The organism is Acinetobacter sp. ANC_7511, from assembly GCF_056779975.1.
Window position 1 is genome coordinate 1 of sequence record NZ_JBWYIY010000005.1, and the last position, 57,671, is coordinate 57,671.

Below are 57,671 nucleotides of genomic sequence, written 5' to 3' on the forward strand. Positions count from 1 at the left end.
ACAATGAGGAATTCTTGATCAGCTCCGCTGTGTTGTGCAATTTCTGGGTGTCCATCGAGTTTGAACCAGTAGCCGACTTGGCTGTCTCTGACGCTGGCTTTGGCGATGAATTGTTTGCTTTGTCCAGCGTAGTAGTCGCTAAGGTGTTGGTTGAGTTTTTCGACTTGGCTGTTGCCTGAGGCGGTGGCTTGGTCTTCACCTTTGAGGTCTTGGATCCATGCAGGGCTGATGTGCCATGCTTGTTCGAGGCCTAGGCTGGCATTGTCTTGGTGGTCACTGTGTTGGTGTTTGCTTTGGACTGACCCTGCGCCTTCTTCTTGTTCGAGGGCTGTGGCTTGCCAGCGTTGTAGGTGGACTGCGGTGGGTTGTAGGCTACGTTGTCCGATAAAGCTGGTGATGCTATCAAATTGTTCTGTCGCATCACTACGATGGTAGCGGATGTTGCGTCGGTTGAGGGCTTGGTATTGGCTGTTGTCGTCAATCAGGCGGAGCTTTTGTGCTTCGATCGGGCTGTTGTTGCTCGGTACAATCGGTTGCGCTTCATCAATGAGCCAGTTAATGCCTTCACTGCGTAGTAAGCGAGTCAGAAAGTCGTAGTCGCTTTCGTTGCTTTGCATGATGAAGGGTCGGATATCGTATTGTTGTTGTAATCCACTGTGGTCTAGGCTGAGGCTAGAGGCAAAAAGTGGGCTTTTGTTTTGCCATTCTTCAAAGAGGATTTCCATCACTTCGACCACGGATTTGTTCATAAATACGCGGCTGTTGCGGCGTTTGTGCCAAAGTGAAGTTGCATCGTTAAGCGTGAGTTTGTAGAGGGTCAGTGCCCCATCGCTTTGTCCTTGTGAGGCTTCGGTGATGATGCCAGTGGTTCTAAACAGGGTGCCTTGATCGGTGACTTGATCGACGGCCACTTGTGTGCCGATGAATTGTTTGAGTGGAATTAAGGCATTGGTCGAGAGACAGATGAGTTCTGCTTGCACGCCTTCGTTAAGGGCATGGCTGCCATCGATGCGTTGGAGGAAGACTTGGCTATTCAGCTGTGAATGACTGAATTGGATGTGGAGGGCTCTGTTTTGGGCGGTTAGACCGAGCTGTTCAATCGTACGCTGAATATTATTGATGAAATTCTTCATGTCAAAATGAGTTAATCATTATTATTTAGATATTCTTAACCCAAATTGTACACGAAAAAATCAATTTTAAACGATATGAATTGTTTCAACCGTTAATTCACGACGGGCTAACCTTTTTTTACCAAATAATGAAATTCTTTGTTCCCATTGTCATCTAAACGTTCTTCTTGCAACAGCAATTCATGACCAAGATGCATACAGAATTTAGGAATATCCCAAGAAGTTGAATTATCTGTTGCAAATACTTCCACCACATCACCAGACTTAGATTTACGAATGGCTTGATGTAACATCATCACCGGTTCTGGACAACGTAAACCACGTGTATTCAACTGGATTTGAGGTTGAACTTGAGAATCAGACATTCAATATCGCCCTAAAAAGATTGGGCGATTATTTTATCATAATTCAATCTTTTCACTCCCAAATTCAGAAAAAGACTCCAAATACAGTGGTCTATGATCAAATAGATCATTAGGAATCAAAATTTTACCAATAGACAAGCGTATTTTCTTCGGTATGATTAAAACTTATTTTTTCAATTGAAGAGTCTTTAGGAAAGATCATGCAAGAGGAATCAGGTACATCGTGGGGTATGCGTGGCTTACGCAAATGGTTAGGCACAGCCCCAGAAACCCGAGATGAACTGTTAAAAATTGTACAAGATTCACGTCGACTACTCGAACCAGATACAGTAGCGATGCTCGAGGGAATCTTTGACCTTCCAGCGACTAAAATTCGTGAAGTCATGACGCCACGAACTTCAATGGTCAGCTTACAAGAAGATGATGAGTTATTGGATATTCTTGATGTTCTCATCGAGTCAGCGCACTCACGTTTCCCTGTATTTTCAACAGATCAACCTGATAACGTCATTGGTATCCTTTTGGCAAAGGACCTCTTACCTTTCTTAAAAGATCGTGATTCGAAAGTAAATGTACATTCGCTGATGCGCCAACCGATTTTTGTGCCTGAAAGCGCGCGTTCTGATCAAGTGCTCCGAATGCTAAAAAACACTCAAACACATATTGCGATTGTGATTGATGAGTACGGTTCTACTTCGGGTTTAGTGACACTTGAGGATATTCTTGAAGAAATTGTGGGTGAAATTGAAGATGAACATGACAATGTCGATGAAGAAGCCAATTTCATTGTTCCAGATCAAACCAGCAACAGCAGTAACACGTGGTTAGTTCAAGCACTTACACCAATTGAACATTTTAACAATGTTTTAAATGCTGAATTTTCTGATGATGAAGTGGAAACTGTGGGTGGACTATTACTGCAAGAAATTGGTTTAGTCAGCGATCTTCAAGGCCAAGTGATTGAATTGGGAGATTGGGAATTTACCATTGTGGAAGCAGATGTCCGTACTATTCATCTGATTCGAGCTGTGCGTAAATGAGAGCCTATTTTCAAAAATTATTGAGTCCTTCAGAAAAACAAAAATCATTACCTTTCATTTATCCACTCCTTATTGCTTTAACAGCAGGTGCGACTTTTAGTCTCGCACTTGCACCTTTTTATTGGTGGTGGCTGGCAATATTATCGCCAGCATTGCTATATGCCACACTCAGTAAGCGAAATCCTAAACAAGCATTCCTCATCGGTTGGACTTACGGTTTTGGTTTATGGTTTGTTGGTGCATTCTGGTTATACACTTCTATCCATGTGTATGGTGATACATCTGCGTTTTTAAGTGTCATCATGATTGCGATTATGGCCTTGGTGATGGGGCTATTTACTGCAATACAAACTTGGATATATCGTCGATTCTTTCCAGAAACACCACTTACTTTTGCCCCTTTATGGGTATTCTTTGAATGGGCAAAAACTTGGGTATTTACTGGTTTCCCTTGGTTATTTGCAGGTTATGCTTTTACCGAGCGTTTCTTAGATAGCTATGCACCTTTATTTGGTGTATTTGCAGTTTCTTTCGTGGTCATTCTCATTGCATCTGCACTTGTTGAACTCCTACGAAAACGCTACTTTTGGGCTATTCCAGTTTCAATTGTATTGCTAGGTGCATGGGGCGCATCCTATTTAACTTTTGTAGAAGAAAAAAAATCAGCACCGCTGAGCGTTTCTTTAATCCAAGGTAATATTCCTCAAGATTTAAAGTGGTTAACTGAGTATCAAGTAAAGACACTTGAAATCTATGCACAATTAACGCGATCAGAATGGGGACGTGACTTGGTGGTTTGGCCTGAATCATCTATCCCAATGTTTCAATCAGATATTGAACTATTTTTAGATGCAATGGATCAGCAAGCCAAAAGTACCAACACAGCTTGGGTAACAGGCATTCCATATTGGGATTTAAATGAATCTAAGGCATTGGGTTATCCGCGTTATTACAACTCCATGATGGCATCTGGTGATGAAGCTACAGGCTTATATAAAAAACAGCGTCTCGTTCCTTTTGGTGAATATATTCCGCTGTCTGGCCTGTTAAGTTGGGTGTTACCTGCGCTTCAAAATGATCCTTCAATGAGCGGTTTTTCACGTGGTCCGCAGGATCAAGCTCCTTTTTCAATTCACAACCACAAATTAGCTGCTGCGATTTGTTATGAGGTTGCCTATCCGAACCTAACCCGACGCAATGCACTAAATAGTGATTTCCTCGTCACCGTTTCAAATGATGCGTGGTTTACGGGTACGGCTGGTCCGTGGCAACATTTACAAATGGTACAAATGCGGGCAAAAGAAAATGGACGCTGGTTTATTCGTGCAACCAATACAGGTGTAACTGCTTTTATCAACCACAAAGGGGAAATCGTCAGCCAAGCCCCAATTGATCAACAAGCGGTTCTTCGTGGTGATCTACCTGCAATGGAAGGGCAAACTTGGTATACGAGATTCAGTGATTGGCCAATATTGGGATTGTCATTGATTTTATTGGTGATGGGTTGGTTCTTTAGACCACGTGTTGTCGATGTCAGTTTTAAATCTCGTCGATAACACTTGGTTTCAAATCAAATATATGTTCTATATCAAAAAACCGAGCAAATATGCTCGGTTTTTTTAAATTTGTGTTGTGAGGTAAGACAGCATTGCCATCAAACTCAACATCGGAATAGATCGATAAATTTTAATGAGCAGCGCTTCAAATGTTGAAGATACATCAGACAGCGTCAAAACAGATGCCTTAAGTGCACTATAAAAACTTAAAATCGTAATCGCACTAAATACACTAATCGCCATAAATCCGATCATGATTTGACTGCTTGCGTCTGCATTTGACCAAAGATCAATAAATAGATGACTGATAGGCAATAAGCTCAAAATAAGCAGTGCAGACTTGAGCACAGTCCAATGAAATAAATTGATTTCATCTGACAATATTAATGCTTTCATCATTCCCCCTTATTATCAAGCTAAGCTGTTGGCTCCATTATGCAGGGAATAATTAAAATAAAAAGCCTAATTTTCTTCATATTTTCTGTTTCTTGTAACCATTAAATATGGGAATAATTCTTATTATAAATCTCAAAAACCAATTATTTACAAATAATTTAATTATCAATACCTTAAGTCAATATCCATAAATAATAAAGATTATCACTTCACTCAATATTTATTAATTCGATTAAGTGAAGTGATTAATACCATAAATGGTTTTTAATAATGATTTTCATTTATGGTGTGTAAAAGATATCAGCATCATTTCCTTCACCACCCTGCTTTCCATCTGCGCCGAATGAATAAAGATCATATGCACGACCTTCCGAACCGGGAATCACATATTGCAAATCATTATCCCAGCTATCTTTAGGATAACCACCCTTCACATAACCACCAGGTAACCAATTTTTTGCTGAAGCTGGTTGATTGACCAAGGCATCCAAGCCACCATCTTGCATGGATGGATATTGGTTGTTGTCTAATTTGTATTGATCTAATGCACCTGCAACACCTTTCAGCGTAATGATTGTGGTATCAACCTTCGCTTTCTCACCACGCCCCATGACATTAGGCACAATCAGTGCTGCAAGCACACCTAAAATCACAATCACTACCATCACTTCGATCAGGGTAAAACCAGATTGTTTTCGCATTTTCATCTTGTTTCGCATATTTTCACTCGCTATTTCATTCATTATTAGAATTTATTGAATCTGTTTAAATCATATTGTTCATGTTGACGATTGGCAACATGACAGCAATCACGATCACCAATACAATCGCAGCCATTAACACCAACATTAGTGGCTCCAACAACGCCAATAATGTCGAAATTAATGTGGTAACTTCTCGATCTTGCATCGTCGAAGCTCTTTCTAACATTCGATCCAACTCACCCGAGGCTTCACCACTTTTGATCATTTGCACCATCATCGGTGGAAAATAACCACAGCGTTCAAGTTGCGTAGCCAAATTTCCACCCTCTGTGACCTTTTCAGCCGCGACATTGACTGCATCTCGAATAACCCAATTGCTACTTACTGCTGCACCAATTTTCAACGCGTCGACCAAAGGAACACCAGATTGCGTTAAGATAGATAAGGTACTTGAAAAGCGGGCGGCATTAATACCTCGTGATAGTTTTCCAAATAATGGCAACTTCAACGTGAGACGATCAAAAGCATAATGCCCTGCGGCAGTCCTTAAAAAACGCACCAATAGAAAGAATCCCAACGCCGATGCAACCAATACAAATGGCCAAGCTTGACGTATAAAATCACTGGCTTTCATTAAAGCAACCGTAATCCAAGGTAGCGCATCTTTACTTTGGTCAAAAGTTTTAACGATGTCTGGTACTACATAGGTCATGAGTCCCATTACGATACCGAAAGACATCAACATCAAAATAATAGGATAAATCATTGCACCTTGAATCTTCTTTTGCATCGCAAAGCGATTTTCAGTGTAATCAGCCAATTGATCGAGAATAAGATCTAAGTGTCCTGATCGCTCACCAGCAGCAATCGTTGCAATATAAAGTTCAGGGAATCTGCCAGATTGTTGCATCCCTTGAGCCAAGGAATGACCTTCTAAAACCTTTGATCTTACAGATAACATCAAATTTTGCACGTGAGCTTTTTCGCTTTGTTTGGCAACTGCTCTTAATGCTTCCTCAAGTGGGATCCCCGCTGCAACTAATACGGATAATTGGCGAGTCATCAAAGCTAAGTCATAAGCTGTAAATTTTTTTTGAAAAAAACCACCAGTTCGATGCTTGTCTTTTTGTTCTACAGCATCAACTTGTACTGGAATCCATTGTTTATCCCGAAGCTGTTGTCGAATCTGTCGGGCTGAATCACCTTCTAGCACACCCTTTTGCTGCTTTCCTGAAGCATCGATGGCAGTATATTGATATGCGGGCATGATAATGCTCTAATTTTCCTAATTATGATGTCTTAAGAGTTGCCTTAGACCGTTCTCTTCATTCATATTGATCACTTGCAACAACTTGAACACTCTATCACAAGCATTGGTTATCCACGATAAGTTTTCACCATATTGATTGACGACTATATATGACAAATATTTCAGAATTAAGCCAAATTGTTTATCGAGTGCGCATCGCGGTGCCAGTTTATCTATATGATTGTTTTGATTATGAAGTTTCTGCAGAACAATACCAAACTATACACATAGGTTGCCGTGTTCTTGTTTCGTTTGGTCGTCAAAACTTAGTCGGAATCGTACTTGAAAAGATCGCACCGGAAACGCCATTAGATCCGAAAATCAAACTGAAATCCATCACTGAAATCTTGGATCTACAGCCCATACTCAATGCTACGATCATTCAGCTCGCGCAGTGGTCTGCTCAATATTATCAATTCCCCATTGGGGAAGTCATGCATACCACTTTGCCGACATTTTTAAGGCAGGGCAAACCCTATAATTTATTAGCTCACTCTTGGAAAGTTTTAAATTTAGACGCTGAAAAGAAAGTGGCTCGATCTTTAAAACAACAAGAGGCTTATAAAATTTTAAAGCTACACCCTCAAGGGACTGCCGAGACGATACTGAATTTGAGTGGTGTGGAAACAGCAACATTAAAAGCGCTTGAAAAGAAAGAAATCGTCGAATGCAAATTGATTCAGCAGGACTTTAGTCCTGAACCTGTACAGCTGGCTCAAATGCCATTGACTGCAAATGATGATCAAAAAAAAGCAATTCAATCCATTTTAAAAGCACAAAATCGCTATCAAGCATTTTTACTCGATGGTTTAACTGGAAGCGGAAAAACTGAAGTTTATTTGCAAGTCATGCAAGAGGTTTTACAAAAAGGTCAGCAAGTATTGGTACTGGTACCAGAAATTGGCTTAACCCCTCAAACTATCAGTCGATTTCAATCTCGCTTTCACTGCAATATTGTCTTGTTGCATTCCGGACTGAATGACACAAAGCGCCTCCAAGCTTGGCAATATGCTCAAACAGGGAAGGCCTCCATTATTCTTGGTACACGCTCTGCGATTTACACCCCCATGCCAAATTTAGGGCTCATTATCTTAGATGAGGAGCATGACCTGTCATTCAAACAACAAGAAGGTTTTCGCTACCATGCACGTGATGTTGCTCTCTATCGCGCTTATTTAGAGCAATGCCCCATTGTCCTTGGCTCAGCAACACCAAGTATTGACTCATATCATTTGGTGGAGCAAAAAAAATTAACGATTCTGAAACTCGATGAACGTGCCGCAGGTGCAAGCTTACCTAAAATTCATTTAATTGATCTAAAGATTGCTCAAAAACAGCATGGTATAAGCGAACAACTCATTAAAGAAATTCAAAAAAGACTCAATCAAGAAGAACAGGTACTGATCTTTTTAAACAGACGTGGTTATGCACCTGTCCTGATCTGCGAAAGCTGTGGATGGCAAGCCAATTGTCCCCATTGTGATGCACATTTTACGCTTCATAAAAAACCATATGAGCACCTGCATTGCCATCACTGTGGGACAATTAATCGACTGCCTGATCAATGCCCCTCTTGTCAGCAACACACCTTGAAGCCTATTGGAATGGGCACGGCAAAAGTTGAAGAGAATTTACAACTTTTATTTCCAGACTTTCCTGTGGTCAGAGTAGATCGTGATTCCACGAGCCGTGTCGGGAGTTGGCAAAAAATTTACGAGCAAATTCATCAAAGTAAACCGATGATTTTACTTGGTACGCAAATGTTAGCCAAAGGTCATCACTTTCCGTATGTAACCTTAGTTGCAATCTTAGATATTGATAGTGGCCTACTCAGTGTTGATTTCAGAGCAACGGAACGAACAGCCCAATTGATTGTTCAAGTTGCAGGTCGTGCAGGACGAGGTGAAAAAAAAGGTGAGGTTTATCTACAAACTTTACGACCTGATCACCCTCTACTCAACACGCTCATTGATAAAGACTATCGTGCTTTTGCTCGTGAAACACTTCATGATCGTCAAGCTGCTTTACTCCCTCCAATGCGCTATGCAGCATTAATACGTTGTGAATCGCGTAGTCAGGAAGAAAATCTCAATTTTTTAACCAATATGACACAATCGCTCCAACAACATACTGGTGAGCTGATTGAGATTTGGGGTCCAATTCCTGCGCCAATGGAGCGAAAGGCTGGGCGTTATCAGGCACATGTGGTTTTATTGTCATCAGATCGTGCAAAAATGCATTTCTATATACGAGAATGGTGGCCATTTGTGCTTCAACAAAAACCTTCAACGATGAAGCTCAGTATTGATATAGATCCTCAAGAGCTAAGCTAATCATGAATAGAGTTAAATTATCAAAGTCGAAGACCTGAATTAAATTTACACAGCTAAAGCAGACACGATTACAATTTCATCAGTCCAACATTCCACTTTAGGGAAGGCCAATGCCATTGTTGTTACAAATCACAATTTTTCTAGCTGCCGCATTAATTTTTGTTCCGCTCGGAAAAAAAATTGGTATTGCGACAGTCTTAGGTTATTTGTTTACAGGAATATTACTTGGTCCAAGTGCATTGAATGTGACCAATGATGCCGAAACATTAATGAAATTAGCTGAGTACGGCGTGATTTTTTTGATGTTCTTAATAGGCCTAGAATTACGCCCTCAGCGCTTGTGGAATATGCGTCACTCTATATTTGTGATTGGAAGTGCTCAAGTCTTGATCACAGGTATAATTCTTGTCGCAACCATTTGGCTGTTCTTCCAACAGCATCTTGCTGCTAGTGTCGTAATTGGTCTTGCCCTTGCTTTATCATCTACAGCATTTGTCATGCAATTACTTGCAGAAAAGCAGCAGCTGAATACCGCACATGGTCAGCAATCTTTCTCTATTTTACTGTTTCAAGATATTGCCGCTATTCCTTTACTCGCCCTGATTCCCCTACTCGCGGGAAATCAGTCTACACATCATGGTATTGCTTATTTTGCCGCTGTTGTTGCAACGTTTACTGGCTTATTTTTATTTAGTCGCTATGTGATGCGACCATTTTTTAGATTCATTGTACAGAGTGGAGCAACGGAACTCATTACGGCTGCTGGACTCTTCATTGTTTTAGCGGTTGTTCTGTTTATGGATATGCTCGGATTAAGCACCACGCTCGGTGCTTTTCTGACAGGTGTATTACTCGCGGATTCTGAGTTTCGCCATGAACTGGAATCGAGCATTCAACCCTTCAAAGGGTTATTACTCGGTTTATTCTTTATGAGCGTAGGCATGATGACACCGATTGATCTCCTCGTAGATCAGCCGCTATTCATTTTTGGTGGGGCATTCGTGCTGATCATCATAAAAATATTAAGCATGGTTGCAATCGCGCGATATTTTAAATTTCAATGCAAAACCAGTGTATTGATTGCCATTTGTCTTGCTCAAGGAGGAGAATTTGCTTATGTGATCTTAGCTGTTGCGAATACCGAAGGTTTAATTACTCAAGCAGTGTTATCCCCTACGATTCTGATCATTGCAATTTCGATGGCACTCACCCCTGTCATTTTCTGGCTTGCACAACGATGGCTCATTCCATATCTTGATCGAAAGACTGATAGCGCTGAAGATGTCCCATTACCAGACACTCATTCAACATTAATAATTGCAGGTTTTGGACGCGTCGGACAAATAGTGGCGCGCGTTGCTTATCTCAATCATGTCAGCTTTACAGCCATTGATAATAATTTAGAAAAAATTGATTTTGTGAGAAAGTACGGTGGTAAAGTTTATTATGGAGACGCCTCCTCCCCTGATTTATTGAGATCTGCAGGCATCGAGCATGCTAAGGCATTTGTACTTGCTGTAGACGATGTGGAAATGTCGATGAATATTGCTCGCCATTTACGTTTGAATTATCCAACGCTCAAACTCATCGTCCGTGCCCGTGATCGACATCATATGCATTTACTTAAAGACTTAGGCATTGAGCATATTTGGCGTGAAACTTTTCTATCTTCACTCGGTATGGCATTTCGCACCTTAACCGCGTTAGGTTTAAGTCAAGAACATGCTCAACATAGTATTGAAATATTTAGAGACTATGATGAGCGTCTATTAGCTGAGCAACAACGCATCTATACGGATGATCAAAAAGTCTTTGAAAGCTATCGAAATTTCTTAGCGGAACTCGAACAAATTTTTGAAAATGATGCTCAACAACATCAACCACTTTCAGAAAGTTTAGATGAAACCATTGATTCTGAAGTAAGTTCTATAGAACGACGCGCTAAGCACTCGCAAAACCAAATTAATGTTTGTCGAGATGAAGAATTTTAACTTGTGATTTACAATATCGTCACCATCTAGACAGGGATTTGGAGAATTTTATGTCTGATTTACGTCAACGTTTTTTTATTGATAACAGCCCTGTTCGTGGTGAAGTCGTACATCTTGAAGATGCGCTTAAAACAATTTTAGCGCAACGCGCCTATGCACCTGCGATTCAAATTTTATTGGGCGAAATGCTCAGTGCGACTGCATTGTTGGCCAGCACACTTAAAATTAAGGGACGTATTAGCCTCCAAATTCAAGCTTCTGGCACCTTAAAATGGGCTATGGCTGAATGTAATCACCTCGGTGAAGTACGCGGATTAGCTGAATATGAAGCTGATCCACGTTTTGAAGAAGCATCAGACAGCAGCATCGTTCTGAAAACTTTGGTCAGTCCAGTTTTATTTATTAATATTGAACCTGAATTTGGCGAACGCTATCAGGGTATCGTGCCTTTAGATCAGCCGAATTTAGCTAAATGCCTCATGCAGTATTATGATTTATCTGCCCAAATCCCAACCAAGATCGTTTTAGCTAGTACTGCTCAACGCGCTGGTGGTCTTTTGATTCAATTATTACCGCGTAACAATGATGAAGAGCAGCAAAAGGTTGATGAAGATATCTGGCCTCGTCTAACCATGCTCACTGAAACTTTAAAAACAGATGAACTTACTGAGCTGGATGCGCAAGAAATTTTGTATCGCTTATATAATGAAGAAGAAGTCAGACTACCTGAAGCTGAACAACTTCAATTTGGCTGTACATGTTCTAAAGAGCGTTGCTCTACAGCATTAATTCAGGTGGGTGCTGAATCTGTGCGTGAAATTTTAGAACAACAGAACCCTATTACCATGGACTGTCAATTCTGTAACACTCAATACAGATTTACTGCTGAAGAAGCTCTTGGTCTATTCGGCGAGCACCTCAGTTAATCCTAAACAGTTCTCTTCGAAAATCAGCAAGTTTTACTTGCTGATTTTTTTTGTTGTAAGAAATTGAAACAATTATTCACCATCTGAACATATTGTAGTCTTCGAAAGTCTGCTCATAATGATTAAAAGTTAATCAACGGTTATTTTTGCTTAATGGCAAATAATTATTATGAGGAACTCGGACTAGATCGCGATGCGAGTCCTGAGGAAATAAAAAAATCATATCGAAAACTGGCTCGGAAATACCATCCCGATATCAGTCAAGCACCTGATGCCGAAAAAAAAATGCAGGCGATTAATACGGCTTATGACACATTAAGTGATCCTTTAAAAAAACAAGAGTACGATCAACAACTCGATCAGTTGAATAGTCAGTCTCCTTTCTCGGATAGTGAAAACCATACAAATCATGAATTTTCTGGCTTTGAAGATTTGTTTGGGCGTTTTGGAACAGGTTTTGGTGGAGGTTATGCACAGCGCTCACACCAATATAAATCCCAGCCGATTCGTGGTGAAGATCAACATGCCAGTATAGAAGTGCCCTTACAAGTCGCTTTTGAAGGTGTCACTCAATCCATCCAATTGCGTATACCCACTTTTAATGCATATGGACAACCTGAAGTTCAGCGAAAAACCCTTGAAATTAGAATCCCGAAAGGGATGAAAAACGGTCAACAAATTCGACTCAAAGGTCAAGGACAAGCTGGTTTATCGGGCGGTGAAAATGGAGATCTTTATATACAGATCCATTATCAAACCACTGACAGCATATATGTCGATCAGGCAGACATTTACTATCACATTAACATTAGTCCTTGGGAAGCTGCTTTAGGCCAAGACATCGAGCTAAAAACCCCCTCTGGAAAGATCAAAGTCAGCATTCCTCAACATACAATTTATGGCAAACAACTCCGTATTAAAGAAAAAGGGATTCCCTCTTCCCCCCCGGGACACCTTTATATAATCCTGAATATTGTTTATCCAAGAGCAGAATCCCCGCAGCAAAAACAGGCATATGAGCAATTTGCTCAAGCATTTACACATTTCAACCCTCGTGATGAAGGAGGTGAATCATGACAACGATTCAGTACCGAGAAGTGTACAAAAATGGATATTTAGAGGCTGAAATCATTGATGACCAATGTATTTTTGATTTAAAGCATTTTGCCCAAGCATGCGGACAAAGTCCTGAATGGGTTTTGCAATTACTTGAATATGAAATTCTACCAGCTCGTTCTGAGCAAAAAATCCATCAATTTTTTGGTGAAGAACTTACTCGAGCACGGAGAGCTTATCGCTTGCAACGGGATTTTGAAGCAAGTCTCCCTGCCGTCGCCATGATGATGGATCTGATAGATGAAGTACAACAATTGCGCAAGCAAGTGAAATACTTCAAATAAAGCAAGCCCACATAAATGCATGTACTGTTACATGCATTTATTTTTTATTGATTAGAATGAAAGGATTAAACCATCAATGAAAGTTAAAGAATGCAATAAAAAGCTGAAAAACCTTTTCCCTGAGTTCCGTGAACTTATTCAGCCTTTAAGAGAAGAAAACCCTCACTTCGCTAAAATTTTCGAGGAACATGAAACGCTAGATCATGAAATTACGCATTTGGAACTAAATCCAGTTAATGTAATTAATGATGATATTGAGTTTCTAAAGCGAAAAAAACTTAAATTAAAAGATGAAATGTATCGTTTGCTCAAACAAGCGCAGATGAACCTTACCCAGTAATTTCAATTTAATATTATAAAATAACGGTGAATCTGGCACTTATCATTCTGACTTAAAGCATAAGTGCCTTATGTGACGTTGACTATTTTAATCGAGTCCAACGTCCCATTTCTCGGAGCGTACCTTTCAATGTTTTTTGAATCGGTTCATACTCCAAAAATGCAAACAAACCGAGTTGTTGCTGCTGGTTTTGTTGAGCCAACAATTCCATCACACTTTTTTCACCGCGCCCGACCATTTGTCTACGATAAAAATACCAAATTAACAAAAGTGTTGTCACACACATGGCTGTGAGCATATACCAAAAGCCATGCGGTGAGTTTAATCCTGGAATAAATTCAAAATTCATTCCGTAAATACCTGTAAGAAGAGTCAGTGGTGCAAATACAGCGGTGATAATTGCTAAAATTCTCATATTTTCATTGGTTTGATTGGCCACTGCTGAAAAGTGCAAATCGATAGCGGCTTGTACTGCATGGTTTAACCGAACACTGTGCTTTTGTATTCTTTCAATATGGCTAATTAAATCATCCATTCGGACGAGCATTAAATTTTGCTTCTCTGCCTTACGTTTAGCTTTAATATGATGATAATTTTCGACAACTTCATCTCTTAATTCTTGTAGGCATTCAACCTGTTCTTCACACAAATTTTCAACTTGTTGAAAAGCCGTGATCTCTTGCAGCAGTTGATTCCATCGATTAAATTTTTGATTTCCTTGTAATAGTTCTCTTTGCCAAAATTCCACACGTTTGGTTAGTGCCACACGTAAACCTAAATAGCCATCCACCATCATATTCAGTAATCTAAGCACAATATCTACAGGGCTCTGTGCTAATTTTCGTGGAATATTTTGTTGCTCTATAGGTCGTGTTTGAATCGCCTGCACTCTTTCAAGATATGTTTCAAATACACGATTACCTCGTTCATGCACTGTGATTAAAACATTTGATGTCATGACAAAACTTACCGGCGTTGTAACAATGTCCGCAGTTTGTTGTGCAGCTGAATGACCATTCTGAATTTGAATGTGGTCATCTGGGGTGATTAATTTTTTAAATATCAATAAATCATAATCATCCAATGCATCAAATACGCAAGGATGCTCAATGTTTTGAATATCTTTAAGATGAAATTCGTTCAACAGAATTCCAGTGTTCTCAAAAATATATCGTTGCCACGTCTCTGTATTTTGAATCAATTCGTGGCGTTCAAAACTCAACCATATAAATTCTGCATCAACATCAGTCGATAATTCTTCACTCAGATAAATATACCCGTCACCTTGATGATAATAATAATTAAACTTTTGCATTTTAGTTATTTTTAAATGAGAACATTTTGATCATGCCATAAAAAAAGCCTTGTGTAACACTCGTTTAAACGAAGCACCACACAAGGCTTAGAATTAGCTTAAATGATTAAGCTTGTTCAATGTCTTTCATTGTAAGTTTGATACGACCACGGTTATCAACATCCGCAACTTGTACCTTAACCTCTTGACCTTCAGTAAGAACGTCTGTCACATTCGCAATACGCTCGTTCGAGATTTGTGAAATGTGAAGCAAGCCATCAGTACCAGGAAGGATATTGACGAACGCACCGAATTCAACGATACGAATGACTTTACCTGTGTAAATTGTACCTGGTTCAATTTCTGCTGTAAGCGCTTGGATTTTCGCTACTGCAGCCATTGCCGCTGCTTTAGTTTCACCAAATACACGTACTGTACCGTTATCTTCGATATCGATCGCTGCTTTGGTTTCTTCAGTGATTTGACGAATAGTTGCGCCGCCTTTACCAATCACGTCACGGATCTTATCAGGATTGATGCTGATCACTTGGAATGTTGGTGCGTGCATTGAGATTTCAGGACGAGCACGTGAAATCACTTGATTCATCTCATTCAAGATATGCATACGACCTGCATACGCTTGATTCAATGCAACTTCCATGATCTCTTCAGTAATACCTTCGATCTTGATGTCCATTTGAAGTGCAGTAATACCGTTTGCAGAACCTGCTACTTTAAAGTCCATGTCGCCAAGGTGATCTTCGTCGCCTAGAATGTCTGAAAGAACTGCGAAACGTTCACCTTCTTTCACTAGACCCATTGCAATACCTGCAACTGGCGCTTTAAGTGGAACACCTGCATCCATAAGTGATAAAGAAGCACCACACACAGACGCCATTGAAGACGAACCATTCGATTCAGTGATGTCAGATACGATACGAATCACGTACGGGAAGCGATCAGCTGGTGGAAGAACTGCTTGAACACCACGACGTGCCAAACGACCATGACCAATTTCACGACGTTTAGGACCAGATTCACGACCAGTTTCACCTACAGAGTATGCAGGGAAGTTGTAGTGAAGCATGAAGTTATCAGTCTTCGTACCTGCAAGGGTATCCACCATTAATGCATCACGCGTGTTACCCAAAGTTGTTGTTACAAGTGCTTGAGTTTCACCACGTGTAAACAATGCAGAACCATGAGCGCGATCTAATACGCCCACTTGTACGTCGATTGCACGAACAGTTTTAGTATCACGACCATCAATACGTGGTTTACCAGACAAGATATTGTCACGAACTGTACGATATTTAAGGTCTTCAAATAATTCGTTAACTTCGTCAGCAATACCTGTTTCGTCATTTTCTGGAACGAATTGAGCAATCGCTTCAGCATGAAGTGCATCAAGTGCTGCATAACGGTCTTGCTTAACCGCAATCGTATACGCTTCAGAGATTTTCGCTTCAAAAGCTGCTTTCAATTGACTACGAAGGTCTTCGTTTTTCGCTGGAGCAACCCAGTCAGATTCCTTCGCGCCAGCAGCTGCAGCAAATTCTTTGATCGCTTGAATTGCAATTTGCATTTCGTCGTGACCGAACAATACAGCACCCAACATTTGGTCTTCTGAAAGTTCTTTCGCTTCAGATTCAACCATAAGAACAGCAGCTTCTGTACCTGCAACCACAAGGTCAAGGTCAGATTGAGCAAGTTGTTCATGACTTGGGTTAAGAACGTATTCACCGTTAATTAAACCAACGCGTGCAGCACCAATTGGACCACGGAATGGTGTACCTGCAATTGCGAGTGCAGCAGAGGTACCTAACATTGCAGCAATATCAGCTTCCATAGTTTTGTCAGATGATACAACTGTTGCAGTCACTTGGATTTCGTTGTAATAACCTTCTGGGAACAACGGACGAATTGGGCGGTCGATCAAACGTGAAATTAAAGTTTCAGCTTCAGATGCACGGCCTTCACGCTTACCATAACCACCTGGGATACGACCTGCAGCATATTGTTTTTCTTGGTAGTTAACAGTCAGTGGGAAAAAGTCTTGACCTGCTTTCGCAGTTGGTTGAGCAACAACAGCAACCAATACAGTCACACCACCCATGGTAATCACTACTGTATTTGCTTGACGCGCCACACGGCCTGTTTCAAGCACAACTTGGTGCTGACCGAATTGGAATTCTTTACGAATAATATTAAACATCGACATGTTCTATTTTTTCCTGATTTTATTCTAGTGGAGACCCCTAAGGTTTGGCATTCACAACACAGGTTTTAAATGACAAAGCTTAGAAGCCGACCTCACTAGAAACACTATTTTTAAACACAAAGAAGGAGCGAAACTATTCGCCCCTTCCCCATGATCTAGTCGAAACTAGATCGCCTTTAGTTTTCAGCAATACAGCATTCAACATGCAATAATCCGAAAATAAAGTTTAAATCGAATTAACGACGTAAACCTAAAGCAGCAATCAAATCGCTGTAACGAGTAGCATCTTTACCTTTAAGGTAGTCAAGAAGCTTACGACGTTGGTTAACCATACGGATAAGACCGCGACGGCTATGGTGGTCGTGTTTGTGCTCTTTGAAGTGACCTTGTAAGTCATTGATTTGAGCAGATAAAAGAGCTACTTGAACTTCTGGTGAACCAGTGTCGTTTTCAGCGCGAGCAAATTTAGCAATGATCTCTGCGCGATCTGCGTTTGTTAAAGCCATTCGATTTCTCCGAGATGCTTATTTAAAAGTATTTGATACAAATCAATGACGCTCTTCAAAGCGGAATTGACTGCCGTGCATCACTACAGCAGCGTGCTATTTTAAAGGAACCCCCCTCAAAAAGCAAAATTATCCGCTCAATAACTTCTGGCAGAAACAATCATCAATTCATGTCGTTAAAGATACTGACTTTTGTTTTTTGGCAGGGCAAACTTGCCTGTTATAAAAACAATGAAACATGGAATGAACGTGAAATTACTCTCTACAAATACGTGCATAGCACCAAAAGACTTAACTACGATCACTCGTCATAAAGACGAAGTTGCGCCAGAACTTGGGGGAATGACGCAACAGCAAATTGATAAAATTTGGCACAGTGTTGAAGCACTTTATCGTACTGGCAATCATCCAATGATCAGTATGTGTTTACGTCGCAAGGGTCAGATATTAATTAATCGCAGTATTGGTTACACAGAACTTGGTCCAAACTATCAAACAGACCCTTCTAAAGTTGCGACACCAGAAACACCGGTCTGTATGTTTTCTGCCTCTAAAATCGTTAATGCCATGTTAGTGCATTTGTTAGATCAACAAGGGAAAATTAACTTACTTGATCCAGTGAGTCGCTATATTCCAGAGTTTGGTGTTAACGGTAAACGACGCGCCACCATATTTCATTTGTTATCACACCGTGGCGGTATTCCTAAAATTGAAACTGAGGTCACTCCAGAGCTTTTATTTGATCGTCAAGGGATCCTGGAGCATCTTTATGCAGCAAAACCGATTGCACCCGTAGGCTCGCAACTCTCTTATCATGCTGTAACTGCTGGATATATTTTAGGAGAATTGGTTGAACGTGTAACAGGACAAGATATTCGTGATTACTTGCACGAACATATTGAAAAACCAATGAATTTACCTTTCTTCAACTATGGTTTAAAACCAGAACTACGTCATTTAGTTGCAAAAAATTATCCAACTGGGATTCACCCTGTCTTGGGGACTGACCTATATCTCAATCGTGTATTAGGCGGAGGACTGCAACTGGCAGTGGATGTCACCAATGATCCCCGTTTTATGGATACCGTCTGTCCAGCAGGAAATATTTACACCAGTGCTGAACAAGCCAATCGCTTTTTTGAAATGTTACTCAATGGTGGTCGTTATCAAGACCAGCAAATTATCAATTCAGAAACGGTTTTCAGAGCAACACTCCCTACATCCAATACAACAATAGACCGTAACCTTTTAGCACCTATGCGTTATGCACTTGGTCCGATGTTAGGCAGTAATCCAATCGGTGTATTTGGCCCAAATACTGGACAAGCTTTTGGTCATCTAGGTTTCTCGAATATTTTATGTTGGGCAGATCCTCAACGGGATATCAGTGTATCGTTCTTAAATACAGGGAAATCTGTGTTAGGCACACATTTAGCCGCTTTAGCAAAAGTGCTATATCAAATATCCAACCAATGCCCAAGTATTCCTAAGGAAAAAAGACGCGCGTTATTTGGAACTGATCAATCTGAAACTGAACGTGTTTAATATCAATGTAAAAAAGGCATCATTTAGATGCCTTTTTTTAAAGTTTTAATCTATTAGCTATTAATTAACCACTACAGATTGTCACAAATAAGAAAGTACGACAGTTACGTTGTGGTGCTGGAGTTGGTGTTGGCGTAGGAGTTGGCGTCACTACAGGTGGCTCAACAACAGGGGGTTGTGGTGCTGGAGTAGATGGAGCACCATTTAACGCAGCAATTAAATTCAAACGAGGTGTGCGAATTGAGTTACGATGATCCGTAACCAAAGCTCCCGTAGACGTCATACGTGCAACAATTTGATCCAATGATTCATTCGGGAAAGCATTATTCGCACGTAACACAGCAACAGCCCCAGCGACGTGAGGTGCAGCCATTGAAGTACCATCCATTGTATATCCGCCAGCGGTAATACGTGAACCAGGTGCCAATAAAGTTAAATTACGACTCGAGTTACTGAAACACGTTACTTTGTCGCTATAAGTTGCACTGTCAGAGCAATTTTTAAATCCAATTGAACCTACATTAGCATCATAAACCGCTCCTACACTGACCGCACCCGCAGTACATGCTGGATAGGATATACCACTCAGATGGCTATCATTACCAGATGCAACAACTGGTAATACCCCATAGCCTCTCAACTTCGAAAAAGAATCTGTAAGTACGGAACTAGTACAAGTTGAGGAATAACTACGTCCATTACCAATGCTTAAGTTTACAGATTTAATGTTTTTGCTTTGGGAGTGGTTCGCCACCCAATTCAAGGCAGCCACTAGATCATAATCGTATGCCGGCCCCCCATCTCTAGAGGTACTACCAGTGAAGACATCAAGCATGACAATTTTTGCACCTGGTGCAACTTTAGAAGCAATTGCTGCAACGTTAGTTCCATGTCCATTAACATCTAACTGATAGTCTTCTCGAGCAACCTCGACAGTTTCTAAAACTTTACAAGTCGATGATGGTACACCTGGCGCTGTACAATTACCAAAATCTGAATGTCGGTAATTAATACCTGTATCTAAGATAGCAATTGTTGTCCCCTCACCAGTATAGCCTTGCGCAGCCGCAGGTACTTGACCAATTAATGGTAGACTTTGAGATGCTGTCGTATAAGAAACATTATTTGGATAAACTGCTTTTACATTCGGGTCATTCAATAAGCTTACGAGCGTGTCACGCTTTTGAACGCGATGAAAGCTATATGGTAAAGCATTATAATCACGTAGTAATTGAATACCACCTAAACGTATAAACCGCGATTGAATCGATTGCTTCTTTTGAGCAAGATGTTCACGAAGTTGAGTGCGATTATTTTCTAAATGATTAGTGTCAACATGATATTCAACGATTAAATCATTTGAACTGTTGTTCAGTAATGCCGACAGATTAATACCACCTTTCGACACTTTTTGTTTTGCCTGATTGTTCAATTGAGCGTTAGCTGCTACAGGACTCATCTGAGCCATCGCAGTTCCGACCATCAAAACACTCAGACATGCGCTTAATGATAAAGTTTTAAACATAATTATTCTCCGTTGTTATGTTTTTAGTGCGCAGGGTAAAAAATTACACTTGATTGGCTGGATCAGTTTCTGGATCAATAGGCTTAATCGAAAAATCGCTCTTCGGATCTACTAAATCTGGAGAATCAGTAACAGGCATCTTCTCAGACTCATTTAAATCTTCGACTTGATCTTCGTTAGGCGATATTGGCGTTTGCTGTCCACTCTCAGGAGCAGATAGAGAATCAATCTGAGCGACTGAGGAAGTGTTTTGATCTGCAGGCTTAAAACATTTATACAACCCAAACAGAACAACACTCACCAAAATGATTAAAATTATGAATTTTTTCATGGTTTTTTTGTAAAGTGATATTTTTTACGCACTTTAATAGAATCGTTAAGTCAAAACAAGTATAAAGATGCCTAAAAATTAAGATTGAGATAAACGGTTAAAAAAGGCCCTATGACAAGTCATAGGGCCTTTTTTGCGCTGTAGATTCTTATATTTTAGTTATGATTCTGTTATTTATATTTTTATTGTAAGTGCTGCACACACATTTATTATTAATACGGTCCTTGTTCTTAAGGTTTCATTTCCTTATATGACTATTTTGCCAGATTCATTATGCAACACAAGTCGCAGTTTTCTGATCTTTATGTAAGAAATTGCGTACATTATGTAATCAATTTAATCTTATATGTATATAAAAAAGCCCTGTAGTCTCTCCCAAAACTACAAGGCTTAGCGGCTGTAAGTTTCCTCTTTTATCACTTACATCATTGTAAGTTCGCAGTCTCTCGACTATAAATTATTGTAATTATGCGATATTGCTCAACTTTCCGTGTTGAACCTTTTATGCAAGCAATCATCGCAAAAAATTGTACGAAGCTCTATGCGCCAATTTCTCGAATCCTTGTAAGATATTTCCTACAAAGGTTTTCTATTTTCAACCAATCGTTAAATATTAGATATAAATAAAGTGTTTAATTTATTCAATAAACCTGTTTTTCTTATTGTTTTAATGTTTATTGCCTCAAATAAAGCATCAGTATCCACCAATAAACTGACTGCTTTTTTTGCCCTCGTAATCGCGGTATACAATAATTCTTGGCTCAATAGACGTGACGCAAACTCATCTAATACAACTGCAGTGTGTTTAAATTCAGAACCTTGCGACTTATGAATGCTCAGCGCATAACAGGTTTGCATTGACTTTGGTAAACGTGATGCTGGAAACCATTGGTCAAGACTTGGAAAATATACTTCATATTGATCAGCAAACTGGCGATGTCTGAGACATATCCCAATATCACCATTAGAAAGCCCGAGTTGATAATCGTTATATGTCATCATGACAGGGCGACCAATATACCAAAGGTCGTGTCGTGATATCCGCATGTGCTGAAATAGCTCCCTTTCAATTTCATCATTCAAACGATTCAATCCCAAATGTCCATGTCTCACTGCAGCTAAGATCCTATAATCATCAAATTTTTGGATAATTTCAGCCACATCCTGCTGCTGATATCCATTTCTGACATAAAGGTTGAGTGCTTTAAAGTAATCCGTAAACCCCGAGCTTAATTTAAGGTAATAGGCTTTTAAATCTTGATCTGAATATTCTTTATTCAAATACTCTAGTTGAACAAGATCCTCTTGAAGCTCAGCTAAATTAATCTGTTGGATTTCAGATGCTCTACAAATCTCCTTCTCAAATTTAGCCAATAGCTCAACTTTCGAGCTTTGTGGTGAGCATTGATGTGACTGGATGAACCTTGCCAAATCACCGATTTTTGCACCTGCTTTGAATCTTCGACTGGTCACTAAATTGACGTGATGGTCATTAAGCGCTTTTACTTGTTGTAAATCCGCCAATACCATCCCCACATCAACCGAGGCCAACTGCTGTGCATCCCCTAACAAGATCAAACGACATTGGTCTGGAATTGCTTCAAAAAGCATCGTCGCGAGATTGAGATCGAGCATTGAGGCTTCATCAATCACCACCACATCATAGGGTAATGGCTTTTTCAGACTGTATTTAGGTTGAGCGCTATGCCCTAAACCCAGAAGACGGTGAATCGTTAACGTATTTTGCTGCTTTAAGTGGGCAATATCCAAACCCATATTGAGCATTGCATCGTCATTTAATGAGTTTTGCAATGCTTCTTTCATTCGCTGTGCAGCTTTCCCTGTCGGTGCAGCCATTGCGATTCTTAACTGATGATTCGACTCATTTAATACGGCAATAATACGCGCTAGAGTATACGTTTTCCCTGTACCCGGACCACCTGTAATCATACTCAGCGCTTGCCTTGATACTATTTCTAAGGCTTGCTTTTGAAATGGATCGATTAATAATTTTTCATATTTTGTGCAATCTACAGGCACTATCGTTTGCTGCTTTAAACGATAAACTTGTTGAGCTAAACGCTGCTCTAATTGCCAATAGCGATATAAATACAAATAGTTCTGATCATAAACAAAAGGCGCGACCTGTTGTTCTGCAAGCTCTGCGCTCACGAGCAACTTACTCAGATCTTGGATAACCTCCCCTTTCAAATCAATACAACTATCGCCGACAGTAGATGCCATCAGAACTTGTTCAATGGTGTTAATGGATTGTTCATTTAAATCATCTGATGAAAGATACTGATTTAGGATATATTCAGCCCAAGTTGTTACCCATTGAGGAACATCAACTTTTTCATTCTGATTAATTTCCACACAGTTATCCTCATAGTTATCTACACATTTATCATCAATATTATCCACAAGATAAATTAATGATTAATAATAAATTCATTTAAATATTCATGCTATTTTGCTGTTTTTATCCTCAGCAAAATAGCCCAATATTGCATCTAATCTTAGAATAAATTCTGAACTAGGACGCCAATAATTAAATCCATATTGGTCAGTGCCATTCATCCCACGTAAATATAAATAACTGGCACCACCAAGATCTCGATCGATGTTGTAGTCATCAATATGAATACTTAAATAGCGATGTAATGCCACCAAATATAGGGCTGCTTGTAGCCAATAACTTGCATGCGTCATGCTCAGCTGAATAGCTTGAGCTGAATAGTCTTCCACATGATTTCCGAGATAATTACTCTTATAGTCGGCAATGTGATAGCGCTCCCCATCATAATAAACCAAGTCAATTGAACCATTGAGGTAACGTGCTGAATTTGCAGCATTGAATTCGGGCATATTAAGTCCAAACTCTAAAAATAATTGCTGAATACGCTGAATACCAAATATTCGGTCTGCTAAAGCCAAATAGAATGGAAATTCAGCCAAATGTGCTTCAGGTACTAATTGTTTGAGTCGAAATTCAGGTTGAATCGGTGTCTCTAAAACCTCTGCTAACCATTCAGCCATCATTTCTAACAGATGTTGCTCGGTATCATGATGTTGAGGAAAATCTGATTGAAATTTAGCGAATAATTGCTCCCATAAACTCGAATAGGCATTTTTAAAACGGCGGCGAATTTCTAATGTCCAATCTCGGCGATCTTGAAAATCGATATGTTCAAAAATTTCATGTAGGAAATTTCCAGCTAATGTTCCCATCGGAAAATGAGCACGAATCCAACTCAAAGGTTGTTGATGATCCAAATCCTCAAATTGATATCGAGTCACGAGCGTCACAGCATTGACCTCATCACTCGCATGATGTTCAATCATATCTTGAGCCGCCATACGATCTTTAATTTGTTGATGACTCAAATGTTGTGCGAGATAACTAAAACTGGTTTTGGCTCTAGGATAAAAATGAACTTGAGGATATTTCTGCGCAATCATTTGAACAGTATGATGTTCTTTTTTTGCGATTACTTTCTCAGGGCATTGCTCTAAACATGGCTCATCTAAACTGAAAGCATGCTGAAATTGGTTCGCACCATGACCACGCCAAAACGCCAAACCATAAATAGATTGCCCTTTTTGATCACTCATCATTGAATAAACGCGGTGTTGTGCTCGAGTTAAGGCCACATACCATAATCGTCGATGCTCTGCCAAAGCACGTTGGTCATGTTGCTCAACCTCTAATGGTTCCAATAATTCTTCACGCTTTAACGCCACGACACGTTGTGCGACGGACTTTCCAGTTCCATTATCCTGCACTTCACGAATTGAAAAGTTAAGTTCGCTTCGATCTGACAGTTTACGATCTGCGCCAAGCAAGAATACAATCTTAAACTCCAATCCTTTAGATTGGTGAATAGTTAAAAGGTGAACGCCCGCTTGATTACTCAACTGTCTTTCAATTTCCCACTCTCTTTCCATCGGATTTGAAAGCTGCCGCATATACCAATGATAAAGGGTGTGCATACCTCTTAACTCATCACTGTTTTGGCTCAACAACTCTGAAATGTGTCGTAGATTGACCACTTCGCGTTCATTGTCATAGCTGAATTGCTCAACCAAGTTTGTCCAAACTTTGAATTCTGTGAGGAAACTTTGCCATGCCGTTAAAAAGCCTTGACCCATCCACATTTCACGAATTTCTTCAAATTTCGTGATAAATAAACTTAATCCATCTGCTTGAATTTGAAGTTGCAAAAAGCGATGTAAATTAAAACCCATCAATCGTGTAAGTAAAGCTCTCTTTAATTTAGCTTCATCAAATGGATTCATGATGGCTGTCAAAATTGCACCAACATCTCGAGCAATTCCACTTTTGAAGACACTTTTTCGTGAAGGTCGATTTACAGGAATGCCTAACATCAATAAGTGATGATGAACTTTATCTAAATCAGGATTGTTACGAGACAAAACAGCGATATCATCTGCCTGAAGCTCAATACGTTGCCCCTGCTTTTCGAAATATAGCTGACTTTGGGCAGCCTGATTGAGCAAATCCCGTATCTTCCAAGCAACCTGCTCTAACTCGTGTTCCTTATCATTTACTTGAACCCAACGAAGCGGAGCATAATTTTCTAAACCGGATTGGATCAATAATGGATGCGATCGAGTACCTGCTGTAACAGGCGTATATTCAACTTGTTCACCAAAATCCATTTGTTGTTGAAACAATGCATCGACGACTTCGACCAATGGTTTCACTGAGCGATGATTATGCACAAGTTGGTAAAAACGCCCTGCTTTAGTTTCAACATCTTGATATGCTTTTAGGAACGTGAGCATGTCTCCACCGCGGAAACCGTAGATCGCTTGCTTACGGTCTCCCACCATAATCATACAACCCTGCTTCACACGACTTGGATGTCTCCAAATCTGCGCCAACATATCATCTTGATCTTGGTTGGTATCCTGAAACTCATCCACTAAAATAAGTGGGTAACGCGCGTGAACGTACTTTGCAAACTCCTGACCTTGCGCTCCCTGCAGTGCTTCGGCCAAAGTTCGAATTTGCTGTGAAAATGTGGTTTCGGATTTTTGCTGTAGCAATTCTGGCAGACGTTGTTTTACTTGCTGCGCTAAATAATATTGTAAATAACTCTCCAAATGCTCGAGTTGTTGGTTGAGCTTATCAAAGTGTTTAAAAAACTCAGCAAGTTCAACAATAATAGGATGTTGCTCAAATGCCGCCAAAACATCGACGGGACATTTATTGAGAACTTTTTTTCTCAATTCATTCAACTGACTAAGATGAGTGCTGAGATGCGACGCAAAAATGACTTCAATGCCTTGGGATTTAACTTGATCAAGGAATTCAGGCAACAACTGCGTGAGTGTAATTTTTAATTTATCTTGATCGCGCCACTTCTTTGCGACTACAGCATAATACTGCCCTTCAGGATCATAAAAGTCTATTAATGAATCTAGCGTTTCAAGCTCGATCTGTATGAAGCGCTCTGCATGAGTTCTGAAAGCGTCTACATCTATGGTCGGCGCTGGCACTGCTTTGAAATAAGCAGAGGAAAAATTCAAACTCGTTTCAATTAAATCGATATAAGCATCTTGTGACTTAATTTTTTTCTTAAGCAGCAAATAATCTACAGTTGATTGAGGCTGCTGTTGAATCCATGCCCGTAATTCATCATGAATTAACTGAACCGTATATTGTTTTGCATCATTGGTGATTTGCATTCGTTCAATTTTACCGCTCTCAAATGCAAATTCACGAAGAAGCTTTTGGCTAAAGCTATCCAAGGTACCAACAAAGAGTTCTTCAAGCTGATCTATCACCAATTTTAAACGTGCACATGCATGTGCAATCAAGCCAGAAAATTGATTTAAAATCACTTGATATAAAATATCTGATTCTAATTTTGCACGCGCCTGAACTTGATCTTGAGTTAGCTCACGACATGACTCTAAAAGTCCAAGTACCTCGATTAAACGTGCACGAATTCGACTTTTCAATTCAGCCGCTGCTTTGCGTGTAAATGTCGTCGCAATAATCTGCTTTGGTAAATATTCTTCTAATAAAATTCTGACCATGAGGCTGGAGAGCGTATACGTTTTTCCAGTCCCCGCAGAAGCCTCAATCCAATGCAATCCAGTGAAATGCATATCCACAATTGGCTGATACGAGACTGTAGGCTTTTGACTCATATTTCAGCCTCCGATTGATACATATATATCGGCTGATATAAGACATAAGCAAACTGATCACACGCTTGTTTTAATAGGTGCTCAGCATCTAAATCTTGCAAAATATACTGCCAATCTCGGTGCAAATGACTTTCTTCGCTGTCATTTAAACTATAATTCAGAAAGGCATCGCTTTTATTCCACTCATTTAATAGCTTATCGAAGTTATTTAACTGCTGATGACCCTTTTCATCAGTGACCCATTCTAATGCTTTTCCATCTACAGCAAGTTTCATCAGCAATGCTGCAGGTAAAACGAGAGGCTCTATCTGAGCTTGTTTATATGCCTGAATCCATTGGGAAAGCATATCCTGAGCTTGTTTCGTCGTCAGGCCAGTACACATAATGGTTTTATCGCTAAAGATTTGGATGCGCTGCATTTCAGTTGCAAGGTGATCTGGTAAGTCTCGATAACTTAACCAAAGTAAGTATTCTAACCACACATGTGCTCGTCGTCGTGCGCGTGCACTGGATGTTGAAACACTCACCCAACTCGTCTCATCCCCTTGAGGAACGGTCACTTGAAGCTGTATATCATCTATTGCTATGACGCGCTGAGTGATTTTGGTCGGCTCATCAACATAGCACTTTTGTCTTTTTAATAACTGTTGATGCTCTAACAGACTCATTTTCAAACTGACTTCTTGTAATTTGCCGACAGGAAGCTGGTCACTGAGTAATTCAGTCTGAAGCTTCGAAACATTTGGCTGCTGTTGTAAAAAGTCACGAATAGAGTATCGCGCCAATCCATCTAATAACAACGGCTCATTCACCTCAGGGAAATCCTGATCCTTTAAATTAGATACGCCTAAGGTTTTTAAATAAAGACGCGCAGGAAAACAGATATCTTTGATCCATTGTTCAGCATCCAAGACCATGATGTCCTGATTCAATTCAAGCGAGGTATTAATCCAAGCCGCTCTATGACCACGTTGATCCTGACGATTGAGGTTAGAAGCCACGGCATACCATTCATCGTCATAGCGCTGATGCTGTTGCTGAAAACCATCAGGATCAAAGGGTTGCAAAGGATGCACCGTATAGAGTGTGCTCAAATTTTGATGAACTTGAATGCCATCTATATCAATGAGAGGATTCGAGGAAGATTGATCTGATGTTTTTATGATCCACGCGAGATGTTGGAGCAATTCCTGAACACTACTTGATGGATCTCGCACTTCACCATCGGCTACATCAAAACCATTATAGAATAGCCAGAGATTATCTTTGGCCAATAACAAAGCGTCTAAAAAAGCACCTTGATCATCATCTAAACGTGATCGATCACCAATCATTGGCTTGAGTAAATCCATTAAATCAAAAGGTAAATGGCTCTCCCGATTTGGAAACTTCCCGCCATCTAAATTCATCATGACAATTAACTTATACGGTATTGGCCGAATCAAACCAATTTGACTAAATGTAATTTGTCCAGTTGGCAATGCATAATCAAGTTGCGATTCAAGGGTGCTTTGGATTTCAGTCAGAATATAGCTCAAAGGCAAACGTATGTTTTTAAGAATGGCTTGATCATGTTCTTCATAGAAATTTGCCAGCGTTAGCATTCTTATTTGCTTTTGAATAATCTCTTTAATCATCTCTAACGAGCTTACACCAGCGCTTTCAAACTCATTAACTTCTAAAATTAAACGATTGAGCCAAAATTCAACATGCTCTGACGTCTCTTGATCATTTTCGATTTCAATCGTCGTGAGCCAATCTCGACGCTCTACAAAGTGCTTATATATTTCAATGAGCGTGGCAATTAAGTGAAAATCACCCGAGTCCACTACATGAGAACTTAAGGTCTCCTGAAACATCGCATGAACTGGAACAGCCACACCCAGCGCCAAACGATCTAAGGCATACTTAAAACTGAACCGATAGTCTTGATCATACTCCGCCAATGTTTTTTGCAAATGTTGCTCATCCAAACCTCGTCGAAATCCCGCTTGTCTCAACAACGATAAGATGCGCTCAGCCCCGTTAATGTCTAAGCAATATCTCACCTGGGTCGCTGCTAAGTTCAACCAATCAGCAAAATCATCAATGGTAAATCGACTTTGTATCAGTTCAATTCGCCCTAACACTGAACGCCATGCCAATACTGTATCTAACTGCGTGATACCAGCTAGCTTTACTGGCAGATAAACACCTGTTGCAGTATTTTTTTGCGGAAACACACTCCGTATCAAAGGCTCAATTTGCTTCAGATCAGGCGCAAGAACTAAAATATCACTCGGACGGCGTGGTGCTTCTGCTGTTGACTGAGCAAGCCATCGGATCAATTGATCTTTTAAGACTTCAAGCTGTCGTACAGCGGAATGACAAACATGAATGTGGATTGAATCGTCTGCTGGATCTAATACATAACTTTGAGCTTGAGGTTCAACCAAATGTAAAATATCTGATTGCAATTGGCTCAGTAAATGCTGCGGTGCTTCATCCACAAAAGCATCTATCCATTGCCCCTCATCACCCGAGGAAAGGTTAGACAACAGAGAAAAGTGATCACGTGCCTGCTTTCCCATTCGTGTTAATAAGGGATGTCTGGACTCACGTGCCAGCCCATTAAAGCTCAGACTAAAATTCTCAAAAAACTGCTCAACTTCATTATCAGCTGGTTTTCTTTGATGCTTTTGCTGAAACTTTTCGATATATCGCTCTTTGAGCTTTAAGTCATATTGTTTTTTCCAATTCGGATCGACACTATCCGCCCAATATTCTTGTGAGGGATTGTAATGCAAAATCAACACATCAATGTACTGACCCAAACGGCGCAAAAACTGTAATTGACTTGGTGGTAAATCCAAGAGTGTAAAAACGATCAGTTGCTGTGGTAGTTTTTTGAGGGCTATTTTCTGTTGCTGTTCATCACGAAGTACACCCCAAAAATCATGATCAATACTTTGCATTTCAACAAAGTCTTCATGAAAAATGTTGAGCCATAACCAACGTTGCCAAGCCTCTAATTGTTGTGCCTGCGAAAATTTAAAACTGGAATCTTGATCGTTTAGATATTGTAATTGTTGTTCAATATTGAGTGCTTCATTACGCCCCCATACCTGAATCCAATTTTCAGGACAACGACAATCATATTCACATGCTCGGCGACAATCTGCTCGATAAATCATGTAATTGCTGAACAATTTTGACACTTGATCAGACACCCAATACAACATGCTCATTTTTTTTCGATATTGTTCATTTGACTGTTCAATACGTGCTGCGCTGTCATAGATACGTGTGATTAATGGGAATAAAGGATGTTCAACCTCAAGCTGATTATGCGCACGCTGTATAAAAGGTTTGAGTGCTTGGAAAATACGCCACTTCATAATCAGACGTGGAATATTCGCTTTACGTACTTTATCTTTGTCACTCAAAATTTGCTGGTAGGCATACCATTGAAAGCCACGAATACGTTGATGGAAAAATGTATTTGCACTGATGCCTTGGTGTTCAGATAACCGTTGGGTTAACCACTCTTGCATTGCCGCAGAAGGCACCACAAAATGTTGTTGCTGTAGGACTGCAAATGGGTTGTTCGTGGGACGCTTTTGAGTTGTGATGATGCCTTGTACCAAAACTTCAATGCGCTGACTTTGAATTACATGAATTCCCATAAGGTCCCTTTCACCATACAACGAACACGTTATGAAGTTGTGTGAACAAAATCATAAACATAAATTACTATACATCTTAATCTGACTATGTCACTTTTACTTTATGACTTTAATAAAACTTTCATCTCGCGCTATGTTCATCATGTGATGGATCGAGAACCATAGACTTTGATTAGGTGATAAATAAATGAAAATTGATAAAATTCCAGAAACAATCGACCCAAATTTAAATTTAGAACAAATTCGAGATGAATGTCTTGAACTCGTCAAAAAACGCTCTTATGTTTCAGCAGGTGTTGCTGTCATTCCTGTGCCCTTTTTAGATGTTGTGATTGACGTAGGTATGTTGTCAATTTTAATTCCAGAAATTAATGCTCGCTTTGGCTTAGCTCCTGAACAAATCAGCGTTTTTGATCCTCAAACCAAAAAAATCCATTGGAACGAACTACGCAAACGCGGTTTCGAGTTTTCTGGTCTAGTCGTGGCTCGTACTGCCGCTAAAGCTTCGCTGAACAATATGGCAGCCAAAGTGTTGACCAAGCAAGTGACTAAGTTTATTCCATTGGGCGGTTCAATTATTGCAGCTAGCTTGGGTTATATTGTCATGAAAAAAGTGGCTGAGGCTCATGTTGAAGAAAGCTATAAACTTGCCAAAAGCATTCAACAAAAACAACAAGCAAATGTTGTGAAATACGCTTAACCCATAAAACCTTATACGTATAAATAAAGCCCTGTAAGGGCTTTATTTATACCTCTCACCAGCTCTAAACATCTACTTTTAATTGTTTCAAAATTGCCTTCAAAATTTCAAGGCGTGCAGTATATTTATCATTGGTAGCAATGATATACCACGGCGCATCTTCGGTGTTTGTTCGGTGGAGCATGTCTGCTGCAGCCAATAAATAATCATCCCAACGTTTGCGATTACGCCAATCTTCAGCCGTAATTTTAAAACGCTTATGCGGTGTTTCCTCTCGTGCTTTGAAACGATTGGCTTGCTCTTCTTTACTGATGGCCAACCAAAACTTAATAACGACTGTTTGCGTATCTACTAGATCTTTTTCAAAGCGATTAATCTCATCATATGCACGTTTCCACTCCACATCCGTTGCAAAACCTTCAACTCTTTCCACCAATACACGACCATACCAAGAGCGATCGAAAATCGAGATTTTTTCATCTTCAAGCAGTTTATTCCAAAAACGCCAGAGATAAGGCCGCGCCAATTCATACTTTTCGGGCGCAGAAATGTTATAAATTCCATATTCTCTTGGATCGAGCTTTTTCACAATACGCTTGATCGCACCACCTTTACCTGCGGCATCCATCCCCTCAAAAACGATCACCGTTTTTTGTCCTTCTGCGCGTAATGCTTCAGCGACCTTCTTGGTCAGTTTCTTGAGTTCAGCCTTATACTGATCTTTTTCAAGTACTGCTTCATTGGGGGACGTTAAAATTTCTGGGATATCCGCTTGATGCCATTTTTGGCGCATTTTTTGAGGATGATTTGGCAAATCTTTCAGTCGCGCTAATACAACTTCTGCGAATTTCTGATCACGACATACTTCATCTTCACAATCGATAATGACCCAGTCTTGGGTAAATTTTTGACGCAATCGTTGTACATTTTCATATTGTTTTTTATTGCGCCAATCCAGCCCATGCAATTTATGCCAACGCTGCTCCGAAGGTTCAATTTTATCTAAACGCTTCTGTAATGATTTCCACGATAAATCAAACCAAACTTTCACGACATCAACATGATTATTTTTTAAATCCTGCTCAAAGCTTTGCATTTGCTGCAAATAATTTTCGAACATGGTTTCATCAAATGGTTTTGAAACATGTAAGGATGTGGCTAAAAGATCACTATACCAATTTCCAAACATGACGATCATTTGTCCTTCAGCAGGAATATAACGTGCATAAGGTTGCCAATATGGGATATTCGGCTGAATAAGGTGAGGAGGGTCAGCTTTGACTTTCAAATATCGTGGATCAACCCATTCTCTTAATTGCTTAACCGATTCTCCTTTACCTGCTAACTCAATGCCACTTACCAACACCACTAAGCTTTTGGCATTTTTCTTACCACGTGTATCTTTGAGAGCATATTGCGCTTCAATTAAGTCTAAATTGATCTGATCTGCGTCAAATATTTTGTTCTTATCTTCGGGTTGATCAGTATTTTTATCAAATTGTTGTTTTGGTTCAGACATAGCCCACTCAAAATTATTGTATTTTCGACAGTATACGCAAGGAACAGTATCAACTTAAATCTTCAGGTACAATTTATTGCAATTGTCTTTTCATCCATGACTGACCTGAAAGGTTTTATTTTAGATTTCAACAGTCATAGTCGAGCGCAATCCAACCTATTATGCTTTTTTCAGTCCTTTTAATTGAGCTAGAACATGTCCAAACTTGCTGCATTAGATCAACTTTTAGAACAATACAAACAACTCAATTATCATCAGAATCCGGCACTTAAACAAAGGTTAAATGATGCTCAAAATTGGCTAAAACAGCGCATACTTCACACACATGCTGAGTTATTCGCTGAAGACAAAAATAAGCTGATGGCTCAATATTTTATTAACCGTCTTTATGGTGGCCCTGAATTTGATGACCTAGCATTGCAAATCGAACGTTTACTAAAATACGCACACAAAGCTGAAAAAATCATTCCAGAAAATGCCATTAAAACTGGGTTAAAATCTGTAGGACTGGCGGTCTTGGCGATGCAACTGGATGAACAAGTTGCACAGTATTTACTCCAACATTATCCAAAAGACCAACCCATTACTGATGAAATGATGCGTGAAACTCTAGTGGCTTTAGATCAAGAGCAAGCGCGCCATGAACAACTCAATCTGTTGGATGAGCTCGGTCTGAGTCTGGACAAATACATGCGTTCATTCATCATGCACACAGCGTTTAAAATGTGTAAAGGTGCAGCAAGCAAATATAATTTTGAACTGATGTATGACTTTATTGGTGAAGGCTTTGTCGCTATGAAACCAATGAAATCGGCTGCGACCTTCATTCGGAGTTTTACAGAAAAAGAGCGAATCATTGTGAATAATGTCCACACAGGGAAAGAAAATCCCTTCCAAATCGCTTAATTAAAATTCATCAGCCAAGATTCTGATCAGCCGAAAAGCGTAAAAGCGTCTGGTCAGAATATCGAAAATAAAAGAACATCTTCTCATTTCATGGATGAAACTTCGCTTTAATTCTGTATATTATTCATATCAATTGCATAATCTAGACTGAAAAAAACTGAAGAATCTGTCATTATGCAGTTTAATTCAGATTTAATATTATTTGTGTTCAGGAGTGACTCGAATGTCTAATGAAAATCAACAGCCTCATGCTCAGGTTGAGCCGGCAAATAATAAAGACAACGTGAGTCCTTTTTTAACAGATCCATTACCAACTGGCGCACCTCAAGGTCAGCAACAATCGCTACAAAAGCAACTGACAGATACGCCAGTACATTCTTCAGTGCCGAAATATAATTTGCCACGTGGTGCGAATACTGGAAACGTTGGACCAACGACACACTTCGGTTATAAAACCGTAAATTCTGAAGAGAAAGCGCAAAAAGTCGCTGAAGTTTTCCATTCAGTTGCCGCAAAATACGACATTATGAATGACTTAATGTCATTTGGTATTCATCGTTTGTGGAAACGTTTTGCCATTAATATGTCTGGCGTTCGCCGTGGGCAACGCGTTTTAGATATCGCTGGTGGTACTGGTGATTTAGCGAAAGTATTTAGTCGTGAAGTTGGTCCTACTGGGCATGTTGTATTATCTGATATTAATGAATCCATGCTGAATGTAGGTCGCGACCGTCTGATCGACGCGGGTTGTACCAACGTTGATTTTGTACTGGCGAATGCTGAAACCCTCGAGCCTTTCGAAGACAACAGTTTTGATTTACTCACCATCAGTTTTGGTCTACGTAATGTAACAGACAAAGATGCAGCACTTGCAGCAATGTATCGTGTACTTAAACCAGGTGGTCGCTTACTTGTATTAGAGTTTTCAAAACCAGTCTTTGAGCCTTTCTCAAAACTCTATGATTTGTACTCATTCACTGCTTTACCAATCATGGGTAAAATTGTGGCAAATGATGCTGAAAGCTATAAATATCTTGCTGAATCAATTCGTATGCACCCAGACCAACGCACATTGAAAAGCATGATGGAAAATGCGGGCTTCCAAAACTGCGATTATCACAATTTAACAGGTGGTATTGTTGCAGTTCACCGTGGTTTTAAACTCTAACCGCAGGTAGCACTTCGTCATGTGGTCAATCTTAGCACTGGGTGCAGTTGAAAAAACCATACATCATTGGATTAATTTGGATGCGATTACTCGTATCCAATTTAACCAATTACAAGGGAAAATGCTTCGTGTTGTGATCGATGCGCCACAGCTTTCCGTTGATGTGTTTTTTGATGAAAATAAAGTTCGTTTAGAACCAACAGTAACAGGTCATAGCACTCAACCCTCTATTTTCGAACAGCGGCCTTGGGAGCAAGCTCACACGATTACTGAAGCAGACTCCACATTGCATGTTAATAATGTGGTCGACTTGTGCAAACTATTTCTAGCACATGACATTGGCAATATCCCCGTTCAAGGTGACTATCGCCTTCTGCAAGACATTCAAAAAATTATACAAAATGCTGAGCCAGACCTCGCTTCGCAATTGAGTGATTGGATCGGACCTAATCTTGCAAGTCAAATCGGCAAAGTTCAATTAGCACCACAACATTTAATTAAGTCACTTCAATCTCATCTTTTTTTTGCGGAAGACTTTTTAAAAGAAGATACTGGACTATTCGCACCACGTTGGCAAATGGACGATCTTCTCCACGGAACTCGCCAGCTTAATCAAGATATTGATCGACTAGAAGCAAAAATTCAGCTTTTAAAATCAAAATTTAACCCTTCGTAGATTTCAGGTAATTGCATATATGATTCCGCACATTAGACGTTTAATCGAACTTTGGCGTATAGCTGCGCACTATAGACTCGACACGTTGGTACCTGCGGAAGATATTCCTGCAAAGGTTCGCCCCCTGCTGAATCTTATACGTTTGCATCCTGCTGCACTTTCTAGTCGAGAACGTAAAAATCCTTTAAAGCTTAAAGAAGCTTTAGAAGAAATGGGGCCACTCGCAATTAAATTAGGGCAGCTCCTCTCTACGCGTCGCGATCTAATTCCACCAGAAATATTACAACAATTGGTGTTATTACAAGATCGTGTTAAACCTTTCGATCTTGGTGTGGCTAAGCAAAGAATTCAAGAATCACTTAAAGCAGATGTTTCCACATTATTTGAGCGCTTCGATGATAAGCCGCTAGCTGCTGCTTCAATTGCTCAAGTACATACCGCTGCTCTTCACGATGGGCGTGAAGTTGTCGTGAAAGTAACTCGCCCGAATATACGTGCTCAAATTATTCAAGATTTTGAAATTTTAGAATGGCTTGGTCACTATTTAGAAAAAAGGCTAGAAGCTGCCCGTGCTTTACATCTATCAGAAATTATTCAAGATTATCGTCAAATCATTTTAAATGAACTCGATTTGACTCTTGAAGCCGAAAATACACGACGTATGCGCCATTATTTTACTGGCTCAAGCATGATGTATGTGCCTGAAGTATATATGGATAGTCCGGATGTAATGGTGGCAGAGCGTATCACTGGTGTGCCTATCTCAGATACTGCGACCTTTGATCGTTTAGGAATGAATCGTGCAGACTTAGCAGAAAAAGGCTTAACAATCTTTTTTACTCAAGTGTTTCGCGATAATTTTTTCCATGCAGATATGCATCCGGGTAATGTTTTCGTAGAAACGATTAATCCGCAAAATCCAAGATTTATTGCGCTCGATTGCGCCATCATGGGCGAGCTTTCCAAGCACGATCAAATGACGATAGCACGTATGTTGCTGGCAGTCATGAACAGTGATTTCATGCAATTGATTCAGATTGTGCATCAAGCAGGTTGGATTCCACCAGGCACGGATCAAGATGCTTTAGCACGTGAAATGCGTCGTACAGTAGGACCTATGGTTTCGAAACCGATGCATGAGTTAGATTTCGCAGGCATATTGATCCAAGTGATGGACATCGCTCGACGTTTTCATCTAGAAATTCCACCACAACTGATGTTATTGCTTAAAACCTTAGTACATGTTGAAGGCTTAGGTACAGACCTTTATCCTGAATTAGATATTTGGAAGTTAGCAAAGCCAATTCTAACGGATTGGGTTAAAGCCCAAATGAATCCTCAAAAAAATATTAAAGAATTAGGACAAAAAATCCCAGACTTGTTATTGGGCGCTCAGGATTTACCGACTTTACTGATTGACAGTCTTAACGGTTTAAAAAATCAGTCTGCATGGCATGCTAAACAATTGAATGAACTTCAAACGCTGCGCTTGCAAATGGAGCATCAGCAAAAGCGTAGTTGGATTTTCGGAAGTGTAATCGCAATTCTGCTCTCAATCGCTGTGATCGCACCATGGTTTATTTCCATGATTTTAATTGTGTTGGCATCTTTTATTGCTATGTGGCGTATGGTGAAATAAGTTCACTATCTCATGTCAAAACTTGCTACATCAATAGGTTTTAGTCGCTGAATTGCTTATGACACATATCCTCAAGACCACTCAACCTTGCTTGAATATTCATGTAGGTTATAAAGCAAAACAGATCATTCAAGAACAAGGTCTACAAGCCAGTGCGGTTGATTTTGTTCCTGGAGCAGCAGGTGGTCCCAAAGGTATTGGAATTCAAGGATTGGACCTAGCTGTTTTTGGTGAGTTCTTTGCTCAAGCACCCAAAAAGCGGACTCTAATTGGCTCATCCATTGGGAGTTGGCGTTTTGCAAGTATTGCAGCGCATGGTGCACAAGCAGGCACATCCAAATTAGCAGACTTATATACCCATCTTGAATTTCGACCTAAGATGAATATTCTTGAAGTTGGAGACGTCTGTCGCGGCATGCTTAAAGCCCTCCTTCAAGGTAAAACCAATCAAATTATTGATCATCCCGACTACCATTTGGCTATTTTGTCAGTAAAGTCATCGAAAAAATTTCAAAGTGATCATCCTCTTATGCTTGCCCGTGCAGTTGCTGGCATTATCGGTCTCAATACTTTTTCGAGAGCTAAAATTGGGCACTTCATGCAACGTACAATTGCCCAACCACACAACGCTTCACGACTTTCACTCATCAAAAATGAATTCGAACATCTTGATTATGCGTTGACTGAAAAAAATTTAGAAGATTGGTTAATGGCATCTGCATCCATTCCATTTGTGATGCCGGCGGTCAGAAATATCGAAGGTGCAGATGTCGCTGCTTATCGTGATGGCGGGCTAATCGATTATCATATTGATCTACCTTTACCGAGTCATGGGATTGTCCTCTACCCTCATTTTACAGATCAAATAACACCAGGTTGGTTCGATAAGTTCCTCAAAAAACGTAGATCTAATGCTGAATATCAAGCACGAACCGTATTGATTTCACCCTCTGAGTCTTATTTAAGATCACTTCCTTTAGGACGTCTTCCTGATCGCAAAGATTTCACACTGAAAGGGCTTGATCAAAAAAAACGAATCGAGCTTTGGAAACAGTCTGTAGCTGAAAGTCAACGATTAGGGGATGCATTCCTAGAAATGATCCATAAGCAAAACTTTGAAGAATACATGCAAGATCTTAAATAAATTAATTTCTACTCTCCCCTACAAAGATTTATTCGCTTAAACTAATGACCTACAATTTTGTAGTGTCTCATTTAATTCTGGTGAAATCCTTATGAACAATACGCAATGGCTCGATGAAGTAAAATTTAACGAACAAGGTTTAATCCCTGCCATTGCTCAGCATCATCAAACAGGTCGAGTGTTGATGGTGGCTTGGATGAATCGTGAGTCTTTGGCACTTACAGCAGAAAAAAATCAAGCTGTTTACTACTCTCGTTCACGCAGCAAATTGTGGCATAAAGGCGAAGAATCAGGTCACTTCCAAACTGTGCATGAAATTCGTTTAGATTGTGATGCTGATGTGATCGTTCTTCAAATTGAGCAACATGGTGGCATTGCTTGCCATACAGGACGTGAATCATGTTTTTATCGCCGCTTAACATCAAACGGTTGGGAAATTGTAGACGCTCAATTGAAAGATCCGAACCAAATTTATGGCGAAAAGTCTGAGAATGCGCATAGTAAAGTGATGAATGCATCAACAGCTCAAGCTGAGCAAGTCGATGTGTTACATTATCTTGGTCAAATGATGGCAGAACGTAAATCTGCAGATCCTGACTCTTCTTATGTGGCAAAGCTTTATCATAAAGGTCTCAATAAAATACTTGAAAAAATTGGTGAAGAAAGTTTTGAAACGGTAATAGCTGCTAAAGATTTCAAACAAGAAGCGACGCTGGATCACCAAAATGATTTAATTTATGAAGTTGCTGATGTTTGGTTCCATACCATAGTGATGCTGGGTTACTTCGATCTTGATATTCAACTCGTTTTAAATGAGCTTGCACGACGTCAGGGTCTGTCAGGACTTGTTGAAAAAGCAAATCGCACGCATTAATTTACTCTTTAAAGCCATGTTCAAACATGGCTTTTTTATTTAATTCGGCTTTTTAAGTCGCCGAAGACTCCCCATCCAAAAAGAAGAAGATTGAACTCTCCCCTTTGTAAATTCTTGCTATACTCACTGATCATTTTTAAAACCATTGAAGATTTATCAACCTGTGTCTGTCATTGTCAAACCTACCTTAGAACAAGAAATTGCGATTCAACAAGCGCAATCTGGTCAATCCTTCAAAGTGATTGCCTATGCAGGTACAGGTAAAACAACAACGCTTAAATTAGTCAGTGATGCGATGCAACAGCGTCGCGGTATGTATCTTGCCTTTAACAAAGCGATTGCCAGCGAGGCTCAACAAAAATTTCATCAGCGCGTGGATTGTCGTACATTCCACTCTTTAGCATTTCGAAGCGTTCCACGTGGAGTGACAGATAAACTTAGACTCCCACGCTTGAGCCCGAGCTTTATTGCCAAAGAATACCGTTTGCAACCCATCACATTACGCCGACTCATGGGGGGGCGTTACGAAAAATATGCGCTTATGCCTAGTCGTTTGGCGGGCTTAGTTGCAAATGCTGTTAGTTATTTCTGTTCAACAAGCTCGCAATATCCTGCACCCCGACATATTCAAGCACCAAGTTGGCTACATGCTGACGATATTGCGGTATTACAGCAACACCTCTATCCTGCAGTCGAACGTCGTTGGTTAGAATCAATCGACCCTAATCATCAGGCTGGCATTGGGCATGATATCTATCTCAAATTATGGGCTTTATCAGATCCTTTTATACCCGCAGACTATGTATTGTTTGATGAAGCACAGGATGCTGACCCACTCATGCTAGGGATTTTACTCAAGCAAAAAAGTACGCAAGTCATCTATGTCGGCGATGCACATCAACAAATTTATGCATGGCGTGGGGCAGTCAATGCGATGCAACAAATGCCTTTACCCGAATCGCGCCTAACCACTTCATTCCGTTTTGGTGATGATATCGCTGAAGTTGCTAATCACTTATTAGGCGCACTCAATGAGACTGTTCCGTTGATTGGCAACCCCGAACTCCAATCAAAAGTCGTCAACAAGCCTCATACCAAAATGCGAGATGCGATTTTGTGCCGTACTAACGCACGCGCAATGGAACTTTTACTCTCAGGATTAGTTCAAGGGGACAAAGTGAGCCTGCAAGCCGATCATGCGAAATTAAATCGCTTTGTTGACGCTGCAAGCTTACTTAAACAAGGTAAAAGAGTAACGGACGTTCCAGAGTTAGCTTGGTTTAACTCTTGGCATGATGTGCATGAATATTGTGAAACAAATGATGGTAGCGACATCAAGCCTTTGGTTAAATTGGTTGATGAACATGGTACAGATCCACTCAAACGAGCTCTTGCCAAAATCACACCCATTGAACAAGCGGACTATGTAATCTCAACCGCTCATAAAGCCAAAGGTTTAGAATGGAATCGTGTGCATTTAGAAGATGATTACCAATTTAAAATTAATGGACTAGAACATAAAATTAGCGATGAAGAATTACGTTTACTTTATGTTGCATGTACACGAGCAAAAAGCAGCTTAAATATTCATCATATTTATGATTTAATACAACAACTCAAACTTAAATCCACGATTAAAACGAAAGCAACAGCATAATCCCCTACGATAAGTTGCAGGCAAAATATGAAAGTTCAATCTATTCAGTTACGTCACTGTTATCATTTTTCAGATATAAAAATTAAATTTGATCCAACTCAACGACCAATATCTATTATTTTAGGTGATCAGGCCTCTGGTAAAACTGCGATAATTAAAAATATTTATCAAGCTTTAACGTGGTTTGCTGCACGTGCCAAAGATTTAAGAACTGCTGGTGTAGTCATGCTTGATTCGGATATTAAGCACAAACACATTCAAGCCAAAATAGATATTTGTGTTCAATATCCCACGGATATTGGATCTATTGAACAGGCTGCGACCGTGCAAAACAATGAAGAGGGTTTGTGCGAATGGCAACTCTATAAAACATTAACCAGCAAAGGTGTAGGTCATAGTAAAGCGCTAACGACTCAATTAGAATCACTCGTTCATCTTTATCAACAAGCGATCAAACAAGATCCTGCTCAAGGCATGCCTATGGTGGCCTACTATCCTTCTGATCGCTTTATCAACGAAGTGAATTTGCTAAGCAAAAATAATCCTGCTGTATTACAAACACATGCAGCCTACGAACTTGCAGCACTCCCTTATACAACATTTGCTCGGTTCTTCGAATGGTTTCGTGAAATTAGTGACATCGAAAATGCACGATTAGCACAAGTTTTTCAAAAAATTCAAACCAATCAAAAATTATCCTCTCATCATGACCAAGAGGATTTAGTTGCAAAATTATTGAATCTTGAAGCAGAGATGCAACTACCATCACTCAAAGCACTCAAGAAAGCCATCCAGACATTATTCCCGTCGATCAGTGACATTTATATTGAATACACGCCCAAGATCCAATTGATGCTGGTACAAAATGGTCAAGAAATTCCTTTTTCGCAATTATCTAATTCGTATCGTCAATGGTTGTGTTTAGTAGGTGATATTGTCAGACGACTTTGTCTCCTGAATCCTCATAGTATTGACCCATGCCTTGATGGTGAAGGCATTCTATTAATTGACAATATTGATGCTCAAGTGGATGAAGATTTTGTGCAAAACGTACTCAGCCGTTTGCATGAAGCATTCCCACAAATTCAAATTATCGCATCTGCATGCTCTGAATTGATTTTAAACAATGACGTAGATCTACAACATTTTAAATTAGAAAATCGAAAAGTTGTTGAAATAGAACAAAACCAAATCAGGGAACAATATGATGAACTATTTGCTCAACTCATGGCTAATGATTTACAAGATGGCCAAATCTCTGAAGTGAATCGAACTACTGATACGCTTGATGGCTTGCGTTTGTTTGAACACTTCAAAAATTTATCAGCGTCAGAAAAACAGCGCTTCATTGAGTATCTCCAAGCTGGTGACTTATCGAGTATTTCCTTACCCTAATTGATTGGAAATAGATGAATTAATCGGGTATGACTCACTCAATTTAAACAGAAATTTAAGCTTTTTTTCGCTATAATTCTGAATTGTGTAGCTAAAAAGTTTGATGTAATTTTATACATGTAATAAAATCTACTCATTCATTTTTTAATCAAAAAGTGTCTATTTCTTTGCATTAGCTTTCCAAGTTGCGCAACACAACTTGTTTTTGTTTTTAAAATTCGTTCGGCTTTCAAAGTTTAAGTAGTTGGATGACTCTTTGCCATCCTCAAGCTTTTGAAAGATAAAACTCATCATAGGTTCCGGCCTACAACTCTATGGATACGAGTGTGCTACCGATTATTATATTGTTACCATTAATACTTGGCACTTTTCTTGTCCTCTGGCTGCAAAAAATCTCTCGCGGGGCGACAGCATTAGGGGCAATTGGAGTCAGCTTAACAAGTTTTATCTTGTTGCTGACTCAAGCCAAAGACGTCTTTCAAGGTCAAGTCATCTCTGAACATTGGTCATGGTTACCACAGTTTGGTATCGACTTAAGCTTTAGACTTGATGCATTAGGCTTGATCTTCTCCCTCCTTATGACAGGGATTGGGACGCTCATTTATATTTATGCTTATTATTATTTAAATCATAAAAACTCTCTAAGTAAGCTATATTTCTTACTGATGCTGTTCATGGCCGCCATGCTCGGCATTTCACTTTCCAATAATTTACTTATTCTTCTTGTCTTTTGGGAAATGACCAGTATTTCGTCATTCCTTTTAGTGGGTTATTGGAGTAACTACGAAGCAGCACAGCGTGGCTCAAGAATGGCCTTAACCATCACGGGTATGGGTGGTTTAGCTATGCTCGGTGGTTTTATTCTCTTAGGTCAAATCACTGGCACATATCAAATTGATCAAATCCTCAATATGACGACGCAGATTCAATCGAGTCATTTATTTGTGCCAGCCTTGCTCCTTATTCTTTTAGGTGCATTCACCAAAAGTGCTCAATTTCCTTTCCATTTTTGGTTGCCAAATGCAATGGCTGCCCCAACACCCGTGTCAGCTTATTTGCATTCAGCGACAATGGTGAAAGCCGGAATTTTCTTACTGGCGCGCTTAATGCCGATCTTTGTTGGTTCTGCTTTGTATCATAACCTCGTCACATTCATTGGTTTATTTACCTTATGTATGGCCGCGTTCTTTGCCATTTTTAAGGAAGATCTGAAAGGTTTGCTTGCCTACTCCACCATTAGTCATTTAGGCTTGATCGTTTGCTTACTTGGGATTGGTTCACCACTCGCTGTGGCTGCAGCTATTTTTCATATCATTAACCATGCGACCTTTAAAGCAGCATTATTCATGATCGCTGGTATTATCGACCATGAAACAGGTACACGTGATTTACGAAAACTCAGTGGGGTATGGCAGTTACTTCCATTTACAGCGACTTTAACCATGATCACAGCAGCCTCAATGGCTGGTGTACCACTGACCAATGGATTCTTATCCAAAGAAATGTTCTTTACTGAACTATTAGCGAATCTCTCGGGTGGTGTAGGTATCTTCGCAGCAATTATTGCAACACTCGCAGGTCTGTTTGCTGTCGCGTATTCTGTTCGTTTAGTTCATGGCGTATTTTTTGATGGTGATTTAGGCAAAGCGATTCCAAATAAAGATGCGCATGAACCACCAATTGGTATGCGTGCACCTGCAATTTTATTAGCTACATTATGTATTGCAGTGGGTCTATTACCAGCGCTCTTAGTAGGCGATATCGTCAATGCTGGTGCACGAGCAAGCACCAACCTTCCAGCTTTTGAAGGCGTACATCTAGCAATCTGGCATGGCTTTAATGTGCCTTTATTGATGAGTGCGATTGCATTGATTGGCGGTATTATTTTTTATTTTAGTCTTGCGAAGAACAGTAGAATTCGTGACATTGACCTTGATCCAATACTTGGCAAACTTCAAGGTAAAGTCCTGTTTGATCTCTTTCTCAAACATTTGCTCTTAAATTCGCGAAAATTAAAAAGAGCAACAGAAACAGGTTCTCTACAAAACTATTTATTGTGGATATTAATTTTTGCTGTTGCTTTAGTCTCCATGCCTCTCATTGGTCAAGGTATTTATGCAGGTACACGCGAACTGACGCATGCACCATTGGTTGCAATCGTGCTTTGGTTATTACTGTTTTCAGCGTGCTGGATGATGCTTTGGTTTCACCATGAACGCATTAAAGCCGTTCTTATCAGTGGAGCAATCGGTCTTGTCGTGACGATGGTCTTTGTTACGATGTCAGCACCAGACCTGGCACTCACACAAATCACAGTCGATGTTGTCACAACTGTTTTACTTCTGATGAGTCTGTCCCTCTTACCACAACTTACGCCTTATGAATCTTCACGCACTCGTCGTTGGAGAGATGCGGTGATTGCAATCATCGGAGGCCTAGGAATCGGTTGGATCACTTGGATGATTCTAACGCGTGATCACAATTCAATCTCATGGTTCTTTGTTCAACAATCTCTACCGCTTGGTGGTGGTTCAAATATTGTGAACGTAATTTTAGTCGATTTCCGTGGATTTGATACCTTTGGTGAAATCACAGTACTGGGTATTGCTGCGATTGGGACACTGTGTTTAATGGATGGAATGCGTGCTCATGGTACGACCATTACACAAGGCTTAACCTATCGCTTTAATCCATCACCGTTGATGTTCCGAATGACCGCATCTTGGGTCCTTCCGATTGCCTTAGTCGTCAGCTTATATATTTTCTTACGCGGACATAATCTTCCAGGGGGTGGCTTTATCGCAGGTCTCATTACATCAATGGCGCTTGTGATTCAGTACATTGCACTAGGTCAAGATCACACTGAACAACTCTTACGAGCAAAGTCTGGGCGTCTTTATGAAATTTGGATTGGTACTGGCTTAACTATTGCTGGTCTGACTGGGGTCGCTGCGTGGTTCTGGGGTCGACCATTCCTGACCAGTGCTCATATTTATGTAGAGCCGATCATTCTCGGAAAAATGCATTTGCCATCTGCTGCAGCATTTGATGTTGGTGTCTATGTCACAGTCGTTGGTGCAACAATGCTCATGATTTCCGTTTTAGGCGACTCACGCAACTCAAGCATCACCGGCCCTGTACCGAAGGAGTAAAGAATGATTAGTTTAGAATTTTTACTCGCCTCCGCTATTGGATTATTGGTTGCCACTGGTATTTATCTGATTTTACGTGCCCGCACTTTCCCTGTGGTACTAGGCTTGGCCATGATAGGGTATGCAGTCAATTTATTTCTCTTTGCAATGGGGCGGATTCAATTAAATTCACCTGCGATTTTAACCAATGCCACTCAAGTTACAGATCCATTACCTCAAGCACTTGTATTAACGGCAATTGTAATCGGTTTTGCCACAACTGCTTTTATCGTGCAACTAGCATTGAGAAGTCGTTATGAATCGGGTACTGATCATGTTGACTCTAAAGAAGAAATAATCAATACAGACCCAAGAGAGGATGAGCCTTAATGATGAATTTTTATGATTTATGGCTCACCCACTCGCCAATTTTAAGTATTTTAATTCCGACATTTACTGCATTTATTTTAGTGCTATTGGGTAATCCAGGTTCAGGATCTTTAGCGCATGACTGGCGTCAACCTTGGCGTCGTGGAATCAGTTTAACATCGGTTTTTCTTGGTTTAGCGACTGCAATCATTTACTTAATTCAGGCGAACTCTGGTCAGATCTATGTGTATAGTTTAAGCGAGTGGTCAGCTCCTTTTGGCATTGTACTTGTAGTAGATCGTTTGGCAGCCTTTATGCTCGTGCTCACCTATGCTCTTGCGACACCAATTATTTGGTTTGCAAGTAAAGAATGGGATGAACGTGGACGCTATTTCCATGCAATGAGCCATTTTTTACTCATGGGATTATGTGGTGCATTTCTAACAGGCGACTTATTTAACTTGTTTGTTTTCTTTGAAGTGCTATTGATGGCTTCATATGTATTGCTTCTACATGGTCAAGGCAAAGCACGTTTCCAACTTGGTATTCACTATGTAACGATCAACCTATTAGCGTCTGCATTCTTTTTGATTGGCTTAGGGATGATTTATGGTAATACTGGTAGCCTGAATATGGCTGATGTGGGTCGAATTGTACGTACACTTGAAGGTGATCAGTACAATATGGCAGTTGCAGGCGGATTAATGCTGTTTGTAGTCTTTGGTATCAAGGCTGCAATCCTCCCTGTCGGACTATGGCTACCTAAAACTTATGCCGTCGCCACGACCCCTGTAGCCGCATTATTCACCATCATGACCAAAGTGGGTATCTATGCCATTTTACGTGTGAATGGAACCGTATTCACCGATGAGCTTTCGCGAGAAATTCTCAGCACTTGGCTGCTTCCAATTGGTTTAATTACGACTATTTATGGTGTAATTGGTGCGATTGGTGCAGAGCGAATGCGTCGTTTTGTTGGTTTCATGATCCTATCGTCTATAGGAACGATTGCAATCGCCCTTTCTCTGATGACTGCAGATGCTTGGGCTGCAGCGCTATATTACCTCGTGCATAGTACGATTATTGCCGCTGCATTCTACTTGCTATGCGGTTGGATTACTTCGCAGCGTGGTGCATTCAAAGATCATCTAAAAATCGCACCAATCATGAAACAGCAGACGCTAGTTTCGATTTGCTTCTTCATTATTGCACTCATGATGGCAGGGCTTCCACCCTTCAGTGGATTCTTTGGAAAAGTATTTATCCTTCAAGCGGCCTCTGTATCTAGCTATCAATTGCTCATTATTATTGTTATTCTGATTGTGAGCTTGCTTAGTATCATAGCTTTCACTCGTTTAGGATTCGTTATTTTATGGCGTTCAACTGTACCAGAAAATGACCCTAATCAAGAGTCTTATCATGAATATCAAAAGTTACCAAGCAAGGCACCTCCACGTAATGACACCACAATTTTTGTCTTTATTATAAGTTTAATCGCTTATGTGATATTTGCTCATCCAGTCACACAGTATATTCAACAAACTGCAAATCAGTTAAATGATTCAGAACAATATATTACTGCTGTTTTAAAAATGGATGAACGTGGTGAAGTAATTAGTGTACAACCATTTGATCCCAATTATCTTCCAGAAACAAAATACGGCGGAGAGTTTGCAGACCCAAATGCACATTATATTCCACATGTTATAAGTGAAAAATCACTTGAGGGCGAACACATCTCAGAGTTCAAGCGCCGTCAAATCAAAGAACAAGAATTGAACCAGCGACAACCTGAAGAAGCCCAATCTAAGCTTCAACCGATGGAGCAGTAAATGATACAAAAGAGCTCTCTATTTGATCGAATCATGCCACATCCTTTTGTTTCAGTTATCGTGGCTATCAGTTGGCTGATGTTGGCTAACAGCGCAGCGTTGTTTGATATATTGGTTGCTATTCTTATTGGTTTAGTCATTCCTAAGCTAGTACAACCTTTTATCGTTCGTACACCCAATATTCATTGGGATTTAGCAGTTAAACTGGTTTTTGTTGTGTTATGGGACATTATCATCAGTAATATTCGTGTTGCTAAACAAGTCCTAGGACCTACTGATCGTCTACACCCTAAGTGGTATCGGGTACCTCTAGATACGGATCATGACCAAGTAAACAGTTTACTGGCAATGATCATTACGACTACTCCTGGTACAGTCAGTGCTGGAATCGACCAAGAACGTGGAGATATTCTTGTTCACTCGATTAATACAGACAATCCAGAGGCTGATATTTTAGAAATCAAACAGCGCTACGAAGCGCCTCTCATCGCAATTTTCCATGTAAAACAGCAAGGAGATTCTCAATGATCATTCTTCCTTATGTATTGGGAATTAGCTTAATTGGAATTACGATTTCAATGTTGCTCTGTCTAATCCGTCTTGTAATCGGTCCTTCAATGGTTGATCGACTACTTGCATTAGATACTTTATTTCTGAATGCTACGTGTTTAGTTGTGGTTCTAGGAATTTATTGGGCTAGCACCTCTTTATTTGAAGGTGCACTATTGGTAGCCATGCTCGGTTTCGTATCGACAGCAGCATTAGCTCGCTATTTTACGACAGGCCATGTGGTGGACTAGGAGAAAACTATGAATATTCAGCTGATTATGGAAATCTTAGTTTCCTTCTTCCTGATCAATGGTGCCTTTTTTACACTTGTAGGTGGAATTGGAATGGTGAAATTGCCTGACCTATTCATGCGTCTGCATGCCCCTACAAAGTCGAGCACACTAGGCTTAGGTAGTTTTTTAATAGCAGCTATGATTTATTCAGCTTTTCATAGTCGCTTTGGGTTTGCTGAACTACTGATTACATTACTTGCCTTTATTACGGCGCCTGTATCGGCAAATTTAATTGCACAAGCTGCATTACATTTACGTTTACGCTCTACATCAGGCGATGTCCCCGAAGCACTAGACCGCCCTCTCCCTTGGCAGCGCCAAAGAAGAATGCGTCAGTTTAATCAAGACTCATCTAAGTAATAAAAAAACCTAGCTTTCGCTAGGTTTTTTTTGTTAGCTATATAGTACAGGTTGGGGATGCTCTTGGAAGCCTTCCACTTGATATTCTTCAGCTAATTTTGCCTTCCAATGATTCACGATATCCGTATAGTCAATTTCAGAAGGATGAAAATCTTCTTTGTAATATGATAAATATTCTGGAATTAGCTCGATCATCATTTTAGAAATCAGGTAAATACCATATAAGTTTCCACTGACCTTCGGTAAGCTTTTTCGACGATCTTGCCAAAATAATCGAGTCGCTGAATAAAATGTAAGACTCGCGAAACCTGTGGTTACGCTACGCATAATATTGCGGCGCACTTTGGTATCTTTGTATACCGCTTGATAGACATCAAATGCAACTGCTCGATGTTCAATTTCTTCAATAGCATGCCACACCCAAAGCTTAGTTGCATCTTCATCTAAGGTCGACAGGACTTCAGGATGACGAAGAATATAACCACCCAATAACGCTGTAAAATGCTCAAAAGCACAGGTAATTGCTAACTGCAATTTTGGATGGGTAGTACGAATAAATTCATCGCGTCGCGCTAACCATGCTTGAAAGTTGTCAAGTTGATAATCATCACGACGCCAAGCGTCATTAAATTCCGCATGTGCTTTTGAATGCATCGCTTCTTGACCAATAAATGCTGCAATCTGCGCTTGTAATTTTTCATCTTTCACTTTATCTCGTACATTACGAACACTATGAACAAAGAATTGTTCACCAATTGGAAAGGTAGAAGAAAGTGCCGTCAACAAGTGTGACATGACAGGAGAATTCGCGAAAAAATGGCGTCGTATGGCTTTAGGATTATAATTTAAACGTCGTACGGTAATCCCAATCGCTTTTGGACGATTTAAATAAGATTTATCTTTGGCGATTTGTGTAGTTGTCATTTTAGAGCCTATATGGATATAGCATTTCTTATTCATACTGTCAGAATAAATCAGATTTAATATTGCAAAAATAACCACACAGACAAATAAATTATATTTTTTGCCAATAAAGTCGCAAATTAAATTACAACTCCATTCTCTTTTTTAATTTAATTACATGATTCGTAAGATAGTTCTTGAATTGGATACTTTTGAATATTCAACAAGAGATTGTCAAACAAGTCATGCATATAAATGAAAAATCCTACCGAAGTAGGATTTTTTGTAAGGCATGTTTTCGTTTAAACATCAAGATAATCTAAAATACCTTCAGCAGCCTGACGTCCTTCCCAAATCGCAGTTACGACCAAGTCAGAACCACGCACCATATCTCCACCGGCAAAGATTTTCGGATTAGAAGTTTGGAACTTGTATTGTTGATGCTCAGGAGCAACGACACGACCTGAACCATCTAAATTAATACTTACATCATTAAACCATTCTGCAGGGCTTGTACGGAAACCAAAGGCCAACAGCACTGCATCAGCAGGTAAGATTTCCTCTGAACCTGGGATCGGTTCAGGACTGCGACGACCACGACTATCAGGCTCACTGAGTTGAGTCGTCACAAATTTAACACCTGTGACCTTTCCATTCTCACCCACGATTTCGATCGGCTGACGATTGAACTGAAATTCAACACCTTCTTCTCGCGCATTTTTAACTTCACGGCGTGAACCTGGCATGTTTTCTTCATCGCGGCGGTATGCACAAGTGACAGATGTTGCACCTTGGCGGATTGAAGTACGGTTACAGTCCATAGCAGTATCACCGCCACCGAGTACAATAACTTTCTTACCTTCCACACTGATAAATTCTGAAGGATCTTTCTCCCAACCTTGGCAACGATTCACATTGGCAATTAAGAAATCAAGCGCATCATAAACACCTTCCAAATCTTCACCTGCGAAACCACCTTTCATGTATGTGTATGTTCCCATACCCATGAAGACAGCGTCATAATCAGCAAGCAATTGATCAATAGTGATGTCTGTGCCAATTTCTGTATTTAAACGGAATTCAATCCCCATGCCTGTAAAGATTTCACGACGACGTTTCATCACGTCCTTTTCCATCTTAAATTCAGGAATACCAAAGGTCAGCAAACCACCAATTTCTGGGCGCTTATCAAATACGACAGGTTTAACACCATTGCGCACCAAAATGTCCGCACAACCTAGACCTGCAGGGCCTGCACCAATAATCGCGACTTTTTTATCTGTCCATTTGACATGAGACATGTCAGGACGCCAGCCCAATGCAAATGCCGTATCATTAATATACTTTTCAGCATTTCCAATGGTCACCGCACCAAACCCATCATTTAGTGTACATGCACCTTCACACAAACGGTCTTGAGGACAAACTCGACCACACACCTCCGGTAGAGTATTGGTTTGGTGGCAAAGCTCTGCTGCTTGAAAAATACGACCTTCAGCAATCAGTTTTAACCAGTTTGGAATATAGTTATGTACTGGACATTTCCATTCACAGTAAGGGTTACCACAACCTAAACAGCGATGTGTTTGGTTTTTCGCAACTTCAGCTGTAAAGGGTTTATAAATTTCCACAAACTCAGCTTTGCGGACGTTGAGATCTTTTTTCTCTGGATCTTGGCGTGCGACATCCAGGAATTGAAAGTCATTATTAAGGCGTTCTGCCATGTCTCTCTCCGTGGGTAGATGCAGTCTATTGTTAGTTCAGCTGCATCTGCCTATATATCTGCAGTAGTGGAATTATTGAGGATCAGCTTGAGTTGTTTTTAATAAAGTCTGCAAGTTTGCAGCTTTTGGTTTCACCAACCAGAATTTACGGCTGTAGAAATCAAACTCGTTACGGATCTTGTACGCCCAAGCACTACCAGTTTCCTTAATATGCTCATCTAAAATGCGGCTTAAGAACTCTTTATGTTCTTCCATTGATTCGGTCGAAATACGATTAAGCTCGATCAACTCGTGGTTATAATGATCAACAAAGTCATTATCTAAATCAAGTACATAAGCAAAACCACCTGTCATACCTGCACCGAAGTTATGACCAACTTTACCCAGTACCGTCACAATACCACCTGTCATGTATTCACAACAGTGATCTCCAGCACCCTCAATCACCGCGAACGCACCTGAGTTACGAACAGCAAAACGTTCACCAGCTGTACCTGCAGCAAATAATTTACCGCCTGTTGCACCATATAAACATGTGTTACCAATGATCGCTGTTTCTTGTGTTTGGAATGGAGAACCCTTCGGTGGGAAAATTGAGATACGACCACCCGCCATACCTTTACCCACATAGTCATTCGCATCACCCTCAAGCTTGATATGCAGACCACCCGCATTCCATACACCAAGTGATTGTCCAGCAGTTCCTGTCAAATTCACTTTAACAGGGTGTGCTTCCATACTTAAGTTACCATAGCGACGAGCGATCTCACCTGAAACACGTGCCCCAATAGAACGGTCACAGTTACCAATGCTAAAACTGTATTCACCACCTGTACCAGCTTCAATCGCAGGCAATATTTCTGCGATCATAGACTCAGCCAAAACACCTTTATCAAATGGTGCATTTCCTTCGACTTCGCAATATTGAGCTTTGCCTTCAGCAGCTGGATGTGATTCAAGTAAAGCACTTAAGTCTAGGTGAGCATGCTTATCTGTTTCACCAGGTAGCATTTCTAGTAAATCGGTACGACCAATCAAGTCTTTCAAACTTGATACACCTAATGCAGCCAACCACTCACGTGTTTCTTCAGCAATAAAGGTGAAGAAGTTAATGAGCATTTGTGGTTCACCGATATAGTGCTCTTGACGCAAATGATCTTGCTGAGTCGCTACACCAGTCGCACAGTTATTTAAGTGGCAGATACGGAGGTATTTACAACCCAACGCAATCATTGGTGTAGAACCAAAACCGAAGCTTTCCGCACCTAAAATAGCTGCTTTCACGACATCTAGACCCGTTTTTAAACCACCATCCGTTTGAACGCGAACTTTACCACGCAAATCATTTACACGAAGGGCTTGATGCGCTTCAGAAAGACCAAGCTCCCATGGCGAACCCGCATGATGAATCGAAGACAATGGCGATGCTGCTGTACCACCGTCATAACCAGAGATGGTAATAAAGTCAGCATAGGCTTTTGCAACACCCGCAGCAATCGTACCCACACCTGGCTCGGATACCAGTTTTACAGAGACCATCGCTTGAGGGTTAACTTGTTTTAAATCAAAAATTAACTGCGATAAATCTTCGATTGAATAAATATCGTGGTGCGGTGGTGGAGAAATTAATGTCACACCCGGTACAGAGTAGCGTAAACGTGCAATTAAGCCATTCACTTTACCACCTGGCAACTGACCACCTTCACCCGGTTTTGCACCTTGTGCCACTTTAATTTGCAGTACTTCTGCAGAAGTTAAGTAAGCAGGCGTTACACCAAAACGACCTGATGCGATTTGTTTGATTTTTGAGTTCCGGATTGTGCCGTAACGCGCTGGATCTTCCCCCCCCTCACCTGAGTTCGAACGACCACCAATTGTATTCATTGCAATGGCAATCGCTTCATGTGCTTCTGGTGATAATGCCCCTAAAGACATCCCTGCAGAGTCAAAACGCGGAAGAATCGCTTCTACAGATTCAACTTGATCCAGTGGAATTGAATTTTCTGTTTTGAGTTTAAATAAATCACGAATGGTTGCCACTGGACGATTATTTACAAGCTCAGCATATTCTTTGAAATCTTCATATTTCCCAGAACGTACAGATTTATGTAGAGCATTAATTACATCAGGATTAAAAGCGTGATATTCCTTATCAAATACAAATTTCAGCAAACCACCTTGTTCAATTGGCTTACGTGATTTCCAAGCGGTTTCTGCTAATTTTTTCAAATCATTTTCAAGATCAACAAAAGTCGCACCTTTAATACGGCTTGGAACACCTGTGAAGCATTTATTAACAACTTCTTCAGATAAACCGACAGCTTCAAATAACTGCCCACCACGATATGAAGCAACAGTCGAAATACCCATTTTTGAAAGGACTTTCAGCAATCCTTTTTCAATCCCTTTACGGAAATTCGCTTGTGCATGAATCGGATCACCTAACAACTCACCTTTCGCAATTAAATCATTAATGACGTCATATGCAAGATATGGGTAAATTGCTGTTGCGCCAAAGCCAAGCATTACGGCAAATTGGTGTGGATCACGCGCTAAAGCTGTTTCAACAATAATGTTTGCATCTGTACGTAAACCTGCATGGATGAGGTAATGGTGGATAGCACCCGTTACCATCGCTGCATTAGCTGGTAAGAACCCTTCACGGATTTTCTTATCAGAAATCACCAATAGGGTTTTGCCATCACGAATTGCTTGCGCTGCTTCTTCACAAATACGTGTAATCGCGGCTTCTAGACCTTCAGTCTCTGCATAGTTTAGATCAATATCTGCAATCTCGTAGCCCTTACGACCTAAAGTGCGAATTTGATGCATTTTAGAGTTTGACAGTACAGGACTTGAAATAATTAATCGATCCGCATGCTCTGGACCTTGTTCAAATACATTTTGTTCACGACCCAAACATGTTTCTAAAGACATTACGATCGATTCACGTAATGGATCGATTGGTGGGTTAGTTACCTGAGCAAATTGTTGACGGAAGTAATCTGTTACATGGCGTACTTGACGAGACAATACTGCCATCGGCGTATCATCGCCCATCGAACCTACCGCTTCTTGACCACTTTCAGCGATTGGACGTAATAACTGATCTCGCTCTTCAAATGTCACCATAAACATTTTTTGTGCCGCTTTTAAAGCATCGCCTTTTAAGCCTTGATCACATAGATATTCTTCTAACTCTGGACTACCTTGGATACGCACTGAATTTTCACGCAACCATTGACGATAAGGACGCATTTTTTTCAGATGATTACTGACGTCTTTAGTATCCAGCAATTTGCCAGTGAAAGTGTCAATGACTAAGATCTGACCTGGTCCAACACGACCTTTAGATACTACGTCTTCTGGTTCATAACCCCAGACACCAATTTCTGATGCAAGTGTGATGTAACCATTCTTAGTAATTACCCAACGTGCAGGACGTAAGCCATTACGGTCAAGCATACAAATCGCATGACGACCATCTTGAATCACAAGACCTGCTGGCCCGTCCCATGCTTCCATATGTTTAGAGTTAAACTCATAGAATGCACGTAAATCAGCATCTAAAGTTTCAACGTTTTGCCATGCTGGTGGAACGAGCATACGTAGTGCACGGAATAAATCCATACCTCCACCAACCAAGATCTCGAGCATGTTGTCTAAACTTGAAGAGTCAGAGCCAGTACGGTTTACGATTGGGTTGAGCTCAGTTAAACCAGGCAAGAGCGGGTTTTCAAACTTTGGTGTACGTGCCATCGCCCAGTTACGGTTTGCTGTAATGGTATTAATTTCACCATTGTGCGCTAAGTAACGGAAAGGTTGTGCCAATGGCCAACGTGGCAATGTATTGGTTGAGAAACGCTGATGGAACACTACAATGTGTGATTCCAAACGTGGATCAGCTAAATCTGTATAAAAATCTGCAATCGCTTCAGGCATCATTAAGCCTTTATAAGAGATCACAGTTGAACAAAGTGTTGTAACGTAGAATGAACTATCTTGACTTAATTTTTGTTCAGCACGACGTCGAGCCAAGAATAACTTACGATTAAACTCAACTTCTTCAACACCCATTGGACAGTTAACAATTACTTGTTCAAAAGCTGGCAAAGACTGCATCGCAATTGAGCCTAATGCTTCATTATTGGTTGGCACTAAGCGCCATGCAATTACACGCAAACCTTCTGATTCGATTTCTTTAGTCAGCACTTGTTTTGCATGTGCAGCAATTGCAGGATCTAGGCTAAGAAAAACTGTACCTACTGCAAAAATTTCACTGAGTGTAATATCACTTAAACGTTTTGCTTCTTCACGGAACAATTGCTTAGGCATAGCCAACAGTAGACCACATCCATCACCCGTCTTACCATCTGCAGCAATACCACCGCGGTGCGTCATACAACTTAAACTATGAATCGCGGTCTTGACCAAGTCATGACTCGCATCACCTTGCATATGGGCGATTAATCCGAAACCACAGTTATCTTTAAACTCATCCGGTTGGTATAGACCTTTAGCGGGAGCTACAGTATTAGGCGATGGCATGTGCATAGCGTACCCTTCTTCAACATGGCCCTCATTGGGCAAAACTTATCTATTCTTCAAATACGATTTCTTTATAAAACAAAGACATGATTCTGTATGTCTTTCGTTATTGAACGTCTTTTCTGATTTAATTTCACAAATGTACGAGACGATTTGCACCCATTTAAAGCAGATCAATTTGACTAAATCGCACACTAAATTAAGGTCTTCGCGCCAAAATAGGGACAATTTACTTAATCAGCGCACCAATAAAAGCAAAATCTATGCCAATATTTATTTATTCCGTGCAAGCGTTTTATTTCAATTATTTTGTCATTATTAACCGAAAAGGCACCAAATTAGAACCACTTTATCGCACCAATGATGTGCAAATTTATTATGCTTTCGTTTAATTTTGCGCCATTTTATACCATTTTAATTAAATGGATCACTAATTTGAGCCTCTTGATTCCGCTTATCCGTATTATTCTTTGAGTTATCGCTCGAAATAGGGTCAACATTCGATTGCGAACGTCTCACATCAACCACATTTCCTGACTGATCTTTTCTTGTAATAGTCACATTGGTTGTTGCCTTAGCAGGATCAACCATAGGGGTTGGCTTAGGACGAACCAGCAAGGACTCATCAATCAATGGTACAGCTGCAGGTCGTAATTTAATTTCGTATAATTTTGCAGTTGTTAGTTCTTCAGAACCCATGTCATTAACTTGACCCACAAACTGATTAAAGCCAGCAACTTTAGGCGATACAGAAGGTGGTAACTTTAAATCCAATCCATTTAAAGTTGTCTTGGCAGCACCTTCCCCCATAAACAGCCCATAACCCAAAATGTACTGTTCAACTTGATCTTCACCACTCAAACGAAAATAAATGTATGGTTTACGATCAGTTTGCTTATTAAGAAAACTTTTAATTACATCTTCATTAGTAACGCGAAATAGTTCGATATAATAATTATTTTTATTGTCTTGAATAAACTTTGTGCCTCTAAATTCAGGCAAATGGTTTCCTGAAGCCACTTTACGCGCAGTTAATTCCAAAGGTCGCACTTGATCAGTCAGCCCGCCCAAATAATTTGTTGCTGCCACCTTTTCAGGTTGAATCTGGACTTGAGTTTCTTCAATTTGCTTAGACTGAGTAACCAACTCTTTGCTATCAGTCAAAATCCAGAATACAAAAGATGCGACTAAAAACAGTATGCCACCGATCAACCAAATATATTGTTGCGCTGTGCGTGGGGATGAGTGGCGTACCGTCATGAGAAAACCTAAGATTATGCTTGATTACGTAAAATCGCTTGTTTCATTAATTCCACATCAAACTCTTTGGTAATTACTGCTTGCCCTAGCGACTTCAAGAGCACTAAACGTAATTGACCATTCAGGACTTTTTTGTCATGAGACATATATGCCAAAAATTCATCAAGTGGAATTTGAGGACATTTTATCGGTAATTTCGCACGTTGAATGATAATTTTTGTACGTTCAAGGTCAGCTTCTGTGATCCACCCCATTAAATAA

Annotated in this window: 43 protein-coding genes (1 of these 43 running past the window's edge); 24 read left to right on the top strand and 19 right to left on the bottom strand. The window is 40.2% G+C overall.

What is annotated here, in order from left to right:
* Positions 1-1,133 (bottom strand): phage late control D family protein (locus AC1M9L_RS04350; RefSeq protein WP_481591448.1); only part of this gene is annotated, 1,133 nt, incomplete at its 3' end.
* Between the two features lie 107 nt (positions 1,134-1,240).
* Positions 1,241-1,498, bottom strand: coding sequence for a sulfurtransferase TusA (gene tusA, locus AC1M9L_RS04355; protein WP_035264077.1), 258 nt, complete (start codon positions 1,496-1,498; stop codon positions 1,241-1,243).
* 200 nt (positions 1,499-1,698) lie between these two features.
* On the opposite strand from tusA, the gene AC1M9L_RS04360 reads away from it, so the two are divergent.
* A complete protein-coding gene (locus tag AC1M9L_RS04360; RefSeq protein ID WP_092767211.1) occupies positions 1,699-2,538 on the top strand; it encodes an HlyC/CorC family transporter in 840 nt (279 codons plus the stop codon).
* Positions 2,535-4,094, top strand: a complete 1,560-nt coding sequence (lnt, locus tag AC1M9L_RS04365; protein ID WP_481591449.1) for an apolipoprotein N-acyltransferase — start codon at positions 2,535-2,537, stop codon at positions 4,092-4,094. The genes AC1M9L_RS04360 and lnt overlap by 4 nt, the downstream gene beginning before the upstream one ends.
* Before the next feature lie 63 nt (positions 4,095-4,157).
* On the opposite strand, the gene AC1M9L_RS04370 is transcribed toward lnt, so the two are convergent.
* The 3 genes from AC1M9L_RS04370 to gspF form a co-directional block, all read right to left on the bottom strand.
* On the bottom strand, positions 4,158-4,490 hold the full coding sequence (locus AC1M9L_RS04370; RefSeq protein WP_481591450.1) for a hypothetical protein: 333 nt from the start codon (positions 4,488-4,490) through the stop codon (positions 4,158-4,160).
* Positions 4,491-4,771: 281 nt separating this feature from the next.
* A complete protein-coding gene (gene gspG, locus AC1M9L_RS04375; protein ID WP_092767409.1) occupies positions 4,772-5,209 on the bottom strand; it encodes a type II secretion system major pseudopilin GspG in 438 nt (145 codons plus the stop codon).
* A gap of 46 nt (positions 5,210-5,255) precedes the next feature.
* Positions 5,256-6,461 (bottom strand): type II secretion system inner membrane protein GspF, encoded by a 1,206-nt coding sequence (gene gspF, locus AC1M9L_RS04380; RefSeq protein WP_035264068.1) that lies wholly within the window; start codon positions 6,459-6,461, stop codon positions 5,256-5,258.
* Positions 6,462-6,613: 152 nt separating this feature from the next.
* On the opposite strand from gspF, the gene AC1M9L_RS04385 reads away from it, so the two are divergent.
* The 6 genes from AC1M9L_RS04385 (at position 6,614) to AC1M9L_RS04410 (ending at position 13,493) form a co-directional block, all read left to right on the top strand.
* A complete protein-coding gene (locus tag AC1M9L_RS04385; RefSeq protein WP_481591451.1) occupies positions 6,614-8,836 on the top strand; it encodes a primosomal protein N' in 2,223 nt (740 codons plus the stop codon).
* Positions 8,837-8,946: 110 nt separating this feature from the next.
* A complete protein-coding gene (locus tag AC1M9L_RS04390; RefSeq protein ID WP_481591452.1) occupies positions 8,947-10,827 on the top strand; it encodes a monovalent cation:proton antiporter-2 (CPA2) family protein in 1,881 nt (626 codons plus the stop codon).
* A gap of 50 nt (positions 10,828-10,877) precedes the next feature.
* Entirely contained in the window at positions 10,878-11,753 is an 876-nt protein-coding gene (gene hslO / locus AC1M9L_RS04395) for an Hsp33 family molecular chaperone HslO (RefSeq protein WP_092767221.1), read from the top strand.
* Between the two features lie 153 nt (positions 11,754-11,906).
* Entirely contained in the window at positions 11,907-12,830 is a 924-nt protein-coding gene (locus AC1M9L_RS04400; RefSeq protein WP_481591453.1) for a DnaJ C-terminal domain-containing protein, read from the top strand.
* Positions 12,827-13,153, top strand: coding sequence for a chaperone modulator CbpM (locus AC1M9L_RS04405; RefSeq protein WP_035264056.1), 327 nt, complete (start codon positions 12,827-12,829; stop codon positions 13,151-13,153). Before AC1M9L_RS04400 ends, AC1M9L_RS04405 begins: the two co-directional genes overlap by 4 nt.
* Before the next feature lie 76 nt (positions 13,154-13,229).
* On the top strand, positions 13,230-13,493 hold the full coding sequence (locus AC1M9L_RS04410; RefSeq protein ID WP_481586754.1) for an HP1242/YdcH family protein: 264 nt from the start codon (positions 13,230-13,232) through the stop codon (positions 13,491-13,493).
* Positions 13,494-13,575: 82 nt separating this feature from the next.
* Here AC1M9L_RS04410 and AC1M9L_RS04415 read toward each other — a convergent pair whose 3' ends face one another.
* The 3 genes from AC1M9L_RS04415 to rpsO all read right to left on the bottom strand — a co-directional run bounded on the left by AC1M9L_RS04415 (position 13,576) and on the right by rpsO (position 17,514).
* On the bottom strand, positions 13,576-14,808 hold the full coding sequence (locus AC1M9L_RS04415; RefSeq protein ID WP_481591454.1) for a magnesium transporter CorA family protein: 1,233 nt from the start codon (positions 14,806-14,808) through the stop codon (positions 13,576-13,578).
* Positions 14,809-14,914: 106 nt separating this feature from the next.
* On the bottom strand, positions 14,915-17,002 hold the full coding sequence (gene pnp / locus AC1M9L_RS04420) for a polyribonucleotide nucleotidyltransferase (RefSeq protein WP_481589200.1): 2,088 nt from the start codon (positions 17,000-17,002) through the stop codon (positions 14,915-14,917).
* 242 nt (positions 17,003-17,244) lie between these two features.
* Positions 17,245-17,514: a 30S ribosomal protein S15 gene (gene rpsO / locus AC1M9L_RS04425; protein ID WP_035264047.1), complete on the bottom strand. Its 270-nt coding sequence runs from the start codon at positions 17,512-17,514 to the stop codon at positions 17,245-17,247.
* 249 nt (positions 17,515-17,763) lie between these two features.
* Between rpsO and AC1M9L_RS04430 the strand changes: the two genes are divergently transcribed.
* On the top strand, positions 17,764-19,059 hold the full coding sequence (locus AC1M9L_RS04430; protein WP_092767411.1) for a serine hydrolase domain-containing protein: 1,296 nt from the start codon (positions 17,764-17,766) through the stop codon (positions 19,057-19,059).
* 64 nt (positions 19,060-19,123) lie between these two features.
* Here the strand turns inward: AC1M9L_RS04430 and AC1M9L_RS04435 are convergent, their stop codons facing one another.
* The 5 genes from AC1M9L_RS04435 to AC1M9L_RS04455 all read right to left on the bottom strand — a co-directional run bounded on the left by AC1M9L_RS04435 (position 19,124) and on the right by AC1M9L_RS04455 (position 30,763).
* Positions 19,124-20,584 (bottom strand): S8 family peptidase, encoded by a 1,461-nt coding sequence (locus tag AC1M9L_RS04435; protein ID WP_481591455.1) that lies wholly within the window; start codon positions 20,582-20,584, stop codon positions 19,124-19,126.
* A gap of 43 nt (positions 20,585-20,627) precedes the next feature.
* Positions 20,628-20,915 carry a hypothetical protein gene (locus AC1M9L_RS04440; protein ID WP_035264045.1) on the bottom strand — a complete coding sequence of 96 codons (288 nt, stop codon included), beginning with the start codon at positions 20,913-20,915 and terminating at the stop codon, positions 20,628-20,630.
* Between the two features lie 606 nt (positions 20,916-21,521).
* The gene (gene recD, locus AC1M9L_RS04445) at positions 21,522-23,291 is read right to left on the bottom strand and encodes an exodeoxyribonuclease V subunit alpha (RefSeq protein ID WP_481591456.1); all 1,770 of its coding nucleotides are present in this window, start codon (positions 23,289-23,291) and stop codon (positions 21,522-21,524) included.
* Positions 23,292-23,378: 87 nt separating this feature from the next.
* Positions 23,379-27,098 carry a UvrD-helicase domain-containing protein gene (locus tag AC1M9L_RS04450; protein WP_481591457.1) on the bottom strand — a complete coding sequence of 1,240 codons (3,720 nt, stop codon included), beginning with the start codon at positions 27,096-27,098 and terminating at the stop codon, positions 23,379-23,381.
* Positions 27,095-30,763 (bottom strand): exodeoxyribonuclease V subunit gamma, encoded by a 3,669-nt coding sequence (locus AC1M9L_RS04455; RefSeq protein ID WP_481591458.1) that lies wholly within the window; start codon positions 30,761-30,763, stop codon positions 27,095-27,097. Before AC1M9L_RS04455 ends, AC1M9L_RS04450 begins: the two co-directional genes overlap by 4 nt.
* A 187-nt stretch (positions 30,764-30,950) precedes the next feature.
* On the opposite strand from AC1M9L_RS04455, the gene AC1M9L_RS04460 reads away from it, so the two are divergent.
* Positions 30,951-31,463: a hypothetical protein gene (locus AC1M9L_RS04460; RefSeq protein ID WP_035264037.1), complete on the top strand. Its 513-nt coding sequence runs from the start codon at positions 30,951-30,953 to the stop codon at positions 31,461-31,463.
* Positions 31,464-31,527: 64 nt separating this feature from the next.
* Here AC1M9L_RS04460 and pap read toward each other — a convergent pair whose 3' ends face one another.
* Positions 31,528-32,982, bottom strand: a complete 1,455-nt coding sequence (gene pap, locus AC1M9L_RS04465) for a polyphosphate:AMP phosphotransferase (RefSeq protein ID WP_481591459.1) — start codon at positions 32,980-32,982, stop codon at positions 31,528-31,530.
* A 195-nt stretch (positions 32,983-33,177) separates the two neighbouring features.
* Here pap and AC1M9L_RS04470 point away from each other — a divergent pair, with 195 nt between their 5' ends.
* From AC1M9L_RS04470 to AC1M9L_RS04535, 14 genes are all read left to right on the top strand, one after another.
* Positions 33,178-33,888, top strand: a complete 711-nt coding sequence (locus tag AC1M9L_RS04470; protein WP_481591460.1) for a DUF8198 family protein — start codon at positions 33,178-33,180, stop codon at positions 33,886-33,888.
* 223 nt (positions 33,889-34,111) lie between these two features.
* On the top strand, positions 34,112-35,056 hold the full coding sequence (gene ubiE / locus AC1M9L_RS04475; protein ID WP_179998846.1) for a bifunctional demethylmenaquinone methyltransferase/2-methoxy-6-polyprenyl-1,4-benzoquinol methylase UbiE: 945 nt from the start codon (positions 34,112-34,114) through the stop codon (positions 35,054-35,056).
* A 19-nt stretch (positions 35,057-35,075) separates the two neighbouring features.
* Entirely contained in the window at positions 35,076-35,732 is a 657-nt protein-coding gene (locus tag AC1M9L_RS04480; protein WP_481591461.1) for a ubiquinone biosynthesis accessory factor UbiJ, read from the top strand.
* A 19-nt stretch (positions 35,733-35,751) separates the two neighbouring features.
* Positions 35,752-37,371, top strand: a complete 1,620-nt coding sequence (locus AC1M9L_RS04485; RefSeq protein ID WP_481591462.1) for an ABC1 kinase family protein — start codon at positions 35,752-35,754, stop codon at positions 37,369-37,371.
* Positions 37,372-37,429: 58 nt separating this feature from the next.
* Positions 37,430-38,515 (top strand): patatin-like phospholipase domain-containing protein, encoded by a 1,086-nt coding sequence (locus AC1M9L_RS04490; protein WP_481591463.1) that lies wholly within the window; start codon positions 37,430-37,432, stop codon positions 38,513-38,515.
* 91 nt (positions 38,516-38,606) lie between these two features.
* Entirely contained in the window at positions 38,607-39,389 is a 783-nt protein-coding gene (gene hisIE / locus AC1M9L_RS04495) for a bifunctional phosphoribosyl-AMP cyclohydrolase/phosphoribosyl-ATP diphosphatase HisIE (RefSeq protein WP_092767251.1), read from the top strand.
* Between the two features lie 163 nt (positions 39,390-39,552).
* Positions 39,553-41,046, top strand: a complete 1,494-nt coding sequence (locus tag AC1M9L_RS04500; protein ID WP_481586744.1) for a UvrD-helicase domain-containing protein — start codon at positions 39,553-39,555, stop codon at positions 41,044-41,046.
* A 27-nt stretch (positions 41,047-41,073) separates the two neighbouring features.
* The gene (locus tag AC1M9L_RS04505) at positions 41,074-42,441 is read left to right on the top strand and encodes an ATP-binding protein (RefSeq protein WP_481591464.1); all 1,368 of its coding nucleotides are present in this window, start codon (positions 41,074-41,076) and stop codon (positions 42,439-42,441) included.
* Between the two features lie 314 nt (positions 42,442-42,755).
* Positions 42,756-45,593, top strand: a complete 2,838-nt coding sequence (locus AC1M9L_RS04510; protein WP_481591465.1) for a monovalent cation/H+ antiporter subunit A — start codon at positions 42,756-42,758, stop codon at positions 45,591-45,593.
* A gap of 3 nt (positions 45,594-45,596) precedes the next feature.
* On the top strand, positions 45,597-45,962 hold the full coding sequence (locus tag AC1M9L_RS04515; protein WP_092767259.1) for a Na+/H+ antiporter subunit C: 366 nt from the start codon (positions 45,597-45,599) through the stop codon (positions 45,960-45,962).
* A complete protein-coding gene (locus AC1M9L_RS04520) occupies positions 45,962-47,773 on the top strand; it encodes a monovalent cation/H+ antiporter subunit D (RefSeq protein ID WP_481591466.1) in 1,812 nt (603 codons plus the stop codon). The genes AC1M9L_RS04515 and AC1M9L_RS04520 overlap by 1 nt, the downstream gene beginning before the upstream one ends.
* 3 nt (positions 47,774-47,776) lie before the next feature.
* Positions 47,777-48,301, top strand: a complete 525-nt coding sequence (locus tag AC1M9L_RS04525) for a Na+/H+ antiporter subunit E (protein WP_416224323.1) — start codon at positions 47,777-47,779, stop codon at positions 48,299-48,301.
* Complete coding sequence (locus AC1M9L_RS04530; RefSeq protein ID WP_092767266.1) at positions 48,298-48,573, top strand: monovalent cation/H+ antiporter subunit F; 276 nt, start codon at positions 48,298-48,300, stop codon at positions 48,571-48,573. The genes AC1M9L_RS04525 and AC1M9L_RS04530 overlap by 4 nt, the downstream gene beginning before the upstream one ends.
* A gap of 15 nt (positions 48,574-48,588) precedes the next feature.
* A complete protein-coding gene (locus AC1M9L_RS04535) occupies positions 48,589-48,975 on the top strand; it encodes a Na+/H+ antiporter subunit G (protein WP_481590464.1) in 387 nt (128 codons plus the stop codon).
* A gap of 33 nt (positions 48,976-49,008) precedes the next feature.
* Here AC1M9L_RS04535 and AC1M9L_RS04540 read toward each other — a convergent pair whose 3' ends face one another.
* The 5 genes from AC1M9L_RS04540 to aroB form a co-directional block, all read right to left on the bottom strand.
* On the bottom strand, positions 49,009-49,899 hold the full coding sequence (locus AC1M9L_RS04540) for a metal-dependent hydrolase (protein ID WP_481589148.1): 891 nt from the start codon (positions 49,897-49,899) through the stop codon (positions 49,009-49,011).
* 281 nt (positions 49,900-50,180) lie between these two features.
* Entirely contained in the window at positions 50,181-51,602 is a 1,422-nt protein-coding gene (locus AC1M9L_RS04545; RefSeq protein ID WP_035263992.1) for an FAD-dependent oxidoreductase, read from the bottom strand.
* A gap of 72 nt (positions 51,603-51,674) precedes the next feature.
* Positions 51,675-56,150: a glutamate synthase large subunit gene (gltB, locus tag AC1M9L_RS04550; RefSeq protein ID WP_481591467.1), complete on the bottom strand. Its 4,476-nt coding sequence runs from the start codon at positions 56,148-56,150 to the stop codon at positions 51,675-51,677.
* Positions 56,151-56,564: 414 nt separating this feature from the next.
* Complete coding sequence (locus AC1M9L_RS04555; protein ID WP_481591468.1) at positions 56,565-57,410, bottom strand: hypothetical protein; 846 nt, start codon at positions 57,408-57,410, stop codon at positions 56,565-56,567.
* 14 nt (positions 57,411-57,424) lie between these two features.
* Positions 57,425-57,671 carry the 3' portion of a 3-dehydroquinate synthase gene (gene aroB, locus AC1M9L_RS04560; protein WP_481591469.1) on the bottom strand. 833 nt of this gene lie beyond the right edge of the window, so the window shows 247 of its 1,080 coding nt (coding positions 834-1,080); the start codon falls outside the window, past its right edge — the gene reads right to left on this strand; the stop codon is at positions 57,425-57,427.

Excerpts from the sequence above, each read along its gene's own strand:
- tusA (WP_035264077.1), bottom strand. The coding sequence starts at position 1,498 with ATGTCTGATTCTCAAGTTCAACCTCAAATCCAGTTGAATACACGTGGT.
- AC1M9L_RS04360 (WP_092767211.1), top strand. The coding sequence starts at position 1,699 with ATGCAAGAGGAATCAGGTACATCGTGGGGTATGCGTGGCTTACGCAAA.
- lnt (WP_481591449.1), top strand. The coding sequence starts at position 2,535 with ATGAGAGCCTATTTTCAAAAATTATTGAGTCCTTCAGAAAAACAAAAA.
- AC1M9L_RS04370 (WP_481591450.1), bottom strand. The coding sequence starts at position 4,490 with ATGAAAGCATTAATATTGTCAGATGAAATCAATTTATTTCATTGGACT.
- gspG (WP_092767409.1), bottom strand. The coding sequence starts at position 5,209 with ATGCGAAACAAGATGAAAATGCGAAAACAATCTGGTTTTACCCTGATC.
- gspF (WP_035264068.1), bottom strand. The coding sequence starts at position 6,461 with ATGCCCGCATATCAATATACTGCCATCGATGCTTCAGGAAAGCAGCAA.
- AC1M9L_RS04385 (WP_481591451.1), top strand. The coding sequence starts at position 6,614 with ATGACAAATATTTCAGAATTAAGCCAAATTGTTTATCGAGTGCGCATC.
- AC1M9L_RS04390 (WP_481591452.1), top strand. The coding sequence starts at position 8,947 with ATGCCATTGTTGTTACAAATCACAATTTTTCTAGCTGCCGCATTAATT.
- hslO (WP_092767221.1), top strand. The coding sequence starts at position 10,878 with ATGTCTGATTTACGTCAACGTTTTTTTATTGATAACAGCCCTGTTCGT.
- AC1M9L_RS04400 (WP_481591453.1), top strand. The coding sequence starts at position 11,907 with ATGGCAAATAATTATTATGAGGAACTCGGACTAGATCGCGATGCGAGT.
- AC1M9L_RS04405 (WP_035264056.1), top strand. The coding sequence starts at position 12,827 with ATGACAACGATTCAGTACCGAGAAGTGTACAAAAATGGATATTTAGAG.
- AC1M9L_RS04410 (WP_481586754.1), top strand. The coding sequence starts at position 13,230 with ATGAAAGTTAAAGAATGCAATAAAAAGCTGAAAAACCTTTTCCCTGAG.
- AC1M9L_RS04415 (WP_481591454.1), bottom strand. The coding sequence starts at position 14,808 with ATGCAAAAGTTTAATTATTATTATCATCAAGGTGACGGGTATATTTAT.
- pnp (WP_481589200.1), bottom strand. The coding sequence starts at position 17,002 with ATGTTTAATATTATTCGTAAAGAATTCCAATTCGGTCAGCACCAAGTT.
- rpsO (WP_035264047.1), bottom strand. The coding sequence starts at position 17,514 with ATGGCTTTAACAAACGCAGATCGCGCAGAGATCATTGCTAAATTTGCT.
- AC1M9L_RS04435 (WP_481591455.1), bottom strand. The coding sequence starts at position 20,584 with ATGTTTAAAACTTTATCATTAAGCGCATGTCTGAGTGTTTTGATGGTC.
- AC1M9L_RS04440 (WP_035264045.1), bottom strand. The coding sequence starts at position 20,915 with ATGAAAAAATTCATAATTTTAATCATTTTGGTGAGTGTTGTTCTGTTT.
- AC1M9L_RS04450 (WP_481591457.1), bottom strand. The coding sequence starts at position 27,098 with ATGAGTCAAAAGCCTACAGTCTCGTATCAGCCAATTGTGGATATGCAT.
- AC1M9L_RS04455 (WP_481591458.1), bottom strand. The coding sequence starts at position 30,763 with ATGGGAATTCATGTAATTCAAAGTCAGCGCATTGAAGTTTTGGTACAA.
- AC1M9L_RS04460 (WP_035264037.1), top strand. The coding sequence starts at position 30,951 with ATGAAAATTGATAAAATTCCAGAAACAATCGACCCAAATTTAAATTTA.
- pap (WP_481591459.1), bottom strand. The coding sequence starts at position 32,982 with ATGTCTGAACCAAAACAACAATTTGATAAAAATACTGATCAACCCGAA.
- AC1M9L_RS04470 (WP_481591460.1), top strand. The coding sequence starts at position 33,178 with ATGTCCAAACTTGCTGCATTAGATCAACTTTTAGAACAATACAAACAA.
- ubiE (WP_179998846.1), top strand. The coding sequence starts at position 34,112 with ATGTCTAATGAAAATCAACAGCCTCATGCTCAGGTTGAGCCGGCAAAT.
- AC1M9L_RS04480 (WP_481591461.1), top strand. The coding sequence starts at position 35,076 with ATGTGGTCAATCTTAGCACTGGGTGCAGTTGAAAAAACCATACATCAT.
- AC1M9L_RS04485 (WP_481591462.1), top strand. The coding sequence starts at position 35,752 with ATGATTCCGCACATTAGACGTTTAATCGAACTTTGGCGTATAGCTGCG.
- AC1M9L_RS04490 (WP_481591463.1), top strand. The coding sequence starts at position 37,430 with ATGACACATATCCTCAAGACCACTCAACCTTGCTTGAATATTCATGTA.
- hisIE (WP_092767251.1), top strand. The coding sequence starts at position 38,607 with ATGAACAATACGCAATGGCTCGATGAAGTAAAATTTAACGAACAAGGT.
- AC1M9L_RS04505 (WP_481591464.1), top strand. The coding sequence starts at position 41,074 with ATGAAAGTTCAATCTATTCAGTTACGTCACTGTTATCATTTTTCAGAT.
- AC1M9L_RS04510 (WP_481591465.1), top strand. The coding sequence starts at position 42,756 with ATGGATACGAGTGTGCTACCGATTATTATATTGTTACCATTAATACTT.
- AC1M9L_RS04515 (WP_092767259.1), top strand. The coding sequence starts at position 45,597 with ATGATTAGTTTAGAATTTTTACTCGCCTCCGCTATTGGATTATTGGTT.
- AC1M9L_RS04520 (WP_481591466.1), top strand. The coding sequence starts at position 45,962 with ATGATGAATTTTTATGATTTATGGCTCACCCACTCGCCAATTTTAAGT.
- AC1M9L_RS04530 (WP_092767266.1), top strand. The coding sequence starts at position 48,298 with ATGATCATTCTTCCTTATGTATTGGGAATTAGCTTAATTGGAATTACG.
- AC1M9L_RS04540 (WP_481589148.1), bottom strand. The coding sequence starts at position 49,899 with ATGACAACTACACAAATCGCCAAAGATAAATCTTATTTAAATCGTCCA.
- AC1M9L_RS04545 (WP_035263992.1), bottom strand. The coding sequence starts at position 51,602 with ATGGCAGAACGCCTTAATAATGACTTTCAATTCCTGGATGTCGCACGC.
- gltB (WP_481591467.1), bottom strand. The coding sequence starts at position 56,150 with ATGCCATCGCCTAATACTGTAGCTCCCGCTAAAGGTCTATACCAACCG.
- AC1M9L_RS04555 (WP_481591468.1), bottom strand. The coding sequence starts at position 57,410 with ATGACGGTACGCCACTCATCCCCACGCACAGCGCAACAATATATTTGG.